The following is a 55,419-nucleotide window of genomic DNA, read 5'->3' as shown; positions in this document are numbered from 1 at the left end:
GATGGCCCGCGTCGCCCGGTCCGGAAGCGGCGGGCCGGTCAGCGGGGTGCTGGGGATCGTCGGTCATGGTGTCTGTCTCCTCACGCTTGCTGACCAGCTTCCTGACGGCTACTGAGAGGCGCCTGAGATCGGACTATCAGTTCGCCGTGACTGACGGCGATCACCCGGCGTCGGACTCGTCGAGAACGGTCGGCGCCTCCCCCGGCAACACGATGCGCACCAGCGCGCCGCCCCGATCGGAGGTGTCCACCGCGATGGTGCCGCCGTGTTTGGTCACCACCTGCTTGACGATGGCCAGCCCGAGTCCGGAACCGGGCATCGAGCGCGAGGCGGTCGTGCGGTAGAAGCGTTCGAAGACCAGTTCGCGTTCGCCGGTGGGAATGCCGGGGCCCGCGTCGCCGACGGCCAGTTCGAGCAGTCCGGGACCGGCCGGGCGCATGGTGATCCGCACGACCGCGTCGGGCGGACTCCACTTGGCCGCGTTGTCGAGGACGTTGAGGACGGCCCTTTCCAGCCCCGCCTCGTGCCCGTAGACGAACCAGGGGGCCAGATCGGCCACGAAGGTGATGCCCACCCGTCGGCGGCGCGCACGCTCGAGCGCACGCTCGGCCACCTCACCGAGATCCACCCGCTCGTACACGGTCTCGGGGGCATCCTCACGGGCCAGGTCGACCAGGTCGCCGACCAGGGTCGACAGCTCACCGATCTGCGCGACCACATCGGCGCGCAATTCGGCCATGTCCTCGTCGGGCAGCCGGGGCGCGCCCGGCCTGCCCGAGGCGATGAGCAGCTCCATGTTGGTGCGCAGCGAGGTGAGCGGCGTGCGCAGTTCGTGGCCCGCGTCGGCGACGAGCCGGCGCTGACGATCGCGTGATTCGGTCAGCGCCCGCAACATCGTGTTGAAACTCTCGGTGAGTCTGGCCAATTCGTCGTCACCGGTCACCGGGATCGGCGTCAGGTCGTCGGTGCGGGCGACGCGCTCGGTGGCCGCGGTGAGCCGGGCGATCGGGCGCAGACCGGTACGGCCCACCGCGGTTCCGGCCGCGGCGGCGAGCACGACACCGCACGCGCCGACCACGAACAGCAGCCATGCCAGCTGATCGAGTACCTCGCGGGTTCGGTAGAGCTTCTGCGAGATGATCAGCGTCGCGCCGCTGTGCGTACGCGCGGCGAGTACCCGCTGGTCACCGACGGTGCGCAGGGAGGAATTGATCTTGCCGTCGGCCACCGCGAGCTCCTGGGCACCGACCGGTGGAATCGTCTGCTGGGGTGGCATATAAGGCTTGTGACCGGCATAGATCAGCGCGACGCCGACATCGTTGGAGAACAGCCCGGCCAGCACGATCGACTGGAAACCGGCGGTCTCGAAATTGTTGTTGATCATCGTCGCCGCGCGGGCCTCGAGCTGGGCGTCGACGTCGGCGTAGAGCGCGCGCGCCACCATCGCGTAGGCGGCGATCGAGGTGACCGCGACCGCGATCAGCACCACCGACGCGGCCAGCAGCGTCACCCGCCAGCGCAGGGACACCGAGCGCGTGAGCGGGGTCGGCGGACGCATCTCGCTCGCGTCCAGCGGCCTGCCGAGAACGGCGACCGCGGGTTCCTTGTGTGCCATCTCGCCCGCCTACGGAGGGGTCTCGCGCAGCACGTAGCCGACGCCACGCACGGTGTGGATCAGTCGTTCCTCGCCGTCGGCCTCGGTCTTGCGGCGCAAATAGCCGATATAGACCTCCAGCGCGTTGCCGGAGGTCGGAAAGTCGTAACCCCAGACCTCTTCGAGGATTCGTCCGCGAGTGAGCACCCGGCGCGGATTGGCCATCAACATCTCGAGCAACGAGAACTCGGTCCGCGTCAGGCTGATCGCGCGTTCGCCGCGCGAAACCTCGCGCGTGACCGGATCCAGCGACAAGTCAGCGAACACCATCGCCTCCGACGCTTCACCGGGATCGGGCGTTCGACGACGCAGCAACGCCCGTAAACGCGCCAGCAATTCCTCCAACGCGAAAGGTTTCGGCAAATAATCGTCGGCGCCCGCGTCGAGCCCGGCCACGCGTTCGGACACCGAATCGCGCGCGGTCAAAACGAGAATCGGCAGATCGTCGCCCGTACTGCGCAGCCTTCGGCACACTTCGAGGCCGTCCAGGCGCGGCATCATGACGTCGAGAACCAGCGCATCGGGCCTGGCCGCGGTCACTTTCTCGAGTGCGTCCAGACCGTCGACAGCCAGGTCGACGGTGTAGCCGTTGAAGCTCAGTGACCGGCGCAGTGATTCCCGCACCGCGCGATCGTCGTCGACTACCAGAATGCGCATGTGCTGTAGTTTGCCGTGAACGACTGAGAACGTACTGAGAGGCCTCGGCGCGCCGAACGTCGTGTTCTCACCGGACGTGTGTTGTAGGTCTTGACAAACCTCAACGAATCGTCGTTGTGTCAGCGCATATTCGGCGAATTACAGACCGTGTGGCCCGGATTGCCGATGCCCACTCGGCACGGTATCTTTCCTGCGGTAAAAGAAGACCTCCAGTTGGTTCTGCGCTCGCATCGCTCCGCGACCTCCCCGCGCGGGCCGGGGTCACACGTGGAAGCAGAGGCAACGCACGCGGATGGAACCTGCATCGCGCTCCTGGCAATTCAGCCTGTCCAACTGGTCGGTTACGCGCAAGGTCGGTGTGGTGCTGGTGCTGCCGGTGATGCTCGCGACCACCTTCGCCGTGCTGCGGATCAACAACGAACTGCAGACGATGACGCAGCTGGGTGCGGCCACCGAACAGGCCACCGTCATCCGTCCCGTCGTCAAATTCGCCACCGCCACCGAACAACTCGCCGTCGCCGCGACGGCAAACTGGGGTGCGATCGCCGACCCCCAGACCGACGCCGCGCTCACCACCTACGACCAGGCGCTCGCCGAGGTGCAGAGCGCGCTGCGCTCGGCCCGCATCGATCCCGGCGTCGCCAGTGAACTCACCGCGGCCACCACCACCGGCGCCACCCTGCGCAACACCGTGCGCGGCGGCTCCCCGGCGATGGTCGGCGAGCAGACCGACGAGATCGGCGAACGGATCGGCAACGCGCTGTCCAAGACCCCACAGGTCGAGGACTTCGTCGTGCAGCGCTACTTCCTGCAGCTGACCGCGCTGCACCAGGCCCGCCGGGTACTCACCCGTGAGCGCACCCTGGTCGTCTCGCCCGAGTCGGGTCGCAGTCAGAGCGCGCGGTCGAAGATGCTCGTCGAGCTCGGCTCCGAAGCGAACATGATCAAGACCTACGGGATGATCCTGCCCGAGCGCGCGGGCAGCCAGGCCGCGCTGCTCGACGCGGTGCAGACCCGGATCAGCGTGTTCAGCCAGAACAACGGTGATCCGACCACCAACGCGGCGGTGCTCAACACCCTCCAGGTGAGCGCCGACACCTACGCCTCCACGATCTCCGCGCTGCTCGACAACATCGACCACACCCTCGACAGCAACACCGCGACGGCACAGACCGGCGCCCTGCGTGAGACCACCCTGGTGCTCGGCATGCTGCTGGCGGGCCTGGCGCTCGCGCTGGCCGTGGCCCGCACCCTCGTGGTGCCGGTGCGCAGGCTGCGCCGCGACGCGCTCGAGGTCGCGCACGTGAAGCTGCCCGACGAGCTGGCCGTGGTCCGCAGCGGCGGCGCGACGCCGGAGATCATGCCGGTGGGTGTGCACTCCACCGACGAGATCGGCCAGCTGGCCCGTGCCGTCGACGAGATCCACGAGCAGGCGCTGAATCTGGCGGGCGATCAGGCCCGCCTGCGCCTGCAGATCGGCAACATGTTCGAGACGCTGTCGCGGCGCAGCCAGTCGCTGGTGGAGCAGCAGCTCGCGCTCATCGAGGAACTCGAGCACGACGAGGACAACCCCTCGCGCCTGCAGACGCTGTTCCGCCTCGACCACCTCGCCACCCGCATGCGCCGCAACGGCGACAACCTGCTGGTGCTCGCGGGCACCGTGCTGCGCCGCGGTCATCTGCCACCGGTGCCGCTGTCGGACATGCTGTGGAGCGCGGTCTCGCAGGTGGAGGACTACCAGCGGGTCGAGATCGGCAACGTGCCCGACGGCGTCGTGGCCGGTGAGTCCGCGGTCGATATCGAGCACCTGCTCGCCGAGCTCATCGACAACGCCCTGCGCTACTCCCCGCCGAGTACGTCGGTAGCGGTCATCGTCGGCCGGGCGGTCGACAGCGGCTACCTGATCGAGATCACCGACCGCGGCCTCGGCATGTCGGCCGAGGACCTGCAGACGACCAACGACCGGCTCGCCTCCGGTGGTGAGGTCACCATCGAAACCGCCCGTCGCATGGGTCTTTTCGTGGTCGGCAGGCTCGCCAAGCGGCACACCATCACCGTCAGCCTGCGCCGTACCAGCGGTGCGGCCCCGCAGCCCGGCATCACGGCCAGCGTGCATCTGCCCAGTGCGCTCGTCGCACCGTCGCCGCCCATGTCGTCGGGTCCGTCCACCGGGCCGAATCCGATCGTGCCCGCCGGCATCGGCCCGTACGCGCTGACTCCGGCCGACATCACCGGCCCGAATCCGATCATGCCGACCGGACCGCGCCCCTTGGTTTCGCTCGACACCGTGACCGGTCTCGACCTCCCCGCCTCACCGCTTCCCGCGCTGCCGATGTTCGCGGATCCGAATCCGCTCGTCCCGACCAACGGTGCGAGCACACCCAAGAACCCACTCACCAGTGTCGGTCTCCCGCAGCGTGTTCCGGCCGCGGTACCGCCGCCCCCGCCCGAACCGGCCGTCGTCGAACCCGACGAGGACGCGGCACCGGCGGGCATGTGGGCCGAGCACGATCACGACACCGACGATCTCCCGGTGACGACCGATCCGGCGGCACCCGCTCCCGACTCGTCGCCCTTCGGCTTGCCGCAGCGCATCCCCGCGAACGCGCTGGCCGAGCTCGCCGCGTCGTCCGCACCGGCCGCGCCCCAGGAGCCGGAACCCGTGCCGCGTCCCATCGACGTCGACCCGATGCCGACGACGAGCACCCGTTTACAGCCGGTCTCCGGCCCGGCGCCGACCCCGATCTACCAGCGGATGGTCTCGGAGTGGCTCGTCGAACCCGCCTCCGCCCCCACCGAATCCGGTAACGGCAACGGCGCGTCGTGGAGCGCTCCCGGCGACGCGGGCTGGTCGGCCGCCGCCGAGGCGGACCACCCACCCACGTCCTCGCGAACGAGCGGCGGGCTGCCGATCCGCAAGCCGGGCGCTCAGCTCGTGCCCGGTGGGCTCACCCCCGCGGAGGAAGCGGGCGCTCGCGACCCCGAGGAGATCCGCAACAACCTGACCAGACATCTCAGCGGCGTCCGCAGCGGCCGTGCCGAGATCCAGTACAACGACGGAGGCCTCGAATGAGCAACGCGCACCCCACAGACGAGAATCTGAACTGGTTGGTCGCCCGCTTCACCCGCGACGTACCCGGCGTCTCGCACGCGGTGCTCGTCTCGGCCGACGGACTGCTCCAGGCGACCAGTCCGCATCTACCCGCGGACCGCGCCGAGCAATTGGCCGCGGTCACCGCCGGTCTGGCCAGCCTGTCGATGGGTGCCGCGCACCTGTTCGACGGCGGCAAGGTGATGCAGTCGATCGTGGAGATGCAGCGGGGCTATCTGCTGGTGATGAGCGTCGGAAACGGTTCGCACCTGGCGGTTCTGGCCAACAAGAGCCACGACATCGGCCGCATCGGCTACGAGATGGCGTTGCTCGTCGACCGGGTGGGCTCGGCGGTTACCGCCACCGCCCGCTCCGCCGGCTGAGGTGAGATGTCGAGCCCTTACGGATCCGATCACCGGCCGACTACCCGGGTCAGGCCCTATGCGCTGACCTCCGGCCGCACCGAGCCCGCGATCGCGCTGCCCTTGGAGGCGGTCGTCGAGACGGTATCTTATACAGCGCACAACGACTGGTCCGCAGGCGATTTGCGGATCGAAATCGTGCGTCTTGCCACACATCGGCTTTCTGTCGTCGAGATTGCCGCATACCTTGGTCGCCCACTGGGTATGGTCCGGGTGATGATCGGTGATCTCGTAGTGGGCGGGATTCTTCGAGTGCATTCGACGCTGACCGAACAGGCGAGCTACGACGAACGCCGATCACTGATGGAGAGGACTTTGCGTGGACTCCGTGGCCTCTGATGGCATGCGCCCGCCGGCACAAGAACAACGGGTCGCGTCGACCAAGATCGTCGTAGCGGGCGGATTCGGCGCCGGTAAAACGACTTTCGTCGGTGCGGTGTCGGAGATCGTGCCGCTGCGCACCGAGGCGATGGTGACCCATTTCTCCGACGGCATCGACGATCTCGCCGAGACGCCGGAAAAAGAAACCACCACCGTGGCCATGGACTTCGGGCGCATCGTGCTGCCCGGCAACCTGGTGCTCTACCTGTTCGGCACCCCTGGCCAGAAGCGATTCTGGTTCATGTGGGACGACCTGATCCGGGGCGCCATCGGCGCGGTGGTGCTGATCGACACCCGCAGGCTGGAAGACAGTTTCGCCGCCGTCGACTTCTTCGAGGCGCGTGGACTGCCGTTCCTGATCGCGGTGAACCGCTTCCCCAACGCTCCCCGCTTCCCCATCGCCGAACTGCGCGAAGCGCTCTCGGTGCGCGAGGGCATCCCGATCGTCGACATCGACGCGCGCAATGCCGTCGAGGTCCGTCAGGCACTGGCGGCGGTGACCGAATACGCCATCGCCCAGCTCGAGCCGCAGCAGTTCGAAGGAGCGGGCAGGCGTGCCTGATCTGCTCGCCGCGACCGGTGCCGAGACATTCGCGCACGGCACCGGGATCGCGTGGCTCGCGTTGGACCTGTCGGCGCTCGGCGCGCTGGTGGCGTTCGCCTGTATCCGGCATGCGAAGTACTCGATCCGGTTCCGGCTGATCTGGCTGACGATGGCCGCGGTCTCACTCGGCGGGGTCGGGCTGTGGCTGGCGAATTCCGTCGCGCTGCTCGCGATGCGGGTGAACAACAGCACGATGCGCTACAACGTCGCGCTCGGTGCGGCGGCCCTGGCCATCGCGGTGGTCGGCGTCCTGGCCGGATTGCTGATCAGTGGCCGGACCCCCCAGGTGCCGCGGCTGATCATCGGTGGGCTGACGATGGGGTTGAGTGTCGGACTGTCGACCTATCTGACCCTCGACGCGCTCGCCGTGCAAGGCACCGTCGACGAATCGCTCGGCCTCATCGGGGTGTCGGTACTGGTGTCGATGGCGCTGTGCACCGCGACCCTGTGGGTATCGCAGGTGGTCCGGCGGGTGCCGATGCGGGTGCTGGTGTCGGTGCTGTTCGCGCTCGGCGTCGCGGCGGTGTACTACACGGCCATCGCCGCGCTGAGCTTCTCGATCGATCCGGGTATCCGGACACCGGCCGGGATGCCACTGTTCGACCTGGTGTTCCCGATGTTCGTGATCGGTGCGCTCGGCCTGACCGTGCCGATCACCGCGGTGCTGGTGGCGCCGGATCGACGGGATGTCGCGGTCCCGGCGCGTCAGCCCGTTCCGGCCCGTTGAGCGCAACCAGCTAACGTCCGGTTTGTCGGAATCTTTCCGGTCTTCCGCCCCGCTGATCCGAACTCACACAACCTGCGGCGAACTGCCGCGAAAACCGCCCCTGAAGTGGCGATGAGCGGGTTCCCCATACTCGGGGAACCCGCCCTCCCGCACGAGAGTACATACCTGTGAGGGACTCCGCATCAGTGGTTCGGGAATTTTCTTGTGGCGAAAAACAAACCGAGAGTTGGTAATTCGACCGTCAGCAAATGTTCCGCAAGCCCTTGCGCGCGTCCGTGCCAAGTGGTGTGCATCACACGGGTAACGGGGCGGTTGCCCCACACCCGCCGCAGGGCCCTGAACAGGCACAACAGCACCGCAGTAAGTCCCCTGGACAGATGGCAGGGCAGAACGAACCGCCGAGCCCTCGGAAGCCCACCACGTGGTGCGCCAACCGAGTTATGGTCGCTGAAGGGCGCATTCGTCTCGCCCGGCACATCCAAGGTTCGTTCGAAGGAGTTCGCATGGCCGTCAACGTGGTGCTCGACAAAGTCCTCGACAAGGAATTCGAGAACAAGACGCTCGCCGAAATTCTCGCCGCGCCCCCGTCGGCGCTGGCCGGTCTCACCGAGGCGCACGACAAGCAGCTGCTCGAGGCGCTGAAGATCAAGACCATCGCCGACCTGGGCAACAACAAGTTCTTCCAGCTCGCCGCGACCCTGGTAGCGCTGGCCGAGCGCGAAGGATGACGCGGGCCGCACACCCAGTGCGGTAGAGACAGGCAACGGCCTGCCGGGCGGTTCCGGCAGGCCGTTGTTGTCGGCGTCAGAGCCGGGCAGGGTCGATCATGCCCTTGCGGACGGCGTTGACGATGCGGCGTGGTACTCGGTACTCGACACCGCCCACTGTCACCGGGACCAGCTGCGGGACTTCCGCTTTCCACTGTGCGCGTCTGCTTCGGGTGTTCGAGCGCGACATTCTGCGCTTGGGGACCGCCATGATTCAGCCTTCCTTGCCCGCGCGCGAGCGCTTTCCGTACTTGCGCTCGAACTTCTCGACCCGGCCCTGGGTGTCGAGGTTGCGGGCGGTGCCCGTCCAGAACGGGTGCGAATCCGAGGTCACGTCGACCAGCATGAGCGGGTAGGTGTTCCCGTCGGCCCATTCGATCGTGCGGTCGCTGTTCGCGGTCGACCTGGTCAGGAACTGCTTTCCGGTGCTCGCGTCCTCGAACACGACGGGGTGGTAGTCGGGGTGGATGCCCGCTTTCATGCCGTTTCTCCTCTCGGGTTTGTGCGCTCGCTCGCCGAGGCCGTTGCCTCGGTGGGATCGGCGCAGGGATCTTGATGCCAGTCGCCGAAGGGGTCCTCCCACAACGCGACTCGTTCCGGCGCCCGGTCGACGAGCAGCAGTTCGTCGTCCTCGACCAGCGCCCAGTGCAGGGCGTGCCGGATCTCGGCGGGGTCCGCGTCGTGGGCCAGGATCACCAGCGACACATCGCGATCGCCGAACCGCTCGTCCCAGCCCAGCGCGCCCATCGCCCGCCGATCCGGGTCGGCGCCGGCCTGTTCCTCGGCGTTCATCGCGGCCAGCCAGCGACCGGCGCCGCCGACCCGCAGCCCGCCGCCGGCCGACTCGAGCCAGACCACGTGGTCGGGCTGGGTCGCCAGCCAGATCCGGCCGCGGGCGGTGACCACGCCGTCGAGGAGTACGTCGAGGGCCTCGTGCAGCCGCTCGGGATGGAACGGCCTGCGCGCGGCGAATTCGACGATCGAGACGCCGTAGTCGGTGCTCAGCGGCGGCTGCCCGCGCAGCAGCGGTGCGTGCGCGTCGAAGATCCGGCCCCGGCGTGAGTCCGCGGGCACACGGGTCAGCAGCGCACCGATCTCGATGGCGTCGAAGCCGGACAGCTCGGGCAGCCAGGCGACCGGCGCGGCGGGTGCGAGGCGGGCGAGCACGGCGGCCAGCCGCTCGTGATCGAGCGCGTCGGCGCCCGCGGTGAGTACCACCAGCGCGTCGGCGAAGTCGACCTGGCCGACGGCCACCTGCGCGACCGTGCGCTCGTCGTCAGCGGAGGCGAGCCCGCGATCGGCCAGCACCTCGTCACCGGTGGCATCGGCGAGCCACTGCTGCCCGTCCAGGCAGGTCAGCACGGCTTCGATCCGCACAGTGCGGCCCGCGGGCCCGTCGACGCGATCGGCCACCCCGCTGACCTCGACATGCTCGATCGCGTGGCACAGCGCCTCCGCCTCGATGCCGGGATCCAGCGCGAGCACGATCCGCTCGATGTGATCGCGGGTGGCGAGCGTGCACAGCATCGGCAGCAGATCGGCGCGCAGCGTGCACGACACGCACCCGTGCGCCAGTTCGAGCACCGTGGTGCTCACGTTGCCCGCGGTCCGCACTGTGCGCCGCACCACGCCCTCACGTAGCTCGGCGAGGTCGTGATGCACCACCACGGTGCCCGCCTCCTCGCTCAGCGTCGCCGCGATGTGCTCGACGCCGCCCATGGCGGGTCCGGAGAAGCCGGCCAGCAGCACCACGGGCGTTCTCCGGTCTGACTGGTCCAGCACCCGATACCCCTTTCGACAATGATTTTCATTTACCTCACGGCGACTGTACAGTGCGGAATAATCGTTGTCGAAAATGGTTGTCATAACCATGGAAGGAGGTCGCATGTCGGCCCACTGCCAGGTCACCGGTCGCAAACCCGGCTTCGGAAAAGCCGTCTCCCACTCGCACCGGCGCACCAACCGACGCTGGAACCCCAACATCCAGCACAAGACCTACTACCTGCCCAGCGAGGGCCGCCGCATCACGCTGACGGTCTCCACCAAGGGCATCAAGACCATCGACCGCGACGGGATCGAGGCTGTGGTGGCCCGCATCCGCGCTCGTGGGGACAAGATCTAGGAGCTGAACATGGCCTCGAAAGCGACCGATATCCGGCCGATCGTCAAGCTGAAGTCCACCGCGGACACCGGCTTCACCTACGTCACCCGCAAGAACCGCCGCAACGACCCCGACCGGCTGGTCCTGCGCAAGTACGACCCCGTCGTGCGCCGCCACGTCGACTTCCGCGAGGAGCGCTGATGGCGAAGAAATCCAAGATCGCCCGCAACGAGCAGCGGCGCGAGATCGTCGAACGGTTCGCGACCCGGCGCGCCGAGCTCAAGGAGATCATCCGCAAGCCGAGCACCGGCGAGGCCGAACGCTCGGCCGCCCAGGCCGAACTGCGCAACCAGCCACGCAACGCCAGTCCGGTACGATTGCGCAATCGGGACGCTGCCGACGGCCGCCCACGCGGCTACCTCCGCAAGTTCGGCCTCTCCCGTGTTCGTGTGCGCGAGATGGCCCATCGGGGTGAGCTTCCCGGGGTCCACAAATCGAGCTGGTAGAGACTCCCCAAACTGATTCGTGAGAAGGAATATCCCATGGCAGTGAAGCGAGCACCGTCCAAGAAGGCACGCGCCGACCAGGGGCGTAAGCCGAAGAAGAATCCGCTGATCGCCGCGGGCATCGAGTACGTCGACTACAAAGACGTCAACCTGCTGCGGACCTTCATCTCCGACCGCGGCAAGATCCGCAGCCGCCGCGTCACCGGCCTGACCCCGCAGCAGCAGCGTCAGGTCGCCGTCGCGGTGAAGAACGCGCGCGAGATGGCGTTGCTGCCGTTCACCACCACCAAGTAGCGCCGTGAACGCGAGAATGGCCCCGAAGCTGTTGCCTCGGGGCCACTTTCGTCTGCGCCTTACGGGATGGTCAGTACCTGACCGGCGTTGATCAGATCCGGGTTATCGATACCGGAGGCCGCGGCGATCTCCTGGTAGCGGTTGCCGTCACCGTAGAAGCGCTCCGAGATCGCCCACAGCGTGTCGCCCGACTCGACCGTGTAGGTCTGCGCGGCCGGGGGCGGCGGGACCTCCTCGGCGATCGGGGCGGCCGCGACCGGCTCCGGGGCGGGCAGCGGGTTGTCGGTATTGGTGGCGGTGGCCCACGCGACCGAGCCGTCGGTGCCGTAGAGCACCACGTTGCGGTCGGGCTGCACAACCAGCTTCTCGACGTTCTTGCCGCTGGTGTCGGTCGCCCAGATACGCGCGCCGCCACCGCTGTAGACGACGAAGTCGCCGTCGTGCTGCAGGGCCGCGCGCTGCGCGTCCTGCCCGTGCGTCATGGCGGCCCAGACGACGTTGCCGTCGGGCTCGGTCAGCACCAGGTTGCCATCCGGCTGCAGAGCCAGGGTGTAGGCACCGCCGGTCAGGGACTGCCCCAGTCCCAGTTCTTCGCCTACGCGCAGCGTGTCGGCCACGTTGTTCCTTTCGAAGATCGCCAATTGCTTCAGCCCAACAGAAGATGCCGGCCGATTGCCGCAGAGCCGCATCGAAGCCGAATGTAGTCGCCGCGGCACGGAAATGGAGGGGTTATGCGCAGGGTTCGCGGAAAGTTCACGGTCGGGCCGTGCCGTCTAGGGTTGACACCATGAGAACGATGTCGCGCTACACCGCCGCCGCGGCAGCCGTGGCCGTGCTGATCGCACCCCTCACCGCCTGCGGATCCTCGGATGACCCTGCGCCCCAACCGAATACGTCGACAACGAACGCCCGCCCCGAAGACCCGAACCCCGGCATCGGGCGGCCCTTCACCGCGGATCCGACCCTGGTGAACCCGCACCCGATCCCGTTCACGTCCTGGAACCGGCTGAGCGAGAACAGGATCAGCGTCAACTTCCAGACCGGCAACCCCGAGTGCTACGCCGTGGACGCCTCCGTCACCGAAACCGCCGAGGCGGTCACCGTGTCCCTGCGTTCCGGGACCCGAGCGGACTCCGCGAACAAGATGTGCACCATGAACGCCGTCTTCGGCACGCTGGAGATCCCCTTGGGTTCCCCGCTGGGCAGCCGCGAGGTACTCGACGCCGGATAGCCGAAAACGGGTGCCGCACCGAGGATTCGGTGCGGCACCCGTTTCGGGTTCGGACTCAGTGAGCGAAGTGGCGTGCGCCTGTCAGGTACAGGGTGACGCCGGCTTCCTTGCAGAGTTCGATGGTGTCCTTGTCGCGGATCGAACCGCCGGGCTGCACGATCGCGCGAACACCCGCGGCCACCAGGATCTCCGGCCCGTCCGAGAACGGGAAGAAGGCATCGGAGGCGGCGACGGAGCCCTTCGCACGCTCACCCGCGCGCTCGACGGCGAGCTTGCAGGAATCGACACGGTTGACCTGACCCATGCCGACGCCGACAGCGGCGCCGTCCTCGGCGAGCAGGATCGCGTTCGACTTCACCGAACGGCATGCGCGCCAGGCGAATTCGAGGTCGGCCAGGGTGGTGACGTCGGCCGGGTCGCCCGCGGCGAGCGTCCAGTTGACCGGATCGTCGCCCTCGGCGTCGAGAACGTCGCGGTCCTGCAGCAGCGCACCGCCGCTGATCGGGCGCAGCTCCACGCCCTTGCGCTGCGGCGCGTCGGCCACCAGCACGCGCACGTTCTTCTTGCGCTGCAACACTTCCACGGCACCGGGCGCGTACCCGGGGGCGATGATCACCTCGGTGAAGATCTCGGCGACCTGCTCGGCCATCTCGACGCTCACCTCACGGTTGGCCGCGATCACGCCACCGTAGGCGCTCACCGGGTCGGTGGCGTGCGCCTTGCGGTGCGCCTCGGCGATATCGCCTGCCACGGCGATGCCACACGGGTTGGCGTGCTTGATCACCGCGACCGCGGGCTCGTCGAAGTCGAACGCGGCCCGCCAGGCGGCGTCACCGTCGGTGTAGTTGTTGTACGACATCTCCTTGCCGTACAACTGCTTCGCCTGCGCGATCCCGACCGTGCCGTCGTTGCTGGTGTACAGCGCGGCGGCCTGGTGCGGGTTCTCGCCGTAGCGCAGCACCGCGGCGCGCTCCCACGAACCGGCGACCCAGCCGGGGAACTGCTCGGTCTCCTCGGCGACGGCGGGCACGGCGACCGAGCCCATCCAGCTCGCGACGGCCACGTCGTAGCTCGCGGTGTGCTGGAAGGCCTTGGCGGCCAGCGCGGTCCGCTCGGCGAGGGTGAACCCGCCGGACTTCACCGCGGCGAGCACGTCGTCGTAGTCGGTGACGTCGACGACCACACCCACCGACGGGTGGTTCTTCGCTGCGGCACGCACCATCGACGGCCCGCCGATGTCGATCTGCTCCACACACTCGTCGACGCTCGCGCCGCTGGCCACGGTCTGGGTGAACGGGTACAGGTTCACCACCACCAGCTGGAACGCCTCGACGCCCAGCTCCACGAGCTGGTCGACGTGCTCGGCGCGGCGGGTGTCGGCCAGGATGCCCGCGTGCACGCGCGGATGCAGCGTCTTGACCCGGCCGTCGAGGGTCTCCGGGAACCCGGTCAGGTCCTCGACCTTGGTGACCGGAATCCCGGCCTCGGCGATCTTGCCCGCCGTCGACCCCGTCGACACCAGTTCCACACCGGCCGCGTGCAGCCCGGTGGCGAGCTCGACGAGCCCGGTCTTGTCGTAGACGCTCACCAGCGCCCTCTGGATCGCCTTACGTTCACTCACCGGCGTGCTCGCTCACTGGTATTTCTGCCTTTCGTCCGTCGGAGACAATGCCTCGCGTCGCGACGGCGGCGATGACCTCCGCCAGTAACCGTCGCTCGACAACCTTGATGCGCTCCTGCAGCGTGTCCTCGTCGTCGCCGGGCATCACGGCGACCGCTTCCTGCGCGAGGACCGGGCCGGTGTCCACGCCCGCGTCGACCAGGTGCACGGTGCAGCCGGTGACCTTGACGCCGTAGGCGAGGGCGTCACGCACCCCGTGCGCGCCCGGGAACGACGGCAGCAGCGCGGGATGGGTGTTGATGAGACGACCACCGAAACGTTCCATGAACGCGGGGCCGAGGATTTTCATGAAGCCCGCCAGGACCACCAGATCGGGCTTGTGCGCGTCGACGGCCTCGGTGAGGGCGACGTTCCAGGCGTCCCGGTCGGAATAGTCTTTGAGCCCCACCTTGAAGTGCGGCACACCGGCGGCCTCGGCGTGCGCGGTGGCCGGGCAGTCCCGGTCGACCCCGACTGCCACGATCTGCGCCGGGTAGCCGGGCTCGCGTGCGGCGGCCAGCAGTGCGTTGAGCAGCGAGCCGGTGCCCGAGGCCAGAACGACGACGGTGGCCGGTGTTCTGGCGGGCTTCCACGGGGCAAACGAGGACGTCAGCGCTCTACTCCTGCGTGTGATCGGGCGGCGGCGATGGCGATAGGCGCCGGGTCGAGCTTAGCGACCGGGGGTCTTGTCCTCGTCCGGCAGGTCCGACTCGACCACTTCGACGTCGACGATGTCGTCGGCGGGCTCGTCGGTCGAGCCGGGTGCGGCGATGCTCACTTCGAGGTCGTCGTCGAAGTCCTCGACCAGTTCGCCGTCGACTTCTACTGCGGGATCGTCGTATTCGACAGCGTCGGCGTACTCGTCGGGATCGTCGTCGTCCTCGTCGTCGTACTCGTCGTCGTCGTAGTAGTCGTCGTCCTCGTAGTCGTCGGCGTCGTCGTAGTCGTCGTACACCTCGGCAGGCGCGGTCGGTGCCAGGAAGCGGCGGGCGAACACCATGCCGACGAAGCCGCCGAAACCGAACCAGGTGACCATCAGCACGACCAGCATCAGCAGATCGACGCCCACCCACCCGACGGCACCGAGCTGACCACTGCCGAGGATCGCGAGCATCAGGAACGTCAGCGTGGACAGCGCGGCGCAGGTGAGCGTGGCCCACGGCGCGCCGGGCCGGTCATCGCTGGTGCGGCCGAGTTCGATCCCGCCGAGCACGCCGACGGCGAGCGGGACCAGCAGCAGCGCCGCCCACCACGGGGACGCGGGCCCTTCCGGCACGGGGATCAGCGCGGGCAGCACCGGCATGTGCCCGCCGGTCACGCCGAACAGCCCGACCGAGCCCGCTCCGAACAGCACCGCGGCACCGCTGAGGATCCCCGCCGCGCCGATCACCACATTCGGCAGATAGAGCAGGGAAAGCAAGGTCATACCCAGCACGTCGGTGACGTTGTGGGCCTGCTGGAAGGCACCGTCGAGCCGGGACAGATGCACGGAGAAGGAGATCACGGTGGCCAGCACGGCGCAGCCGAGCATGCGCAACACGGTGCGCCGCGCCGCGCGGGCGCCGAGGACCGCCCATTCCGGGATCTCGATCGGCACCAGCGCGCACAGCGAACTCCACGCCCGGCCGGCGATCCCGGCGGCGGCCGCGAACAGATACAGCACGAACACCCAGCCGAACGCCGCGATCGGACCCGACGATTCGAGCGGGGTGACGCCCGCGGCATCGCCGGTGACGGCGAGGCAGACGGCCGTCATCAGCAGCGGTCCGGCCAGCACGGCACCGGTCAACCAGCCCAGTTCGACGGGAGTCGGGCGGTTCGGGACAGCCCGCGCGCATTCGCGGGCGGCCAGCCAGATCAGCACGGCCGTCGGCGCCAGCGGCAGCAGGCCGAGTGTCGTCCTGCCGACCGTGAGCGGAACCTGGTGGGCGGCAAGCCACGTCGCGGCGACCGCGGCGGGCGCACTGGTGAGATCGGTGCCGGTGGTGAGCATGACCACGAGGACGAGCAACACCGTCGCCGCCAAGGCGGTGATCGTCGGCCTCGCCGCGACCAGCAGCAGGGTGCGCGCTCGCTCGGGCGAGAGCGACCACCAGCCGGGCTCCTGCCCGGGCGGTGATGCGGCGACTGTCTCCCCGGTGCCGCGTGACCCGGAGGTCCGGCGCACAAGGGCGTTACGGGAGCTCATGACAATTCAGCGTGGCAGCTTCCCCGGCGGCCGGGGGTCAGGCGCGCCGCGAGCCCACAGGCGTACCTGTGGGCTCGCGATCGAACCTGAACCACCGTGCGGCAGCCGTCGGTTTTACTTGTTGTCGTCGTTCGGACGGAACGCGGTGGTCGCATCGGCCGCCGGGTCGGCGGTCTGCTCGCCACCGAAGGGCTGCGGCTGACCGGGCGACGACGGCTGCGCGCCACCGTAGGTCGGCGCACCGAACGGCTGGCCCTGCTGCTGCCCACCGAACGTCTGCGTCGCGCTCTCGTCGGGACGCGGCTGTGCCTGCGGCGCCGCACCATACGGCGAGGGCTGCTGCGCCTGCGGGGCACCGTACTGCTGGCCGTACGGCGACTGCTGTGCCGGCTGACCGTAGGACTGCTGGCCCGGCTGGCCGTAGGACGGCTGCTGCGCCTGCGGCACCGACGGCTGACTCTGCTGGCCGTACGGCGACGGCGACTGCGTCGGGTACTGCCCACCGGTCTGGGCCTGGCCGTAACCGGTCTGCCCGTAGGGCTGCTGGCCGGTGCTCTGGCCGTAGGCCTGCTGGCCGTAGCCCTGCTGCGCGTACTGGCCGTACTGGTTCTGCTGCTGTTGTGGCTGGGCCGGTTTCGGCGCGGGCACCTTGATGATGCCGAGCCCGAACAGCAAGGCCAGCACCATCAGCACAGCGACGATGAACGAGAACGCGGCCACCGCGAACGCGCCCCACTGCAGTTCCATGCCCTCGCCCACGCTGATCAGCGAGACCACGACACCGACGAACGAGGCCACGGCCAGTGCCGCGGCGACGCCGAGAACGTTCTGCTTGGGCAGCAACGACAGCCCGGCGAGCAGGGCGGCGGCCAGGATCAGTGTCGCGAGGGCGCCGCTGCTCGACTCGAACATGCTGCCGGTGGTGGTCTCACGCAGCGCGGTGAAGCCGACGTACGGCGCGAAGCCGAGAAGGAAGGTGACGACGCCGAGTCCGGCGGCGGCCGCGGTCAGGATGAACGGCAGTCCTTTGCCATCCGAACCGGTCGCGGTCGATGGCGAAGCCGCGGCGGCTCCGGTACTCGGGCCCTGAGGCGCGGCGGGTGTCGCGGGTGTGTTGTACCCGGAGCCCCCGGTCGGGTATGACATGTCTCGTCGTCTCCTTGTCGAGTCGTGCGCATCGGTCGCGTCGAACTGACTGGTGCCTGATCCGATACCTGACGCTACTGCACGCCACGGCCCCGGTCATCACCTACCGATGCAGGCTGTGGATAAACCACCGCCTGTGGATGAATCGACGAAGGCCGCCCAGGTTAAACCTGAAGGCGGCCTTCGACAGTGTGAGATTTCAGATCACGCAGAAGCGATGGACGCCTTCTCCAGGATCTCGCGAGCGAGCGCGGCGGTGGCGGACGGCGTCTTACCGACCTTCACGCCTGCGGCCTCGAGCGCTTCCTGCTTGGCCTGCGCGGTGCCGCCACCACTGGAGACGATGGCGCCGGCGTGGCCCATGGTCTTGCCCTCGGGCGCGGTGAAACCGGCGACGTAGCCGACGACCGGCTTGGTCACGTTGGCCTTGATGTAGGCGGCCGCACGTTCCTCGGCGTCGCCACCGATCTCGCCGATCATGACGATGATCTTGGTCTCGGGGTCCTTCTCGAACGCCTCGATGGCGTCGATGTGGGTGGTGCCGATGACCGGGTCGCCGCCGATGCCGATCGCGGTCGAGAAACCGAAATCGCGCAGCTCGTACATCATCTGGTAGGTCAGGGTGCCCGACTTCGACACCAGGCCGATCGGGCCCTTGCCGGTGATGTTGTTCGGGGTGATGCCGACCAGCGCCTCGCCGGGGGTGATGATGCCGGGGCAGTTCGGGCCGATGATGCGGGTCTTCTCGCCCTTTTCGACGTTGTAGGCCCACGCGAAGGCGGAGTCCTGCACCGGGATGCCCTCGGTGATGACCACGAGCAGCGGGATCTCCGCGTCGATGGCCTCGATGATGGCGTCCTTGGAGAAGGCGGGCGGCACGAACGCGATGGAGGTGTCGGCGCCGGTCTTCTCGATCGCCTCGGCGACGGAGGCGAACACGGGCAGCTCGATCTCGTTGCCGTCTTTGTCGGTGTGCTTGACCGTGGTGCCGGCCTTGCGCGCGTTCACGCCGCCGACGACGTTGGTGCCCGCCTTCAGCATCAGCGCGGTGTGCTTTGTGCCCTCGCCGCCGGTGATGCCCTGGACGATGACCTTGTTGTCCTTGTTCAGGAAGATGGACATGTTCGCTGTTCCTTACTTGGCGCTGAAGGCGAGTTCGGCGGCCTTGTCGGCGCCCTCGTCCATGGTCTGGGCCAGCGTCACCAGCGGGTGGTTGGCCTCGGCGAGGATGCGGCGACCCTCTACGACGTTGTTGCCGTCCAGACGAACGACCAGCGGCTTGGTGGCCGCGTCACCGAGCACCTCGAGGGCGCCCACGATGCCGTTGGCGACCGCGTCGCAGGCGGTGATGCCACCGAAGACGTTGACGAACACGCTCTTGACCTGCGCGTCGCCCAGGATGACGTCCAGGCCCGCGGCCATCACGGAAGCCGAAGCGCCGCCGCCGATGTCGAGGAAGTTGGCCGGCTTCACGCCGCCGTGGTTCTCACCGGCGTACGCGACGACGTCCAGGGTCGACATGACCAGACCGGCGCCGTTGCCGATGATGCCGACCTCACCGTCGAGCTTGACGTAGTTGAGGTCGTTTTCCTTGGCCTTGAGCTCGAGCGGGTCGGTCGCGTCGACGTCGGCGAACTCGAGGTGGTCGGGATGCCGGTACTCGGCGTTCTCGTCCAGGGTGACCTTGCCGTCGAGGGCGAGGATCTCGTCGTTGGGGGTGCGCACCAGCGGGTTGACCTCGACCAGGGTGGTGTCCTCGTTGACGAAGACCTCCCACAGCTTCTGGATGGTCACGGCCGCGGCGTCGAGCACGTCGGCGGGCAGGTGGCCCTTCTCCGCGATCTCACGGGCGAAGGCCAGGTCGACACCCTTGACGGCGTCGACGGCGATCTTGGCGAGGCGCTCGGGAGTCTTCTCCGCGACCTCTTCGATCTCCATGCCGCCCTCGACCGAACACATGGCCAGGTAGGTGCGGTTGGAGCGGTCGAGCAGGAAGGAGATGTAGTACTCCTCCGCGATGTCCTTGGCCTCGGCGACCAGGAGCTTCTTGACGATGTGGCCCTTGATGTCGAGGCCGAGGATGTTCTGCGCGTGCGTGAACGCGTCTTCCGGGGTGGCCGCGTATTTGACGCCGCCAGCCTTGCCGCGGCCGCCCACCTTGACCTGCGCCTTGACCATCACGGGCTTGCCGATTTCCTCGGCAATGGCGCGTGCTTCTTCGGCCGTGTCGCAAACACGACCCTCGGACGAAGGCACTCCGTGCTTAACGAAGAGCTCCTTCGCCTGATATTCGAAGAGATCCATGTACTCACCGTCTCGTCTGCGTTGCTATGACAACGTCTTTGTTGGCGGCCCGACGTCGGTAGCGGGTCGGATCGGACTGTAGCTAGTCACGGGGAGGGGTAAACGACCACGTTCATAGTAAGTGGCGCAGGTCACGACCCATAACGGGAGCCCCGGAAAACCGCTGGCCAAGGCTACTGGCGAGTAGTTTTTGGACGTTTCACAACGCCTTGGCAGGTCGGGCCGCCTAAAACCGGAACCCCCCGGCATCTACTACGTTATGTCGTCGACAGACCTCACCCGGGATGCCGGAAAACGGTGAGATATTCCCTTGCGTTACGGTGACGAATGTCACACACGCGTGTAGGTTTTCGACCAGCGCTTGCCACTCTGCAATCGCTTCGTTACCGTCAATGCGGTCGAAGTCACAACCAGGTCACGACAACCAGGTCACGACTGGCAAGTCAGGACTGAGGAGGACGACAAGCTTGAGGTACTTCAGTACTCGCTTGGAACAGCTGGCGAATCGGCACGGCCGATGAACCACCGCTCCACCCTTCCAGTCGAAAATCGCACCAACTCCGGCCACCGTTACCGGTACGCCGACGAATACACGTCGCATCCGCAGGCCCGCCGGGCCCCCGCCGCCGCATGGCCGCAGACCGACGACGCGTGGCGCGACCAGAACTCGTGGTCCGAAGACGCGGCGTGGACGCCCGCCGAGGACGAATGGACCGCCGACGAGTCCTATGACACCGGCACCTACGGCGCCGACTGGGCGCCCGCGGCCGAAGAGACCACCGCGGAAGAATCCCCCGCGCCGCGCCGCGCCGAACGGCGTGGTGGCGCACACCGCGTCCCCGCACCGCCCGCCGCGCTGAAGGGCCGCGCCGCGGTCATCGCCGTCGCCGCCGGTGCGGTTGTCGCCGCGGGTCAGGCGGCCATGGCCGATCCGGGCCAGCCCGCGCACGGCATCGATTACGAGGCAGCGGGTCAGGTCCACGAGATCGCCGCCCAGTCGATGAGCACGGCCGATATCGGCGACCCCGGCACCGGCGCGGCTCCCCAGGTACTCGACGCCACCGCCATCGCCGACAAGAACCACTTCGACGACATCCTCGCCAAGGGCGCCAAGTTCGCCGAAGACCTCGCCGCCCAGGAATCCGCCAAGCTGCGGCCCCTGTTCGCCAAGTTCACCTCGGGCAACTACACCTCCGGGTTCGGTGCTCGCTGGGGCGTCCAGCACCTCGGAATCGACGTCGCAGGCCCGATCGGCACCCCGATCTACGCGGTCGCCGACGGCACCATCATCGAAGCGGGCCCGGCGTCCGGTTTCGGCATGTGGGTCCGTGTCCTGCACGACGACGGCACCGTCACCATCTACGGCCACATCGACACCGCCACGGTCTCGCAGGGCGAGCGCGTGATGGCGGGCGACCAGATCGCCACGATGGGCAACCGCGGCTTCTCCACCGGCCCGCACTGCCACTTCGAGGTCTGGCTCAACGGCACCGACAAGATCGATCCGGTCCCGTGGCTGGCCACGCGCGGCATCAGCCTCGGCGCCCAGCGCGATTAGTAATCACCGCCTCGTGGATTCAGGCCAGATCTGAGCACTGGTCAGCTTGCTTCGGCTGCCGTCGAGATGGTGACGCGGGCGTTCGCTGCGTCGATGAGTGACCGACGATCGATTGTTTGCCCGGCTGTTGCGTAATCGAGGCAGCTTGTGGTCGGTCTTGTTGCGTGACCAGCGGCACGCTTCCCCTGAGCAGGTGGCGGGGTTAGCGTTTCGGCTATGGCTGGTACGACGAAGTACACGCAGTTCATCGGGCTCGCACCGGAATTGGTGTGGGGAGTGCTCGGGGATCTCGAGCAGTGGCCGGAGTGGAACCCCGGGGTACGGTCGGTGCGGATGCACGGACCGGTTGCCGTCGGCGCCACCGGCGACTACCTCCCCGACGGCAAGGTCTCCGCGCGAATCCACGGGCGGTTCGCGGAACCGTTCACTGTCACCGTGTTCGAGCCGAATCGTGAGCTCGGCATCGAGCAGCCCGAACCCGCGGGCACCATGCACCTCACCTGGCGGTTGACTCCGCGCGACGGCGGCACCGAGATCACCCAGGAACTGCGGTTCACCGGTCCTTCCGCCGCCGCGGCGCGCACCGTCGTCCGTCCGTTCATCGAAACCGATGCGCGCGTGAACTTCTCGCGGCTGGCCCGGCTGGCCGGACTGGCTCCCGTCGACGACGCGCTGAATGTCGTCATCGCCGGTGGCACCGGCGCGCTCGGTCTCCAGATCGCCGCCGATCTGACCTGCCGCGGACAACGTGTCACCCTGCTGACCCGCCGCCGCAACCCGGATCTGCCGTTCCGCCAGACCGAATGGGACGGCCGCTCAGTCGGCTCCTGGTCCGCCGAATTGCGCGAACCCGGTCGGCTCGCGGTGATCAACCTCGCCGGGAAACTGGTCGACTGCAGGCCGACCGAACGCAATGTCGCCGAACTGCGCTCCAGCCGAGTCGATTCCACCACCGCTCTCGTCGCCGCGGCCCGCCTGCGCGACACCCCCGTCGACTACTGGGTCCAGGCCAGTACCACGGCCATCTGGTCGGACGCGGGCGAAACCCGGTGCACCGAAACAACTCCCCTGCCTGTCGGCCTCCCGCAGATGACCGGCGTCGCCCAGCCATGGGAGGAGGCGTTCGACCCTGCCCGCGCCGACCACTGGACGATCCTGCGCACCTCCATCGTCCTCGACCCCGACGCCCCCGCCCTCAAACGCCTGGGCCAGCTCACCAAGGCAGGTCTCGGCGGCCGCGTAGGCCCCGGCGATCAGTGGTTCAGCTGGATCCACATCGAGGACTGGCTGGGCATCGTCCGCGCTTCCCTCGGCCTCGACCCCACCGTCACGCTCCCCGACGGCGTCCTCGTAGCCGCGACCGAATTCCCGGTCCGCAACACCGAACTCATGGCCACCCTCCGCCGAATCCTGCACCGCCCCCCATCACCCCCGACGCCGTCGGCGATCCTGAAAATTGGCGCGGTAGCCCTTCGCACCGACCCCGCCCTAGGCCTCACCGGCCGCCACGCCACCTCCGAAGTCCTCCACAAGGTCGGCTTCGACTTCCGCTACCCCACCCTCGACGAGGCCCTGACAGACCTGTTGCCCCACTGACCCGGCCCCCGCCCACGCTCCGTATGCCGGGAGCCTGGGCGGGGGTCCACCATCACAACTTCACAATCGTCCGGCTGAACTGCGGAATCAGCCGGATCTTCCCCGCGGACCCGAAGTCGATGGTCACCGTGGCCAACGGCCCCACCCCATCGGCGGCCACGACCCGCCCCAGCCCGTACTTGTCATCGGTAACCCGGTCCCCCACGGCAAGAACGAGTTCGGTGTTGTTCCGCTTCACCGCCCCGCCGGGCGCAGGCCGGCGCTCGCCGGATCCGCCACGCACGCCGGGCCGCTGATCCCACCCACTCCCGCTGGTCCAATCCCGATCGAAGCCACTGTCCTCACCCCGGCGCCGCCCGCGCTGCACCGGCGAGATGACCGGCTCCAATCTGCGCCAATCCAGCAGATGCTGCGGAATCTCCTGTAGGAAACGGGATTCCGGGTTCGACACCGGCTGCCCCCAGCCGGACCGCACCACGGCGCGCGAGAGATAGAGCCGCTGGCGAGCCCGCGTGATCCCCACGTAGGCCAGACGACGTTCCTCGGCCAGCTCGTTCGGATCCCCCAGCGCCCGCATGTGCGGGAATTGCCCGTCCTCCCAGCCGGTCACGAAGACCACCGGGAATTCCAGGCCCTTGGCCGTGTGCAGCGTCATCATGGTGACCACGCCGGTGCCCTCATCGGGGATCTGATCCGTATCGGCGACCAGTGACACCCGCTCGAGGAACGCGGCCAGCGACCCCGGCTCGGGTTCGCCGTCGCCCGCCTCCGGCACCAGCCCTTCCTCACGGGCGGCCTCGGCGTTGTTGAAGGCCTCGGAACTGAATTCGCGTGCGACGCTGACCAATTCGTTGAGGTTGTCGAGCCGCGCACCGTCCTGCGGATCGTCGGAAGCTTCCAATTCACCGCGATATCCGGTGCGGTCGAGCACCGCCTCGACGACATTGCCCACATCGGGATAGTCGCTGTCGGCCCGCTTTCCGGCCACCCGGATCTCGTCGAGCAGATCGAGGAATCCCGCGATGGCTCGCTGCGCGCGGGTGTTCAGCAAGGCGACTCTGCCCTCGGCGGCATCGCGCAGCGCCGCGGCGAAACCGATACCGCGCTGTTCGGCGTGCACTGCCACGCACGCCTCCGCACGATCGCCGATCCCGCGACGTGGAGTGTTGAGAATGCGGCGCACGCTCACCGCGTCCTCGGGATTCTCCAGCACGCGCAGGTAGGCGACCACGTCACGCACTTCTTTGCGCTCGTAGAACCGCACACCACCGACGACCTTGTACGGCAGGCCCATGCGGATGAAGATCTCTTCCAGCGCACGCGAATTGTTGTTGGTGCGATAGAACACCGCCACGTCGCCGTAGTTGGCCTCGCCCGTGTCGACGAGCCGATCGATCTCCTTGGCGACGAAGGACGCTTCGTCGTGCTCGTTGTCGGCGACGTAGCCGGTGATCAGTTCACCTTCGCCGGAATCGGTCCACAGCTTCTTCTCGCGCCTGCCCTCGTTGCGCGCGATCACCGCGTTGGCGGCGGACAGAATGTGCTGGGTGGAGCGGTAGTTCTGTTCCAGCAGAATGGTTTCCGCGTCCGGGAAGTCGCGTTCGAATTCCTCGATGTTGCGGATGGTGGCGCCACGGAAGGCGTAGATGGACTGATCGGCGTCGCCGACCACGCACAGCTCGCTCGGCTCGACCGCCTGCTCGTCGGCCGCACTGTGGTGCCCGACCAGCTCACGCACCAGCACGTACTGGGCGTGGTTGGTGTCCTGGTACTCGTCGACCAGCACGTGCCGGAACCGGCGCCGGTAGTACTCGGCGACCTGGGGATGGTTCTGCAGCAGGGCCACCGTCTCGCCGATCAGATCGTCGAAGTCCATCGCGTTGGCCGTGCGCAATCGCCGTTGGTACTCGGCGTAGACCCGGGCGACCAGCGCGGGCAGTTCGGTGTCGTCGGCTTCGGCGTCGGCGGCGGCCTTTTCCGGACCGATCAGTTCGTTCTTCAGATTCGAAATTGCGGTCGCCAGCAAACGCGCCGAATACTTCTTCGTATCGATCTCGAAATCGCGACTGATCATCGTGAGCAACCGACGAGAATCGTCGGCGTCGTAGATCGAGAAATTCGAATTCAGGCCGGGCAGCAGGGCCGCCTGCATCCGCAGAATGCGCACGCAGCTGGAATGGAAGGTCGACACCCACATGTTGGCCGCCCGCGGACCGACCAGCCCGGCGACCCGTTCCCGCATCTCGGCGGCAGCCTTGTTGGTGAAGGTGATGGCCAGGATCTCCCCAGTGCGTACGCCGCGCGCCGCGAGCAGATAGGCGATCCGGCGGGTGAGCACGGCGGTCTTGCCCGAGCCCGCGCCCGCCACGATCAGCAGGGGGGAACCCGCGTGCATCACCGCGGCACGCTGGGGCGGGTTGAGCCCGTCGAGGAGACGCTCGATCTCCTCGACGCGCTGTTGTTCACGCTCCTGACGACGCTGTGACTGGTCGGCGCTGTTTCTGGCCGCCGCCTGAGCCAGCGCGGACGCGCCGGTGCCACCCCCGTCCCGAGGCGCCGGCACGGCACCCTCCGGCGCGGGCGCGGGTTCGCTGGGATCGGTGGCTGAGGCGTGGGGAGCGACCGTGATATCCATCGTGTGTCCACGCTACCGGCGGGCACCGACAAGCCGCGAACCGCCGCTGCCGCGATGACCGGGCGGCGACAGCTGGGCAAACTTCCGGTGAACCCGGCCAGGTCGACGCGGGCGACTCTTGGTGAACGTTCTCAGCGAATTCACAAACAGAACTGTTTTGCCTACCTAGCGCCCCGTGGCAGACTGAGCCACATGGTCAGCGCTTCTCCGCATGTCCGGGTCGGCAGCCGATCCGATATCGTGGCGGGGAGTACTGATCGCGCACTCCCGGGGGGATCCAGTACTGCCCATCGGGAAAAGTTTCAGGGTGACGGAACAGATCGGGTAACAGGCCGTTCGGTTTGACCGATCCAAGTTCTGACACGAGGAGATGAATGATGAGCACCCCTGCTACGACCACCGGCTCCGATTCGGCCTTGCCGCAGTCCGAAGCTGAGATCGACAAGCTCCGCCTCGAGATCGATCAGCTCGATGCCACGATCCTCGCCGCGATCAAACGCCGCAGCGAGATCTCCCGGATCATCGGCCGCACCCGGATGGCTTCCGGTGGTACGCGCCTGGTCCACAGCCGTGAGATGAAAGTCCTCGAGCGCTTCAGTGAGCTGGGCCAGGAGGGACACACCCTCGCCATGCTCCTGCTCCGCCTCGGCCGCGGCCGCCTCGGGCGCTAGCCCCCAGACCACAAACCACGCGGCGGACCAGCCAGTTCGCCGCTTCCGAAAAGCCGCCCCGGGTGCGACACCATCCCCGGGGCGGTTATTTTTCTGTCCGGCTCAGGTCAGGGCGATGTACTTGGTGTTCAGGTATTCCTCGATGCCCTCGGTGCCGCCCTCGCGACCGAAGCCCGATTCCTTGACGCCGCCGAACGGGGCGGCGGGGTCGGAGATGACGCCGCGGTTCACGCCGACCATGCCGCTCTCCATCGCCTCCGAGATGCGCAGCGCACGGTCGAGATCTCGGGTGAACACGTAGCTGACCAGCCCGTATTCGGTGTCGTTCGCGGCGGCGACGCCCTCCTCGTCGGTGTCGAACGCGACGATCGGGGCGACCGGACCGAACACTTCCTCGCGCAGGATGCGGGCGGACGGCGGGACATCGCCCAGGATCGTGGCGGGGTAGTACCACCCCGGCCCGCCAGGAACCTTGCCGCCGATCAACGCTCGCGCGCCCACGGCGACGGCATCGTCGACCAGGTCGCTCACGATCTCGCGCTGGTCCTCGCTCACCAGGGGGCCGAGGGTGGTCGCGGCGTCGGTGCCGGGGCCCATCACGACGGTGTCGGCCATCGCGGCGACGAACTTCTCGGTGAACTCGGCGACCACGCCGCGCTGGACGTAGAACCGGTTGGCGGCGGTGCAGGCTTCGCCGCCGTTGCGCAGCTTCGCCTGCATCGCACCGGCCACGGCGGCGTCGACATCGGCATCGTCGAACACGACGAACGGCGCGTTGCCGCCCAACTCCATGGACGTGCGCAGCAGCCGGTTCGCGGACGCCGCAACGAGCTTCTTACCGACTTCGGTGGAGCCGGTGAAGGTGAGCTTGCGCAGCCGCGGATCGTCGATCAGCGGACCCGTGACGGCCCCGGAACGCTGGGTGGTGATCACCGACAGCACCCCGTCGGGCAGGCCAGCCTCGCTACAGAGCTTGGCCAGCGCCAGCATGGTCAGCGGCGTCGCCGAGGCGGGCTTGACGATCATCGTGCAGCCCGCCGCCAGCGCGGGCCCGATCTTGCGGGTGCCCATGGCCAGCGGGAAATTCCACGGTGTGATCGCCAGGCACGGACCCACCGGCTGCTTGGCGACCATGATCCGCCCGGTTCCCGACGGCGCGTTCAGATACCGCCCGTGGATCCGCACGGCCTCCTCGCTGTTCCAGCGGAAGAACTCGGCGCCGTAGCGCACCTCGTTGCGGCTCTCGGACAGTGCCTTGCCCATCTCGAGCGTCATCAGCAGCGCGAATTCCTCCGCTCGCGCGGTGAGCTGCTCGAACACCGTCCGCAGGATCTCGCCCCGCTCCCGCGACGGCGTCGCCGCCCACGCCTGCCCCGCCGCGACGGCCGCGTCCAGCGCCCGCATCGCGTCCTCGGGAGTCGCGTCGGCCACCTGCGCGATCACCGTCCCATCGGCCGGATTGCGCACGTCGAAAGTGCCACCCCCGGTGGCCTCGACGGGTCCGGAGCCGATCCACAAACCCTTGGGTACGAATTCGAGTACATCGCGTTCAGACACCATGCCGCCAGCCTAAGCCCGGTGCCGCGGCCACCACCCTGAACCCGTCGACACACAGCGCCGCTCGATGGCCAACGCGGTACCCTCGGCTCGTGAGCAGCGACATCACCGAGTCTTCGGCCTGGCAGGCACTGCACAGCAATCACCGCACCGTTGCGCCGATGCACCTGAGGCAGCTGTTCGCCGATGACCCGGCACGTGGTCGCGAGCTGACGATGCAGGTGGCGGACCTGCACATCGATTACAGCAAACATCGCGTGACCCGCGAAACCCTGCGCCTGCTCGTCGATCTCGCGCGCACGGCGGGTGTGCCGCAACGCCGCGACGCGATGTACGCGGGCCAGCACATCAACACCTCCGAGGATCGCGCGGTCGGCCATATCGCCCTGCGCCTACCGGTCGGCGACCAGCTCTGCATCGACGGCACCGACGCCGACGCCGAGGTGCACGACGTCCTGCGCCGGATGGGCGAATTCGCTGATTCCGTGCGCTCGGGCGCGTGGCGCGGCGCGACCGGCGAACGCATCGAGACCATCGTCAATATCGGCATCGGTGGCTCGGATCTGGGCCCCGACATGGTGTATCGCGCATTGCGCCACTATGTCGACGCGGGTATCGGTGCTCGTTTCGTCTCGAATGTCGACCCCGCCGACCTGGTCGCCAAGCTCACCGGCCTCGACCCGGCCACCACCTTGTTCATCGTCGCGTCCAAGACGTTCTCGACGCTGGAAACCCTCACCAACGCCACCGCCGCGCGCCGCTGGCTGGTCGACGCGCTGGGCGAGGAAGCGGTCGCCAAGCATTTCGTCGCGGTGTCGACCAACGCCGAACGCGTGGCTGCCTTCGGCATCGACACCGCGCATATGTTCGGCTTCTGGGATTGGGTCGGCGGCCGCTACTCGGTGGATTCGGCGATCGGCCTTTCGGTGATGGTGACCATCGGCAAGGAGCAGTTCGCGGAATTCCTCAGCGGAATGCACGCCATAGACAAGCATTTCGCCACCGCGCCGCTGGAGGAGAACGCGCCGGTATTGCTGGCGATGCTCGGTGTCTGGTACTCGAATTTCTTCGGCGCGGAATCCCGTGTGGTCCTGCCCTATTCGAATGATATGGCCCGATTCCCCGCCTATCTCCAGCAATTGACGATGGAGTCCAACGGCAAGTCGGTACGCGCCGACGGCACCCCGGTCACGTCGTCGACCGGCGAGATCTTCTGGGGCGAGCCGGGTACCAACGGTCAGCACGCCTTCTACCAGCTCCTCCACCAGGGCACCCGCCTGATCCCCGCCGATTTCCTCGGCTTCGCCAGATCCACCGACGACCTGCCGACCCGCGACGGCACCGGCAGCATGCAGGACATCCTGATCAGCAACCTGTTCGCGCAGTCGAAGGTGCTGGCGTTCGGCAAGACCGCCGAGGAGATCCGCGCCGAGGGCACCGACCCGGAACTGGTGCCGCACAAGGTGATGCCGGGCAATCGGCCCAGCACCACGATCCTGGCGGCGGAGCTCACGCCGTCGGCGCTGGGTCAGCTGATCGCGCTCTACGAGCACCAGGTGTTCGTCGAGGGCATCATCTGGGGTGTCGACAGTTTCGACCAGTGGGGTGTCGAGCTGGGCAAGCAGCAGGCCCTCGCGCTGATGCCGCTGCTGAGCGGATCGGAAAAGCCGGTGTCGGTGGGTGATTCCTCAACCGACGAACTCATCGAGTGGTATCGGGCGCATCGCCGCTGACCTTGTGCGCGGCACGGGTCGCGGCCTGAACCCGGCCGGTCACGCTCGTGGTGATGATGGTGAGCAGCGTGCCGAACACCACCAGATCGAAAATGATCTGCACCATTGTCGCGATGCGCGCCCCCTGTCCGACAGCGTGGACATCGCCGTAACCGATGGTGCCGAGGGTGACCAGCGTGTAGTACAGCGCGTCGGTGCGGGTTTCGAGCCCGACGAATTGATCCGGACGTAGCTGCTGCAAGCGGTAATAGAACAGCGCGAACACCACGCCGACGATGCACACGAGGAGCAGGAGCCCGTCCACCCGCCCGCCCGCGGCGGTCGGCGCCTGCAGGTAGGTCTCGATCCGCCGCCAAACCAACCAGCCGAGTCCGGCAACGCCGGCGAAGAAGCCGATCACGCCCACTATCCGCCCCGGCCACGCGTCGAGCTCGAACATCCACCCCACCGGCACGCTGTAGTAGAACAGCACCGCGCACAACGCCGCCGCACCGTTGCGCATCGCATGCCCGGGGAATCGCCGACCTCGCGTCATCCCTCCATGATTGCCCCGGCGCTGTCGATTTCCGGGCCACACGCGCCGGGCGGCCGCGCCGAAAGTCGCGCATCCCCTGGGTTCAGCTCACGCGATAGCCACGGTCCGACGCGGTCAGCACCTGGTCGGCGCGATCTCTGCTCGCGGCGACGAGGTCGGCGTTGCGCAAGTCGCTACCCATCACCTTGTCGCTCGCCTGCTCCGGTGTCCGGCCTCCCGCGGTGTGCCGGTCGAGCAATCGTTCGGTGAGCACCGGTCGTGGCGCGTCCAGGTACCAGCATTCGTCGAGCAGTCCGCGGACCCCGGCCCAACCGGGCGCCTCGGCAGCGGTCAACAGCAGGTAGTTGCCCTCGACGATCACAATGCGCTCGTCGCGCACGACCACGCCAGCGTCGGTGGGTTCATCGATCGCCCGGTCGAACAGCGGCCACGGCACCGGGTCACCGATCGGTGTGTCGCGCAGCAACCGCAGATCGGCGACGAACCCCGGCGCATCGAAGGTATCCGGCTCGCCCTTGCGCCCCCACGCGTTCCGGGCCCGCAACACCTCGTTGCGCAGGTGATAGCCGTCCATCGGGGCCACCACCGCGGGCCGTCCCGACCCGCTCAGCTCGACGCTGAGGCGATGCGCCAGTGTCGATTTCCCGGCTCCCGGCGGCCCGGCGATCCCCAGCAGAAAGCGCTCCTGGCGCACCGGGACCCGTTGCGCCAGTTCGCCCACCGACAGCACCTCGTTCGCCCAGGTCACGGGCCCACCCTACGCACCGGGTGTGAGCGGGCGAGGACAAGGCGCACTCAGCGCACGTCGACGAAACCTCGCTCGATGATCGCGCCGGTGTCGACGCCGACGGGCAGGGTGCCGAAGGCGATGCCCCAGTCGGCGCCGAGGCGGGTCGCGCAGAAGGCGTCCGCGACGGCGGGATGTCCGTGCCGCACCAGCTGTGCGCCCTGGAGGACGAGTGCCATCAGTTCCACGACGCGGCGGGCGCGGTATTCGATATCGGACAGGTCGGTGAGTTCCTTGCCCACCCGGTCGATCGCGTCGTCGAGGCGCGCATCGGCGCCGCGGGCGAGCCCGACCTCGGCGAAGTAGGCCTCGACCGTCTCGGGCTGACGTCCCATGGCACGCAACGCGTCCAGCGCCGCCACATTGCCCGACCCTTCCCAGATCGACATGAGCGGCGCCTCGCGATACAGCCGCGGCATCCCCGATTCCTCGGCATAGCCGTTGCCGCCCAGGCATTCCAGCGCTTCGGCGGCGTGCGCGGGAGCACGCTTGCAGACCCAGTACTTGGTGATGGCGAGCGCGATCCGGCGCAGCGCGGCCTCGGCCGGATCGCTGCCCGCGCGGTCGGTGGCCCCCGCCAGCCGCATCATCACCGTGGTCGCGGCATCCGATTCGATGACGAGATCGGCCAGCACATTGCGCATGGCGGGCTGGTCGATCAGCTCGGCGCCGAAGGCCTTTCGGTGGCGGGCGTGGTGGATCGCGGTGACCGCACCGAGCCGCATGCCGGTGGCCGAGCCGATCACGCAGTCGAGGCGGGTCATGTTGACCATCTCGATGATCGTCTTCACCCCTGCCCCCTCGGCGCCGACGAGCCAGCCGGTGGCGTTCTCGTATTCGATCTCCGAGGACGCGTTGGACTTGTTGCCCAGCTTGTCCTTCAGCCGCTGGATGCGGATGGGGTTGCGGGTGCCGTCGGGCAGTACCCGGGGCAGCAGGAAACACGACAGGCCGCCCGGGGCCTGCGCGAGCGTGAGGAACATGTCCGACATGGGCGCCGAGGTGAACCACTTGTGCCCGACGATGCGGTACGAGCCGTCGGGTTGTGGTGTGGCGGTGGTGGTGTTGGCCCGGACGTCGGAGCCGCCCTGCTTCTCCGTCATCGACATGCCCGCGATGAGACCTGCCTTGGCCGATGGTTCGCGCAAGCCGAAATCGTAGGTGCGCGAGCCGAGCAGCGGCTCGAAGCGGGCCGCCAGTTCGGGGTTGTGGCGCAGCGCGGGCACCACCGCGTAGGTCATCGAGATCGGGCACATGTGTCCGGCGTCGGCGGCGCCCCAGGTGTAGAACTTGGCGGCGCGCGCGGTGTGCGCGCCGGGCCGCTCGTCCAGCCACGGCGAACCGTGCAGCCCATGTGTGACCGCGACATTCATCAGGTCGTGCCAGTGCGGGTGGAATTCCACCTCGTCGACACGATTGCCCCACCGGTCGTGGGTGTGCAGCACCGGCGGGTACTCGTTGGCGAGCCTGCCCCACTCCTGCGCCTCGAAACCGCCTGCCAGCGCGCCGAGTTCGCGCACTTCGGCTTCGGCCCAGCCCGCGCCTTCGCGGTGCAGGCCTTCCAGCAGCGCGGGGTTGCGCGCGGCATCGAAGGGGATCAGTGGTGGCGCCTGGTTGAACACTTCGTGGGTCGGCATGTCCGGTAACTCCTTCGACTACGACGTTTCCGTGCGCGCACCGAGTGCGCGCACGGCGAAAGCGACCAATTCGGGGATGACGGTCTCGGCGTGCGGCGCGGCGGCCAGCGGACCGACCAGCACCTCACCGATCGCGCCGACGAGGGCGGCGGCGGTGAGGCTCGAGTCCTGGGCAGGCAAGCGGCCTTCGGCGACGCCGTGTGCGATCGCGGTCTCGAACGACGCGGCGAACGCCCGGCGGAATTCCAGCCGCTGCGCGTCGACGGCGGCGTCGACGGGCTCGGCCAGCAGCACGTAGGCCAGTTTCGGATTCTTCATCGCGCGCCCGGCGAAGGTCTCCACCGCGGCAGTGACCCGCCCCACCACGTCACCTTCGGCCACGGCGGCGCGCACCGCGTCGACCTCGCGGGCGACGACCGTCTCGAAGACCGCCGCGACCAGTTCGGCCTTGTTCTCGAACTGCTTGTACACGGTGCCGGTCGCGATACCGGCCTCCGCCGCGACCGCTGCCATCGACAGCCCGGCGAACCCGTCACGCGAGAGCACGCGGGTGGCGCCGTGCACGATCAGCGCCCGTTGCGCGTCGAGCCGGGCCTGTACGGCCGGGGTCCTGCGGTACACCATGTGAAGAAGTGAACCATTGATTCACCTCTTCACACAAGGGGTGCCGTGGCCGTATGGTCGAGGAATGGAAACAGGTTCACCCGCCGAAACCAGCGCGCCCGGTCCGGCGAATTCGGTGCGCGTCGAACACGCGGGCCCGGTCACGACGGTGATCCTGGATCGCCCACACGCCCGCAACGCGGTGGACGGCCCGACCGCTCACGCGCTGGTGAAGGCGTTCCGCGCGTTCGACGCCGACCCCACCTCCTCGGTCGCCGTGCTGTGGGGCGAACACGGCACCTTCTGCTCCGGCGCCGACCTCAAAGCTCTCGGCACCGAGAACAGCAACCAGGCCACCGAGGACGGTGACGGCCCGATGGGCCCGACCCGGCTGCGGCTGTCCAAGCCGGTGATCGCGGCGGTGTCCGGGTACGCCGTGGCGGGCGGTCTCGAGCTGGCCCTGTGGTGTGATCTGCGAATCGCCGAGCAGGACTCCACCTTCGGCGTCTTCTGCCGCCGCTGGGGCGTCCCGCTGATCGACGGCGGCACCGTGCGCCTGCCGCGCATCGTCGGTGAAGGCCGCGCACTCGACATGATCCTCACCGGCCGCCCGGTGAGCGCGCCCGAGGCGCTACAGATGGGCCTGGTCACCCGTGTCGTGCCCACCGGCGAGGCCCGCCGCGTGGCCGAGGAGCTGGCCGCCCAGCTCGCCGCGCTCCCCCAGACCTGTCTGCGCACCGACCGCGCCGCCCTGTACGACCAGTACGGACACACCGAGGAGGAGGCGCTGCGCGTCGAATTCCGGCACGGCATGACCGCCCTGACCGGCGGCGCACTCGACGGCGCCGCCCGCTTCGCCGCGGGTGAGGGCAGGCACGGTAGCGCCGACCACCGCTGATGGACCGCCTCACGGTCGTCGACGAGATCTTCCTGCGGACCCACCGCGGGATGGGCACCCCCATCGCACTACAGGGTCTGTGGCGTACTCCCGATGCGATGGAACCCGCGCTGTTGCAATCGATTCACGATCGCTTGCGTGTAGGCAGGCTCGGCCGCAGGGTGGTCGACTCCCGGGTTCCCGGCGCCCGCAGAGGCTGGCAGCCCAACACCAGCGCCCACCCCCTCGACCTCCTGCCGAACCGGACCGCGATCGCCGAGACCGACTGGCCGGCAATGCCGATCGCCCACCGCGATTCCGGTCGCGGTGCCGGCCCACTCCCCGCCCACGCGGTCCTGCCATGGGCCGACAGCCTCGGCACCGATCTGGACCCGGAGTTCGCGCCCGGCTGGCGTCTGTCCGCCGCCCGCCTCGACGACGGCGGAACCGTTGTCGCCCTGACCTGTTCGCATGTCCTGGCCGACGCCCGTGGCCTGATCCACGCCGTCACCGCCGCCCTGCGCTCGCTCGATCCGGCGCACGCCTCGATCGGCCTACTGCCCGCCGGTGAAACGCAGTACCGAACAACGTCTTCGGAGTGGACGGATGCGGTCTCCCAGTGGGTCACCATCTTCGGCGGCACGACCCGTGCGCTGTTACGCAGGTTCCCCCGGCGGTCGGCACGACCGGCCACGGACCACGTTCCGCGCGAGCCCGCGTCCAGCGGCACTCCGCCGGCGAATCCAGGTTCCCCCAGCGACCGGCACCTGCGCCCCCTCCTGCTGACCTTCGATGCCGCCCACTGGGACACCACCGCGAACACCCTCGGCGGGACCCCGAACAGCCTGTTCATCCACTTGATCGCGAATATCCTGTGGCAGAACGGCTTCCCGAACCCGATCATCACCGCGAGCCTGCCCGTCGACACGCGCGACGAACCCCGAGTCGACAACGATCTCGCGGTGACCGAGATCGCCATCCACCGCCTCGACACTCCCGCGACCATTCGCGACAAGGCCAGGTCCGCCTATCAGCACCGAATGTCGAGCCCCGCGGGCCTGCCCGAGGAGATCCTCCAGGTGATCCCCGACCGCTGGGCCTACACCCTCAGCAAGGGCGCGGGCGAGCGAGACATCCTGTGCTCCAACATCGGCACCCTCCCCGACGCGGTGCGAAGAGTCGGCCCACACGACTGCACCCGGGTGGCCGCCCGCGCGATCCACCCCGGCATCACCACCTTCCCCCGCACCCAGCTCGCGGGCTACCTCTCCCACCTCGGCGATACCTACACACTCGCCCTGGTCAGCCTCGCCGCCGACAACGATTCCCTGTCCGACGCCGTCGACAAGACCTGTGCGGCAACGGGATTACATCCCGCGCCCTGGTAGTCAGCCGGCGGCTATCCCCGTGAGCAAGGCACGCAGCCCCCACACGAACTGATCCTCGGAGTTCCACGCCGCCATCGCGTCGACCTGCGCGGCCGAGCGTGGCCAGCGATCGCCGTCGAGCAGGGCCAGCCCCTCGCGACGTTGCGCGACCCGCTCGGATTCCGGGGTGAGCGGCGGCTTTCCGTCGGTTTCGGCCACCGTGAGCGCTATGCCGCCCAGCACCTGCACGATCACCGCGTACACGCCGTTCGCCTGCCTCGCCTCCGACAAACCGCCCCGAGCCAGGCACCCGAACATCGCCTCGCCGACATCGCTCGCCGACGGCCCGTCCATCGGCCCCGACATCATCAACAGCGCGACCGCCGGATGCGCGAGCAGTTCCGCGCGCAGGCCGAGCGCGAACCGGATCACCGCGTCGGCCCACTCCACGCGGGGGTCGCGCAGGGGTTCGAGGGCAACCGCCGAGAGCACGCGTTCGATCACGGCACGCTCCAGATCGGCCCGGCTCGCCACGTAGGTGTACACCGCGTTGGGGTTCACCCCGAGCTTGCCCGCCACCGCCCGGATCGACAGCGCCCCGGTCCCGCCCCCATCGAGAAGCTGTAGCGCGATGTCCACCACCTGCTCTTCGGTGAACGAGCGCCGCGCCGGCCGCGCCGCGCCGCCACCTGTTGACTTCGCCTTCGACATGCGGTGAACTGTACCCCGTACAGCTACCTGTACTCCGTACAGCCAGAATGGATTCTCATGCGAACCAAGCCATGGACCGCCATCACGCTGCTGATCAGCGCCCCGATTCTGATGAACCTCGCCTTCGTCGGCCTCGGGATGACGTTCGACTACCCCGACGTCCTGCAATTGCCCGCCACCGAGGTCCTCGCCCGATTCCGGGCCGAGCAGACCACGATCGTCACGCTGTTCGCCCTCCTCGCAGCCGCGGCGTGCGCTTTCGTCCCGCTGTCCGTCCTGATCGGGCGCCTGGACGACTCCCCCACGATGCGCTGGGCGGTGCGAGCCGGCGTCGCCGCCGCCCTCGTGCAAACGATCGGCCTGCTGCGCTGGCCGCTACTGGTCCCCACCCTGACCGACGCGGACACCTTCGAACGACAGCACACCCTGCTGGGCACCCTCCTGGGCGAAACCGCCGGGTACACCCTCACCGCGATCTGGACCGCGCTGGTCATCGCGGCCCTGCGCACCCCGCGGTGGTTCGCCGCCCTCGGTTACACCAGCGCCGCCGCCATCGCGACCGGCGTCGTCATCCCGCTCGGCATCGAGCCCGCCGCCGTCGTCAACTTCCTCGGCTACGTGTTGTGGAGCGGGTGGCTGCTGAGCTTCGCGGCCCTGCTGGGCCGCGGCGCGTTCGCGCGTCAGGTCGCCGTCATCCCGACGAGCAGCACGCGAAGCCCCCAGACGAACTGATCAACGGAGGTCCAGGCGGCGATCTCCTCCCGGTGCGCCGCGGTACGCGGCCACCGGGTCGGATCCAGGTCGCGCAGAGCCGCGCGGCGGGCCGCGATCCGCTCGGATTCCCCTGGCAGCGGTGGCTTTCCGTCGGTTTCGGCCACGTCGAGGGCGATCGAACCGAGGACGTACACGAACACCGCGTAGACCCCGTGCGCGCGGATGGGCGCCTGGAGGCCACCGCGTGCGAGGCAGACGAACAGCGCCTCGGTCATATCGCGCGCCACCGGCCCGTCGGCCGACGGACTGTCCATCGGCCCCGACATGATCAACTCCGCCACCGCGGGGTGGTCGAAGAGCCGACCGCGCATGCTCAGCGCGAACTGGATCACCGCCGCGGTCCACTCCACACCGTCGTCGGTGAGCGGCCCGAGCGACACCGACGACAGCACGTTTTCGATCACCGCGCGTTCGAGGCCGTCCAACCCACCGACGCGGGCGTGCACCACGTCCGCGTCGACCCCGAGCCGTCGCGCCACCGCCCCGACGGACAGGGCCACCGCGCCGTCCTCGTCGACGATGCCGAGCGCGGCGGCGGCGATCTGTTGCTCGGCGGGCGGGCCACCGACGTCCGTACCTGGGGTTTTCACCTCGGACATGCGTCGAACTGTACTCCGCGAACCCCCGCGGAATCCGGCACCGATCAGGGTGTCAGGCCGAGCCGGGTGGCCAGCCACGGCAGCTGATCACGCAGCCCGAACTCCCACAGCGCGAAGTTGTGGCCACCGGGGAGAATCCGCAGCCGCACATCCATCCCCGCCTCCTCGGCCGCCTGATACATCCGCTCCACCTGCGGCCGGTACATCTCGTCGTCGGCGCCGACGACGAACGCACCGGCGGAATCCGGATACGCCCGCGTCCGCAGCAGGTCGAGCGGGTTGACCCGTAACAGCGCCTCGGTATCCCCGCCGAACGCGGCGTCCACCGTGCGCCGGCGGTCGCCCAGGGTCGGTTCGTCCTGACCGGACATATCGAGGAAGGTGGGATAGACCGCCGGATAATTGGTGGCCAGTTGCAGCGCGCAGGTGCCGCCGTAGGAGAGTCCGCCGATCGCCCAGGAACGCGGATCCGGGTCGATCTGCAGATTCGCCCGCGTCCAGTTCGGCACATCGACGGCCAGGTAGGTGGCGACATTGCCGAGCTTCGAGTCCAGACACAGCGGGTTCGCCAGCTGGGAGCCGGTCCCGTCGGCCACCACGACGACCGGCGCGAGCCCGTTGTGCGCGCGGGCGAACGAATCCATGGTCTCGGCCAGCTGCCCACCGACGAACCAGTCCTGCGGCGCGCCCGGCTCACCGGCGAGCAACACCAGCACCGGCAGCAGCGGACGCGGATCCGCGAAATAGGCGGGCGGCAGATAGATCTGGGCATCACGCGCGGCGAATCCGGACGCCGTCGGCGGCACCGTCGCGGTCAGTACTCGCCCGCCGTCGGGCAATCCGCCCGGCGCGTGCCAGGCCGGCTCGAGCGGACGCGCGCTGATCACCTGCTCGCGCCGCGTCAGCTCACGGGCGTCGATCCGGTCGACCTGTTCCACCCCGAACGCCGCGCCCACCGTCGGATACGACGCGTACTCCCGGTTGATCCCGACTCCCACCGCCACGAGCACCGCCGCGGCCGCGAGCACGGTCACCACACCGGTCCACACGGTCCGGCGCACCAGAATTCGCGGGACCACCAGCAGCACCGCGGCGACCGCGATCCCGATCAGCACGTACACCGACACGGCGATCGGATCGGGAAACGGCCGCCACACCTCCTCCACGAACAGGTACAGCGCCACGGTGAACACCACCGCGGCCAGCACCACGATCGGCATGATCGTCGTGACATATCGTCGTACGCGAGGTAACAGCAACCAGACCGCACCCAGGGCGCCCAAGATCGTCAACGCCACCGGCAGCCATCCGGTGAGCAACGACAGATCGGTGATTCGCGTCATCCCTGACCTCCGCAGATGCCACCTCGACCGCCCTAGCGCACGCATCGCGGTCGTGGTGCGGCCGCGATGACATACGGTACACAGACGACCTCACCGCGCCGGTGCGGCGCACTCGCAGCAAAGGGTGGTTCTATGAACGACAACGCGGCTGCCCCCGAATCGGCGCCCTCGCGCGGCGTCGCCTTGGCGCACACCGTGATCCGCCGGATGCCGTTCACCCTCGGCTTCCTCCTCGTGGTCGCGATCCTCGGCGTCGCCAGCGGTGGCTTGTGGCGCAGGCTCGACGAACGTTCCTGGTATCCCGATATCGCCTACGGCTGGCCCCCGCTTACCGAGGGCAAGTGGTGGACGCCGCTGTCCGGCTGGTTCTTCGGACTCACCCCCTTCCAATACTTCTGTATGGCAGTTATTTTCGCGGCGGCGGTCGGCTGGACGGAGTGGCGGCTCGGCACCGTGCGCACCGCACTGGTCTGTCTGTCGGGCCAGCTGATCGGCATTCTCGGCGCGTCGGTGACGGTCGGGCTGCTGGCCCACACCCATCTCGATTGGGCCGACCGGCTTTCCGAGGTCCGCGATGTCGGATTCACCACGGCCGCGTTCGCGGCGCTGGCCGCGGTCTCGGCGACGCTGCGGTCGCCGTGGCGCCTGCGGGTGCGCGCCGTGCTGATGGCGCACGTGGCGCTCACGTTCCTGTTCGAGTCGACCTTCGCCGATCTCATGCACCTCATCGCGATCGCCGTCTGGCTGCCCGCGGGCGAAAAGCTGTTCAGCCGCACCGAACACGGCTTCTGGCCACGTACCCGACGTGAGGTCCGCATGCTGGCCTTCATCGGACTGCTGGTGATCGCGACAGCCTCGGTGGCGGTGTACTTCTTCCCCGGCAACAGCCTGCTCGGTCCCACCGAGAACGAACGCGGCTCGCTGTGGAGCACGATCCTGACCGTGGTGGTGATCACGGTGGTGGCCGAGCAACTGCGGAAAGGCAGGCACTGGGCGTGGTGGGGCACTCTCGCCTACGGCCTGCTGCACGTGGTGTTCACGCTGGTGCTGCTCGGCGTGGCCATCGGCACCGACTTCGAGACCGAAGGCGCGGTGACCTTCGGAACAGGTCTGCTGTGGGCGGTCGAGGTGGCGCTGCTCTACAGCGGCCGCGGCGCGTTCCGGGTGCCAGTGCGGCGCAAGATCACCGACGGCGCGCTCACCGGCACCGATCCCGGACAAGCGGTGCGTGCCCTGCTCGCCCGCTACGGCGGCAGCACCATGTCGTGGATGGCGACCTGGCCGGAGAACAAATACTGGTTCGCCGCCGACGGTGAACGCTGCGTCGCCTATCAGCGTCACGCGGGCACCGTCATCGTGCTCACCGATCCGATCGGCCCCACCGATCTGCTCCCCGCCACCATCGCCGGATTCACCGATCGCTGCGAAGCCGACGGACTCGTCCCGTGCCTGTTCTCCACCACCGAGGCGGTCGCCGAGATCGCGGGCGAACTCGGGTGGCGCAGTGTGCAGATCGCCGAGGACACCATCGTCGATCTGCCGCAGCTCGAGTTCAAGGGCAAGGCGTGGCAGGACATCCGTTCCGCGATCAACAAGGCGAACAAGGAGGGCATCGAGTTCCGGCTCGTCGAGCTGGCCGACGAACCGTTCGTGGTGATCGCCCAGGTGCGCGCCATCTCCGAGGAGTGGGTGGGCGAGAAGGGGCTGCCCGAAATGGGATTCACCCTCGGCGGCGTGGAGGAGGCACTCGACCCGGCCGTACGGGTGGGGCTGGCCGTCGATGCCAAGGGCGGCGTACACGGTGTCACCTCGTGGTTGCCCGTCTACGGCCCCGGCGACGAGATCCGTGGCTGGACTCTCGACGTGATGCGCAGGCGCCCCGACGGGTTCCGGCCGGTGGTGGAATTCCTCATCGCCTCGTCCTGCCAGGCGTTCAAAGAGGAAGGTGCCGAGATCGTTTCGCTGTCGGGCGCACCGCTGGCACGCAGTGCGGGTACCGACGGCGCCGAGCCCATCGATCGTCTGCTCGAGGGGCTCGGCGCCGCGATGGAGCCGTATTACGGCTTCCGGTCACTGCATTCGTTCAAGGCCAAGTTCCAGCCCCGCCACGAGCCGGTGTACCTGTGCTACCGCGACGAGGCCGACCTGCCCCGTATCGGCATCGCCCTGACGAAGGCATACCTACCGGAGGTCTCCGCCAAGGATCTGATGACACTCGGGGCGTCCGGCAAATAGACGCCGACGCGCGGATCTCAACGCACGGGCACCGCGACCGGCGTGACCCGCGCACTGACGTCAGCGGGCACGTCGATGCCGGGTTCGAGGTTGCCGGCCGGGATCGGCTCGCCCCACACCTGTCGCAGCGGCAATACCCCCGCCCACACACCGCCGGTCGCGATGTCGCCCTCGTCGTCGTTCGGCCCGCCCGAACGCACCTTCACCGAGGCCTCGGTGAGGTCGAGCGCGAGCACCATCGTCGCCGCCATCTCCTTGCGGTTGGGCGGGCGTACCCGATCCCAGGCTCCGGGCGCGGAGTGCTCGACGATCGCCCGCAGCGCGCTGTCGCGCTCGGCCTCGTCGGTGACCAGCACCGCCCTGCCCCGGATCACCGCGGAGCGGTAGTTCATCGAGAAGTGCATGGCCGAGCGCGCGTACACCAGCCCGTCGACGTGGGTCACCGTCAGGGAGATATCGGTGTCGATCGCGGCGCGCATATTGCCCGCGCCGGTGGATCCGTGCAGGTAGAGGGTGTCGCCGACGCGTCCGTAGATGGTGGGCAGCGCCACCGGCGATCCACCGAGCAGCACGCCGAGGTGGCACACCAGGCCCGCGTCGAGCACCGCGTCCAGTGCCGCGCGGTCGGTGACGCCGCGTTCCTTGGAGCGCGTCAGCGTGGTGCGCGGGGTCGGTGACAGGGGGTTGCGGTTGACGTCGTGCGTGCTCATAAGATGAGCTTCGCCGAAGAAGTGGACTACGCGTAGATCCAATTCAACAGAATTTCAACAGGCCAATTCGAGGTGGGCGATGCTCGACGACCTTCCGATCCCGCTCGACCGCACCGCCCCCGAACCGCTGTCGGTGCAGGTGGCCGATGCCCTGCGCGCCGCGGCGACCGATCGGGTGCTGCGCATCGGCGACCGGCTACCGTCCTCGCGCGCCCTGGCACAGCGACTCGGGGTGAGCCGGGCGGTGGTGGCCGTCGCCTACGACCAATTGCACGCGGAAGGCTGGCTCACCGGCAAACACGGCTCCGGCACCTACCTCAGCACCGCCCCCGCCACCGCGCCACCGTCCACCGGCGCCGGCGACGGTGCCGATCCCGACGCGGGCCTGCTCGATCTGGGTCCGGGTGCACCGTGCGCCGAAGCCGTCGACTCCGCCGCTTGGCGCCGCGCGTGGCGGGCGGCCGGCGACCAAGCTCCCGAGGCCCGCAAGAACCGTGCGGGCGAACCGGACTTCCTGGCGGCGGTCGCCGACCACCTCCTGCGCCATCGGGGCCTGGCGGCCGGCGCCGGATCGGTGGTGCTGGCCACCGCCGGTACCAGCGCGGCGGTGGGTGAGCTCGCCACCGCGCTGCTCCGTCCGGGCGACACCGTCGCCATCGAGGATCCCGGCTACCTCCGCGCCGTCGGCGCCCTCCGAGCCGTCGGCATCGAGGTGCTGCCGGTGCCCGTCGACGCCGGGGGTTTGTGTGTGGATCGGATTCCGCCCGGCGTTCGCGCGGTGTATTGCACACCGGCACACCAGTTCCCGATGGGTGCGATGATGCCCGCGGCGCGCCGGGTCGAGCTCATCGAATTCGCCAGAAGAACCGGCGCTTTCATCATCGAAGACGACTACGACGGCGAATTGCGTTACGACACAGCGCCGTTACCACTGCTCGCGGCGATGGCACCTGATGTCGTCGTCCATCTCGGCACCACCAGCAAGATCATTGCCACCACCCTCGGCGTGGGCTGGCTCGTCGCCCGCCCCGACATCACCGACGCGGTGCTCACCCACCGCGCGGAGATCGGCAGTTACCCGAGCCCCGCCGGGCAGCGGATCCTCAGCGAATTCGCCCGCCACGGCGACCTGTCCCGGCACCTGCGCCGGCTCCGCAGAGTGGTCCCGCCACGACGCGCCCTGGTCGTCGACGCGCTCACCCGCCGCGGGCTCCCCGTCATCGGCGACGACGCGGGCTCGCACGTCGTCGTCGAACTCCCCGGCCCCGCCGCCGAGCGCCACGCCGTCGACGCCGCCCGCGCCCGCGGCGTCCTGCTCGACGGTCTGGCCCGCCACCACCTCGGCGAACCACACCACTTCGGCGTCGCCATCGGCTATACCGCGCTGAACAGCACCGACCTCGCCCGCGCCATGCCCGTCGCGGCCGACTGCCTCGCCGAAGCAGCACGCTCCGCCGGACCCGCGCGGTCGTAGCATGGACCAGGAACCGGCACGACCCCTCCGACTATCGAAGTGGTGAGAGCATGACTGATCAGGACATTCTGGCGCGGATCAAACAGCTGGTCGACGACGAGCACTCGCTGCGAGCCAAGGCCACCGCGGGCGAGATCGACCCGGTAGCCGAACGCAAGCAGCTGGCCGAACTGGAAGTGATGCTCGATCAGGCCTGGGATCTGTTGCGGCAGCGACGCGCCCGCAGCGGCTCCGGCGAATCTCCCGAGGACACCGGGCTGCGTTCCCCCCGTGAGGTCGAGGGCTATCTGCAGTGACCGAGCTCGAGTACGACGTCATCGTCATCGGTGCCGGCCCGGCGGGTGAGAACGCCGCCGCCTACGCCATCGCGGGCAGCGACCGCACCGCCGCCCTGGTCGAGCGGGAACTGTTCGGCGGCGAATGCAGCTACTGGGCGTGCATTCCCAGCAAGGCACTGCTGCGCCCCGGCGCCGTACTCGACCTCGGCGAGGCGATGCCGGGGGTGAGCGCGAGTGGCCCGCAGGTGGCCGACATCCTCGCCCGCCGCGACGCCTTCGTGCACGACCACGACGACAGTTCCCAGGTCGAGTGGGCGAAATCGACCGGCATCGACACCGTCCGTGGGGCCGGCCGTCTGGTCGGCGAACGACTCGTCGAGGTAAGCACCGACGACGGCGTGAAGCGCTTGCGCGCCCGGCACGCCGTCGTCCTGGCGACCGGCACCACCGCCACCATCCCGGACATTCAGGGCGTGCGCGAGGCGCTGCCGTGGACCTCCCGCGACGCCACCAACCTGACCGTCGTCCCGCGCCGGGTCGCCATCATCGGCGGCGGTGTCGTCGCCTGCGAAACGGCGACCTGGCTGGCCGAACTCGGCGCCGAGGAGGTGACCCTGCTGGTCCGGGGTGACCGCCTGCTGCCGCGCAGCGAGTCGTTCGCGTCGGAGCTGGTGCTGCGGGGCTTGCGTGACACCGGAAACGTCGAGGTGCGGTTCCACACCGAACCGTTACTGGTCTCGCGCCGCGATCCCGAGGACACCGGCGTCGGCCGCCTCCACGGCGGTCCGGTCACCCTGGTGCTCGGCGACGGCGAACTCGAGGTCGACGAACTCGTCGTCGCCACCGGCCGTGGCCCCGCCACCGCGGATCTCGGTCTCGACGCGGTGGGGCTGCCCGCCGGCTATGTCGAAGTCGACGACCAGCTGACCGCGCGTGCAGTGTCCGGCGACTGGCTCTACGCCGTCGGCGATGTGAATCATCGTGTGGCGCTGACACATATGGGCAAATACCAGGCGAGGGTGTGCGGTGACGTGATCGCCGCCCGCGCGGAGGGCAGGCCACTCGACGGCTCGCGGTTCACCGCGAGCGCCGACCATCAGCAGGTTCCCCAGGTCGTCTACACCGCACCGGAACTCGCCTCCGTCGGCCTCACCGAACACGAGGCGCGCACCGCCGGACACGCGGTGGACACCGTCGAGCTCGACATCGCCGTCGCGGGGTCCGCGCTCTCGCGTGACGACTTCCACGGCCGCGCGAAACTCGTGATAGATACCGCCGCCGACCGTATTCTCGGCGCCACCTTCGTCGGTCCCGATATGGGTGAGCAGTTGCACGCGGCCACCATCGCGGTGGTGGGACGGGTGCCCATGGAGGCTCTGTGGAACGCGGTGCCCGCCTTCCCCACCGTCAGCGAATTCTGGCTCCGGCTGCTGGAAGCCTGGCGCGAGAAGACTATTTGAGCAGCCGCGACATCCGCCGGTCGGCGAGCACCTTGCCGCCGGTCTGGCAGGTGGCGCAGTACTGGAAGGACCGCTCCGCGTAGGACACCTCACGCACGGTGTCACCACAGACCGGGCACGCCTGCCCGGTTCTGGCGTGTACCCGCATGCCCGAACGCTTTTCGCCCTTCAATCGGGCCGCGTCCTGTCCCACCGAACGATCGACCGCGTCGAGCAGCACCGTGCGCATCGCGATGTACAACTGCGAAACCTTTTCCGCGGACATCGTTCTGGTGTTCGCGAACGGGGAGATCTTCGCGGTGTGCAGGATCTCGTCGGAATAGGCATTGCCGATTCCGGCGATCAGAGTCTGATCCACGATCGCGGTCTTGATTCGCTGCGATGTGCTTTTCAGCAGCGCGGCGAATTCGTCCTCGGTCAGTCCGAGCGCGTCGGGTCCGAGCCGTGCGATCCCCGGCACCGCCATCGGATCCTCGACGACATACACCGCCAGCCGCTTCTTCGTCCCCGCCTCGGTCAGGTCGATCGCGGGCGTGGCGCCCTCGGGCGTGAAGAAATGCACGCGCAGCGCCAGCGGGCTCTTACCGCCCGGCTTGGGCGGCAACGGATTCGGCTCATCGACCCAGCGCAACCATCCGCCGCGCGACAAATGGGTGATCAACCACAGTCCGCCACAATCCATTCCGAGGAATTTCCCCCACCGCCCCGCACCGGTGACATCGCGGCCGGACAACGCGGTGACCGGCGGATCGAATGTCTTCACCGCACTCAGGGCCGCCACATCCACACGGCCGACCACAGCGCCGACGGCATGATCCCGAAGGAACTGCGCCAACGCCTCTATTTCCGGCAGTTCGGGCACGGTTGCCAGTTTAGCTATTCATCGTGCGTCGGCGTGGGATCCGTCGCGGAGCAGATAGACATCCATGATCCAGCCTTTTTCCGCGCGCAGTTCCGCGCGGCGGGCCACGATGCGGCTTTCGACTTCGCGCAGATCGCCTTCGATCAGGATTTCGTCGGGCATGCCGAGGTAGGCGCCCCACCAGATATGGATGTCGTCGCCACGGACCTCGGTGAACGAGCATTCGCCGTCCAGCATCACCACGGTCGACCCGGGTCCGAGCCCTTCTTCGCGCAGTCTGCGCCCTGTCGTGACGTGGACGGGCTCACCGATCCGGTGCAGCACCATGCGGTGGCGGGCGGCGAGCGCGGCGATGCTGGTGACGCCGGGGATCACCTCGTAGTCGAAGTCGGCGCGCCCGCGCGCCAGCACGTGCTCGACCATGCGCAGGGTGCTGTCGTAGAGCGCCGGATCTCCCCACACGAGGATCGCGCCGACGCCGTCCACCTGGTCGAACGCGGCTTCGAGGAGTTCGGAACGCCGTTCGTGCCAATCGACGACGACACCGGCGTAGTCGGCGGGAGTGCGCTCACGCGGCGGATCGGTGATCTCGATGATCCGATGCGGCGTGTCCACGTGTTCGGCCAGGATCGTGGTACGCACGTCGACCAGTTCCTGTTTCTCGGCGCCCTTGCCGATCACGAAGAAGGCCTCGGCCTTTCGCATGGCCTTGATCGCCTGCATCGTCACCTGGTCGGGGTCGCCGGCGCCGATGCCGATCACGTAGAGCTTGCGCATAGCCGAAGAGCTTGCCAGGTGCCGATCCGCAGAGCCGACCCCCGTAGAATCGCAAGACGTGGCCACCCCTGATACGCAGTACGAGGATCTGCTCCGGCACGTTCTGGAGCGAGGCACGCCCAAGGCCGATCGCACCGGCACCGGAACCCGCAGCATCTTCGGTCACCAGCTGCGCTACGACCTGGCTGAATCCTTCCCGCTGATCACCACCAAGCGGGTCCACATGAAGTCCATCGCCTACGAACTGCTGTGGTTCCTGCGCGGCGACTCCAATGTCGCCTGGCTGCGCGAGCACGGCGTGACCATCTGGGACGAATGGGCCGACGCCAAGGGTGAGCTCGGCCCCGTCTACGGCGTGCAGTGGCGCTCGTGGCCCACCCCCGACGGCACCCACATCGACCAGATCGCCCAGGTGCTGCACACCCTGCGCACCGACCCCGACTCGCGCCGGATGATCGTCTCGGCCTGGAACGTGGCCGACCTGGACAAGATGGCGCTGGCCCCCTGCCACGCCTTCTTCCAGTTCTATGTCGCCGACGGCAAACTGTCCTGCCAGCTGTACCAGCGCAGCGCCGACCTGTTCCTCGGTGTGCCGTTCAATATCGCCAGCTACGCCCTGCTCACCCTGATGGTCGCCCAGCAGACCGAGCTCGAGCCGGGCGAGTTCATCTGGACCGGCGGCGACGTGCACATCTACGACAACCACGTCGACCAGGTCCGCGAGCAGCTCAGCCGCGAGCCCTACCCGTTCCCGACGCTGCACCTGCGCCCGGCGACGAGCCTGTTCGACTACGCCTACGAGGACATCGAGCTGTCCGATTACAAACATCACCCCGGCATCAAGGCGCCGGTGGCGGTGTGAAGCAGATCGGCCTGATCTGGGCGCAGGCGAACGACCGGGTGATCGGTGTCGACAACACCATTCCGTGGCGGGTGCCCGAGGATATGGCGAATTTCCGCGACACCACCATGGGGCACCCGGTGATCATGGGCAGACGGACGTGGGATTCGCTGCCCGCGAGCTTTCGTCCGCTGTCCGGCCGGCGCAACATCGTGGTCACCCGCCAGTCCGAGTGGGCGGCCGACGGCGCCGAACGCGCCGCCTCCGTGCCCGACGCGCTGACGATGACCGGCGAGTCCGACACCTGGGTGGCGGGCGGCGGCGAGATCTACCGCGCCGCGCTGCCCTCGGCGACGACGCTGCTGGTCACCGAGGTCGACACCACCGTGGCAGGTGATGCCTTCGCCCCGGTCATCGGCCCGGAATGGCATGCGGACGACGCCCCGTGGCTGACCTCGAAAACCGGTCTGCGCTACCGCATTCGCCACTACACCCGCGGCTGACAACACACAGCTAACGGTCGCGGCAAAACGCCCGAACGCGTGGGCGCCGTCGGGCATACTCCTGGCAAGACCTGCCCGCGAGATGCCTGCGAAAGGCCCGATCCATGGACAAGAAATCGCTGACCGCGGTGGCCCGTCAACAGCTCAAGCTGGCGGCCACCTCGACGAGCGGCCGGAGTTCGCAAACCCTCATCGGTGGCCATACCCATGCGCTGCGCCAGACGGTCGTCGCACTCGCCGAGGGACAGAGCCTGGCCGAACACGACAATGCGGGTGATGCCACCATCCAGGTGCTCTCCGGCACGCTGGTGCTGATCGCGGGCACCGACGAGTGGAAGGGTTCGGCAGGCGATCTCATCGTGGTGCCGCGCGCCCGCCACAGTGTCAAAGCTGTGGACGACGTCACATTTTTGCTGACCGTCGCGAAATAGCAGGTCGATCGCCCGAAAACATCTGACACCTCGAGGCGTTGATCGGACCTGTCGGTGCGGAGCCGTACTGTGGACGCCATGGGTGAGCCACAGCCGATCCTCGATCCACTCACGCCGTCCGCGATCTTCCTTGTCGCCACCATCGATTCCGGTGGCGAATCCGCGGTCCGCGACCTCTTGGCAGACATCTCCGGATTGCGCCGTTCGATCGGTTTCCGGGTGCCCGGTGAAGGATTGACCTGCGTCACCTCGATCGGCTCGGCGGCCTGGGACCGGCTCTTCGTCGGCCCGAAACCCGCTGAGCTGCACGAGTTCCCGGGTTACAACGGCCCGATCCACAGCGCCCCGGCCACCCCTGGCGACCTGTTCTTCCACATCAGGGGCGAGACCCAGGGCCCGTGCTTCGAACTCGCCATGGTGATCGGCGCCCGCCTCAAAGGCGCGGCGACCATCGTCGACGAGACGGTCGGGTTCCGCTATTTCGAGCAGCGCGACCTGCTCGGCTTCGTCGACGGCACCGAGAACCCCGAAGGCCCGGGCGCGGCCTCGGCGGCGCTGATCGGCGACGAGGATCCCGAGTTCACCGGCGGTAGCTATGTCGTCGTGCAGAAGTACACCCACCCGCTCGACCAGTGGAACGCGCTGTCGATCGAGGAACAGGAGCGGGTGATCGGGCGGACCAAGCTCGCCGACTACGAACTGCCCGACGACGTGAAACCCGCCGACTCGCACGTCGCGGTGAACACGATCACCGACCCCGACGGCACCGAGCGCCAGATCGTGCGCGCCAACATGCCGTTCGGCACCATCGGCGCCGGCGAGTTCGGCACCTACTACGTGGCCTATGCCGCCACCCCGAGCGTCACCGAACGCATGCTCGAACGGATGTTCCTCGGTACCAGCGAGGCGGCTTACGACCGCATCCTCGACTTCTCCTTCGCTGTTACCGGCACGCTCTTCTTCACTCCCACCGTGGATTTCCTCGATGACCTGCCCGACGCACCCGACACGGCAGCCACCGAGGTCGAGCCGGCGACACTGTCCGAAATCGTCCCCGTCGAACGCGCGAACGCGGCGGCAGCCGCTCGCTCGGACGGCTCCCTCGCAATCGGCACGATGAAAAGGAGTAATTGAATGAACAACCTGCATCGCGAACTCGCGCCGATCACCGGCGAAGCCTGGTCGCAGATCGAGGAGGAGGCAACCCGCACGTTCAAGCGCAATATCGCGGGTCGCCGGGTGGTCGACGTGTCGGGACCGCACGGCTTCGACTTCTCGGCCCGCAACCTCGGCCGGGTCACCTCGATCGCCTCGCCCGACGACGGCGTGCAGGCTCATCAGCGCGTGATCCAACCGGTCATCGAGCTGCGGGTGCCGTTCACCCTGCAACGCTCCGAGCTCGACGACATCGAGCGCGGAGCGGGCGACGCCGACCTCGACAACCTCAAGGACGCCGCGCAGAAGATCGCCTTCGCCGAAGACCGTGCGATCTTCGAGAGCTACGCCGCCGCGGGCATCACCGGGATCCGCGAGGCCGCCTCGAACTCCCCCGTCGCCCTTCCGGGCAATGTCGTCGACATTCCCGATGCCATCTCGCACGCCCTCACCGGCCTGCGCCTGGCCGGCGTGCAGGGCCCGTATTCGGTGGTGCTCAGCGCCGAGCTGTACACCCAGGTCAGCGAGACCTCCGATCACGGTCACCCGATCCGGACCCACATCGAGCGGCTGATCGACGGCGAGATCATCTGGGCGCCGGCGATCTCCGGCGGTTTCGCGCTCACCACCCGCGGCGGCGACTTCGAGCTCGCGCTCGGCCAGGACCTGTCGATCGGCTACCTCAGCCACGACGCCGAGACGGTGCAGCTGTACTTCCAGGAGACCTTCACCTTCCTCGTCGAGACCTCCGAGGCAGCGGTGTCGCTCGGCTCGTGAGCCCACGGCGGTGCGCACCGCTAGGGTGAGCCACGAATCGTGATTCGCCGATCGGCGCGAGCATCGGGCCCGGCGAGCTGGAGAGGGAGGTCCGCATGTCGGTCGTGCGTGCCGGTGTGGTGTCCACCAGGCGGAGTCTGTTCTATTGCTTGATCGCGGTCCTGGTCACCACGGGCGTCGTCGGGTTGTTCCTGGCGATGTTCGGGGTGAACCGGGTGATCACCGGGCTGCTGGTCGGGGCGGTCGGCGGCTTCGCGGTGGGTGTCGCGCTGTTCGTCCGTGACGTCATCGAGTTGCACGAGCACGCGATCTACGCGCGGACCCCGTTCCGCTCGTCGACCGTGCCGTGGGACCGCGTCGTCGCGGGCCGCTTCACCCTCGACGAGCACGCCCGCTGGGCACTGGCACTCGACCTGAACGGCGAGTCGGCCGACGAACTGGTGCTGCTGTCCATCCCACCGGTGATCCGCCCCGTCACGGGCGCCTACGACATGCGCAAGCGCGAACAGGTGAGCGAGATCCGGGAAATGCTGCGCGCCAAGCGAATCCCGATCACCGTGCTGCCCGAGATCGCGGGCGCACTCAACCAGCACTGGCAGATCGCCCCGCCGACCGCCCGCTGAGACCGCTACGCACTCGCCTCGGATTCGAACCTGCGCCGGTAGTCCGAGGGCGACACCCCGAGCCGCGTGACAAAGGCCCGGCGTAGTGCCTCGGCGCTGGCGAAACCCGCGCCGGAGGCGGCCCGGCTCACCGAACTGCCGGCTTCGAGCTCGGCCCGGGCGAGATCGAACCGCACATTCGCCGCGTACTCGGCCGGGCTGAGCCCGGTCTCCTCGGTGAACAGGCGGGTGAGGTGACGGACGCTCACATTGACGTATCGCGCGAGGTCGCCCACGCTGTGCCGCGCGGCGGGGTCCCTGGCGATCAGGTCGGTGACCACGCGCACCGGACCGGGCGGCAGGGCGACGGCGCGCATGGGCGTCGAGAACTGGGTCTGCCCGCCGGAACGCTGCAGATAGACCAGAAGCCCCTGAGCGACCTGGCGAGCGATGTCGGTGCCCAGATCGTCCGCCACCAACGCGAGCGCGAGGTCGATGCCCGCCGCGACGCCCGCCGAGGTCGCGATGTCGTTGTCCCGCACGAAGATCCGGTCCGCCTGCACGTCGATCCGGGGATACCGGCGGGCGAGCTCGGCGGCGAATTTCCAGTGTGTGGTCGCGCTTCGGCCGTCCAGCATCCCGAGTTCGGCCAGCACGAAGGCGCCACTGCAGATGGACACGACCCGACGGCTGCGCGCCGCGAGAACGCGGGCGGCCTCGACCAGATCGGGACGCACGAACTCGGCGGGGCGCACTTCGCTGCCGGGCACCACGAGCGTGTCGAGCAGGGGCGCATCCGCCACGGAAGTCGTCACAGCAACTCCCTGGCCCACCGAGCTGTGCACCGGTGCGCCAGTGGGCGAGATCAGCACGATCTCGTAGGCATCGGCGAACTGATTCGCCTCGACGAATACCTCTGCGGGACCGACGTAGTCGAGTGCCTTCACCCCGTCGAACAGGAGAAACCCGATACGCCGTGTACCACTGGAAGTAGTGTGATGTAGGCGATTCCAGGGTGTAGACATGCCGATAAATCTACTGTTTGGCCGGAATGGCGGGATCTTCGGCCGTTCCGGTGGGCGACAGCGCACCGGCGCTCGACAACTATGGGCAACCTACTCGTCCGCATCTCCGACAGGAGCACAGCACAATGCCCTACTTCACCACCACCGACGGCACCGAGATCTATTTCTCCGATTGGGGCACCGGACAACCTGTCGTCTTCAGCCACGGCTGGCCGCTGAGCTCCGACGCGTGGGCACTGGAGCGCAAGACCTTCGCCGACGCGGGCTACCGCGTCATCGCACACGACCGCCGCGGTCACGGCCGGTCCTCGCAGCCGTGGCAGGGCAACGACATGGACACCTACGCGCGCGATCTCGCCGAGCTGATCGAGTCACTCGACCTGCGCGATGTCATCGTGGTCGGGCACTCGACCGGAGGCGGCGAAGTCGTGCGTTACGCCGCCCAGCACGGTGTGGACCGGGTCGCCAAGGTCGTCACCATCGGCGCGGTACCGCCGATCATGGTCGCCACCGAGGCCTATCCCGACGGCTTGCCGATGGAGGTGTTCGACAATATCCGCGCCGGGGTGCTCAGCGACCGCTCCAGCTTCTATCAGGAGCTCGCCCCCTCGTTCTTCGGCTTCAACCGCGAGGGTGCCGTCGTCTCGAAGGGCGCGCAGGACGACTTCTGGCGCCAGGGCATGCTCGCGGGGATCCAGGCCGCCTACGAGTGTGTCGCCGCGTTCTCCGCGACCGACTTCACTGAGGATCTGAAGGCGCTGCGGGTGCCGGTCTTCATCGCACACGGCGACGACGACCAGATCGTGCCGATCGCGAATGCCGCGCTGAAGTCGATCGAGCTCGTCGAGAAGGGAACGCTGAAGGTGTACGCGGGCGCACCGCACGGCGTCTTCGGCGCCTATCAGCAGGAGCTCATCCAGGACATCCTGGCGTTCATCCGAAGTTGAGGTATCGCGGCGCTCCTCGCCCACCGGGTACCGCGCCGGCCTCTCAGGCGGGAGCGATCTCGCCCAGCCGTGCGAGGAGCGCCGCGGCCGATGCCCGCACCGCACCCGTGTCGCCCGGGTAGCCGACGATGCGCAGAACGGCGTCCGGGATGACGCGCTCGGTGTCCACGCCCGCCGCCCCCTCGTCGTACCTGATCGCGATCACCGTCTCCACCAGACGGAACGGCAGGATCCGCGCGTCGCCGGATTCCCCCGCTGCCGTCGATGCCGCGGCGGCCAGACGCTCGTAGTGTCCGCGCAGTTCGTCACGTCGTCGCCGGAACGCGACGAAGCGTTCCGTGCGCAACTCCGGCAGCAGATACAGCGCGCCCAGATTCCACCGCGCCGTCCGCAATTGGCGCACGTCGAACAGGGCAAGAGCGTAGAGCTGGGTCGCCGCGCCGTCCGGTTCGGTCATCATCCGCTGCGCCAGTTCGACCGGTCCCGCCACAGTTTCGGCCAGTAGCGCGTCGAGGATGTCGTCCTTGGCGGCGAAGTGGTGATACAGCGATGCCTGCCGGATGCCGACCGCGTCGGCGACTGCCCGCGTCGAGGTGTTGGCGTACCCCTTGGTGGTGAAGAGCTCCGCCGCCGCGTCGAGGATCTCCGCGCGCGGCGTAGTTCCCTGCCTGCGCCGCTGTTCCAGCCGGGGACGCCCGGGACCGAGATTCGCCACACCGAAGATTCTGTCATCGGGCCACGACCTGCACCGCAGCGGGCAGCTCACCAGCGAGAATGCCCGGCCGTCGAATTTCTGTCATTTGACAGAAACTCACGCAACGCAGAAGTTACCGCGGGGCGTCCAGTCGATACACGCACGACACCGTTCGAGCGATCGCGCGCGCAAAACTATCGACTGATAGATATTGGCCGAACCGCTGAAGGACACCGACATGGCCACGACATTCGAATCCCCCGCCGCCCCACCCGAACTCGGCCGCGACAGCGCCGATCTGGCAGCCTTCGGCTACACGCCGGTCCTGCACCGCAAACTGGGGCGTTACGCGTCCTTCGCGGCAGGTTTCTCGTTCGTCTCCATCCTCACCACGATCTTCCAGTTCTTCGGCTTCGGCTATTCGTTCGGCGGCGCCGCCTTCTTCTGGACGTGGCCGCTGGTGTTCGCGGGCCAGTTCCTGGTCGCGCTGAACTTCGCCGAGCTCGCCGCCCGCTACCCGATCTCCGGCTGTATCTATCAGTGGTCACGTCGGCTGGCCGGCGGGCTGATCGGCTGGTTCGCCGGCTGGATGATGGTGATCGCGCAGGTCGTGACCGCCGCCGCGGCCGCCATCGCACTCCAGGTGGTGCTGCCCTCGATCTGGAGCGGATTCCAGCTCATCGGCACCGACACCGCGCTGACCTCCCGCGACGGCGCGATGAACGCGGTGCTGCTCGGCAGCGTGTTGCTCGTCGTCACCACCACCATCAACGTGATCGGCATCGACCTGATGTCGAAGATCAATTCGGTCGGTGTCACCGTCGAGATCGTCGGCGTGCTGGCGATCATCGCGCTGTTCTTCGCCAACACCGAGCGCGGCCCCGATGTGGTGTTCCAGACCGACCAGGCCTCCCCCGGCCCGTACTGGGCGGCGTTCCTGGTCTCGGGCCTGATGGCCGCGTACGTGATGGTCGGATTCGATTCCGCCGGTGAGCTTTCCGAGGAGACCAAGAACCCGCGCAAGGTCGCTCCCCGCACCATCCTGCTCGCGCTGGCGGTCTCGGCACTGGGCGGTGGCCTCATGCTGCTCGGCGCGCTGATGGCGGCTCCGAGCCTGTCCGACGGCGAATTGTCCACCGGTGGACTGGCTTACGTCATCACCTCGAAGCTGAACAGCCCCGCCGGTTCGGTGCTGCTCGGCTGTGTCGCGGTCGCCGTGATCGTGTGCACCCTCGCCATCCAGACCGCGGGCTCGCGCCTGATGTTCTCGATGGCCCGCGACGGCAAACTGCCCTTCGCGAAGGCCCTGTCCACCGTGCACCCCCGCTTCGGCACCCCCGTGTGGCCCGCCGTCGCGATCGGCGCCCTCGGCATCGGCCTGCTGGTCCTGAACCTCGGCAACCCCGCCATCTTCGCCACCCTCGCCAGCGTCTGCATCGTCAGCCTGTACCTGGCCTACCTCCTGGTCACCGTGCCACTGCTGCTGCGCCGCATCCAGGGCCTGCCCGCCCCCGACGACAAGACCCTGTTCCACCTGGGCCGCCTTGGCATCCCCATCAACGCCCTCGCCGTCGTCTGGGGCATCGCCATGGTCATCAACCTGGCCTGGCCCCGCCCCGAGGTCTACACCCCCGCCGGCGGCAGCTGGTGGCAACTCTGGGCAGGCCCCCTGTCGGTAGCCGTAATCCTCACCACCGGCGCCATCGTCTACCGCTCGGTAGTAGCAGCCAAAACCCCCACTCCCCGCATCGAAACCGCCCCTGCCACAACCTGATCCGCCACACCCGGCCCGTCCCCGTCTTCAACAACCCACCCAACCCAGCCACCGCACTCCCGACCCCTAGGGAGGGACGGCCACGAAGTGGCCGGTCCGCGGCCGGGCCGCCGGTCAGGCGCCGGGGCGTAGGCGACGAAGGAGCAAGCCCCGGTGCC

At 68.3% G+C, this 55,419-nt stretch carries 57 protein-coding genes (1 of these 57 only partly in view); 30 read left to right on the top strand and 27 right to left on the bottom strand.

Going from position 1 to position 55,419, the window contains the following annotated elements:
- From ACFTS5_RS26450 to ACFTS5_RS26440, 3 genes are all read right to left on the bottom strand, one after another.
- On the bottom strand, nt 1–67 hold the 5' end (the start) of the coding sequence (locus ACFTS5_RS26450; protein ID WP_378635935.1) for a trypsin-like peptidase domain-containing protein. The gene continues 1,358 nt to the left of window position 1, outside the view; the window shows 67 of its 1,425 coding nt (coding positions 1–67); it begins with the start codon at nt 65–67; its stop codon lies beyond the left edge, outside the window.
- A 93-nt stretch (nt 68–160) separates the two neighbouring features.
- Complete coding sequence (locus tag ACFTS5_RS26445) at nt 161–1,615, bottom strand: ATP-binding protein (RefSeq protein ID WP_378635934.1); 1,455 nt, start codon at nt 1,613–1,615, stop codon at nt 161–163.
- A 9-nt stretch (nt 1,616–1,624) separates the two neighbouring features.
- The gene (locus ACFTS5_RS26440; RefSeq protein WP_358071318.1) at nt 1,625–2,311 is read right to left on the bottom strand and encodes a response regulator transcription factor; all 687 of its coding nucleotides are present in this window, start codon (nt 2,309–2,311) and stop codon (nt 1,625–1,627) included.
- Nucleotides 2,312–2,603: 292 nt separating this feature from the next.
- Here ACFTS5_RS26440 and ACFTS5_RS26435 point away from each other — a divergent pair, with 292 nt between their 5' ends.
- The 6 genes from ACFTS5_RS26435 to ACFTS5_RS26410 all read left to right on the top strand — a co-directional run bounded on the left by ACFTS5_RS26435 (nt 2,604) and on the right by ACFTS5_RS26410 (nt 8,264).
- Entirely contained in the window at nt 2,604–5,384 is a 2,781-nt protein-coding gene (locus tag ACFTS5_RS26435; protein ID WP_378635932.1) for an ATP-binding protein, read from the top strand.
- The gene (locus ACFTS5_RS26430; RefSeq protein ID WP_056813970.1) at nt 5,381–5,785 is read left to right on the top strand and encodes a roadblock/LC7 domain-containing protein; all 405 of its coding nucleotides are present in this window, start codon (nt 5,381–5,383) and stop codon (nt 5,783–5,785) included. Before ACFTS5_RS26435 ends, ACFTS5_RS26430 begins: the two co-directional genes overlap by 4 nt.
- Before the next feature lie 6 nt (nt 5,786–5,791).
- Nucleotides 5,792–6,163, top strand: a complete 372-nt coding sequence (locus ACFTS5_RS26425) for a DUF742 domain-containing protein (RefSeq protein ID WP_056813973.1) — start codon at nt 5,792–5,794, stop codon at nt 6,161–6,163.
- Between the two features lie 4 nt (nt 6,164–6,167).
- Entirely contained in the window at nt 6,168–6,767 is a 600-nt protein-coding gene (locus tag ACFTS5_RS26420) for an ATP/GTP-binding protein (protein WP_266295760.1), read from the top strand.
- Entirely contained in the window at nt 6,760–7,536 is a 777-nt protein-coding gene (locus ACFTS5_RS26415) for an MHYT domain-containing protein (RefSeq protein ID WP_378635929.1), read from the top strand. Before ACFTS5_RS26420 ends, ACFTS5_RS26415 begins: the two co-directional genes overlap by 8 nt.
- A gap of 503 nt (nt 7,537–8,039) precedes the next feature.
- On the top strand, nt 8,040–8,264 hold the full coding sequence (locus ACFTS5_RS26410; RefSeq protein ID WP_336084385.1) for a hypothetical protein: 225 nt from the start codon (nt 8,040–8,042) through the stop codon (nt 8,262–8,264).
- A 76-nt stretch (nt 8,265–8,340) separates the two neighbouring features.
- Here the strand turns inward: ACFTS5_RS26410 and rpmF are convergent, their stop codons facing one another.
- Genes rpmF through mrf form a run of 3 tightly spaced genes read right to left on the bottom strand, consistent with a single transcriptional unit; the run spans nt 8,341 to nt 10,085 of the window.
- Complete coding sequence (gene rpmF / locus ACFTS5_RS26405; RefSeq protein WP_378635926.1) at nt 8,341–8,514, bottom strand: 50S ribosomal protein L32; 174 nt, start codon at nt 8,512–8,514, stop codon at nt 8,341–8,343.
- A gap of 3 nt (nt 8,515–8,517) precedes the next feature.
- The gene (locus ACFTS5_RS26400; protein WP_378635925.1) at nt 8,518–8,784 is read right to left on the bottom strand and encodes a type B 50S ribosomal protein L31; all 267 of its coding nucleotides are present in this window, start codon (nt 8,782–8,784) and stop codon (nt 8,518–8,520) included.
- Nucleotides 8,781–10,085, bottom strand: coding sequence for a ribosome hibernation factor-recruiting GTPase MRF (mrf, locus tag ACFTS5_RS26395; protein ID WP_378635923.1), 1,305 nt, complete (start codon nt 10,083–10,085; stop codon nt 8,781–8,783). Before mrf ends, ACFTS5_RS26400 begins: the two co-directional genes overlap by 4 nt.
- 103 nt (nt 10,086–10,188) lie before the next feature.
- Between mrf and rpmB the strand changes: the two genes are divergently transcribed.
- From rpmB to rpsR, 4 genes are read left to right on the top strand one after another with little or no spacing between them, the layout of a single operon-like run.
- Nucleotides 10,189–10,425 (top strand): 50S ribosomal protein L28, encoded by a 237-nt coding sequence (gene rpmB / locus ACFTS5_RS26390; protein WP_194826729.1) that lies wholly within the window; start codon nt 10,189–10,191, stop codon nt 10,423–10,425.
- A 9-nt stretch (nt 10,426–10,434) separates the two neighbouring features.
- Nucleotides 10,435–10,605: a 50S ribosomal protein L33 gene (gene rpmG, locus ACFTS5_RS26385; protein WP_378635921.1), complete on the top strand. Its 171-nt coding sequence runs from the start codon at nt 10,435–10,437 to the stop codon at nt 10,603–10,605.
- Entirely contained in the window at nt 10,605–10,910 is a 306-nt protein-coding gene (gene rpsN, locus ACFTS5_RS26380; RefSeq protein WP_378635918.1) for a 30S ribosomal protein S14, read from the top strand. The genes rpmG and rpsN overlap by 1 nt, the downstream gene beginning before the upstream one ends.
- Nucleotides 10,911–10,946: 36 nt before the next feature.
- Nucleotides 10,947–11,204, top strand: a complete 258-nt coding sequence (gene rpsR / locus ACFTS5_RS26375) for a 30S ribosomal protein S18 (RefSeq protein ID WP_067449582.1) — start codon at nt 10,947–10,949, stop codon at nt 11,202–11,204.
- 59 nt (nt 11,205–11,263) lie between these two features.
- On the opposite strand, the gene ACFTS5_RS26370 is transcribed toward rpsR, so the two are convergent.
- Nucleotides 11,264–11,821 carry a LysM peptidoglycan-binding domain-containing protein gene (locus tag ACFTS5_RS26370; RefSeq protein ID WP_378635915.1) on the bottom strand — a complete coding sequence of 186 codons (558 nt, stop codon included), beginning with the start codon at nt 11,819–11,821 and terminating at the stop codon, nt 11,264–11,266.
- A 170-nt stretch (nt 11,822–11,991) separates the two neighbouring features.
- On the opposite strand from ACFTS5_RS26370, the gene ACFTS5_RS26365 reads away from it, so the two are divergent.
- Entirely contained in the window at nt 11,992–12,435 is a 444-nt protein-coding gene (locus tag ACFTS5_RS26365) for a hypothetical protein (protein WP_378635913.1), read from the top strand.
- A gap of 55 nt (nt 12,436–12,490) precedes the next feature.
- Here the strand turns inward: ACFTS5_RS26365 and purH are convergent, their stop codons facing one another.
- The 6 genes from purH to sucC all read right to left on the bottom strand — a co-directional run bounded on the left by purH (nt 12,491) and on the right by sucC (nt 19,733).
- Nucleotides 12,491–14,056, bottom strand: coding sequence for a bifunctional phosphoribosylaminoimidazolecarboxamide formyltransferase/IMP cyclohydrolase (gene purH / locus ACFTS5_RS26360; protein ID WP_378635910.1), 1,566 nt, complete (start codon nt 14,054–14,056; stop codon nt 12,491–12,493).
- A complete protein-coding gene (gene purN, locus ACFTS5_RS26355) occupies nt 14,049–14,729 on the bottom strand; it encodes a phosphoribosylglycinamide formyltransferase (RefSeq protein WP_378636340.1) in 681 nt (226 codons plus the stop codon). The genes purH and purN overlap by 8 nt, the downstream gene beginning before the upstream one ends.
- Nucleotides 14,730–14,765: 36 nt before the next feature.
- Nucleotides 14,766–16,283 (bottom strand): DUF6350 family protein, encoded by a 1,518-nt coding sequence (locus ACFTS5_RS26350; protein ID WP_378635908.1) that lies wholly within the window; start codon nt 16,281–16,283, stop codon nt 14,766–14,768.
- A 114-nt stretch (nt 16,284–16,397) separates the two neighbouring features.
- Nucleotides 16,398–17,429 (bottom strand): DUF5336 domain-containing protein, encoded by a 1,032-nt coding sequence (locus tag ACFTS5_RS26345; RefSeq protein WP_378635906.1) that lies wholly within the window; start codon nt 17,427–17,429, stop codon nt 16,398–16,400.
- A gap of 204 nt (nt 17,430–17,633) precedes the next feature.
- Entirely contained in the window at nt 17,634–18,551 is a 918-nt protein-coding gene (gene sucD, locus ACFTS5_RS26340) for a succinate--CoA ligase subunit alpha (RefSeq protein ID WP_378635903.1), read from the bottom strand.
- 12 nt (nt 18,552–18,563) lie between these two features.
- Nucleotides 18,564–19,733 (bottom strand): ADP-forming succinate--CoA ligase subunit beta, encoded by a 1,170-nt coding sequence (gene sucC, locus ACFTS5_RS26335; protein WP_358109230.1) that lies wholly within the window; start codon nt 19,731–19,733, stop codon nt 18,564–18,566.
- Between the two features lie 517 nt (nt 19,734–20,250).
- Between sucC and ACFTS5_RS26330 the strand changes: the two genes are divergently transcribed.
- Both ACFTS5_RS26330 and ACFTS5_RS26325 read left to right on the top strand, forming a co-directional pair.
- Complete coding sequence (locus ACFTS5_RS26330; protein WP_378635899.1) at nt 20,251–21,291, top strand: M23 family metallopeptidase; 1,041 nt, start codon at nt 20,251–20,253, stop codon at nt 21,289–21,291.
- A gap of 216 nt (nt 21,292–21,507) precedes the next feature.
- The gene (locus tag ACFTS5_RS26325; protein ID WP_378635896.1) at nt 21,508–22,887 is read left to right on the top strand and encodes a DUF1731 domain-containing protein; all 1,380 of its coding nucleotides are present in this window, start codon (nt 21,508–21,510) and stop codon (nt 22,885–22,887) included.
- Between the two features lie 52 nt (nt 22,888–22,939).
- Here ACFTS5_RS26325 and ACFTS5_RS26320 read toward each other — a convergent pair whose 3' ends face one another.
- Nucleotides 22,940–25,522: a UvrD-helicase domain-containing protein gene (locus ACFTS5_RS26320; RefSeq protein ID WP_378635894.1), complete on the bottom strand. Its 2,583-nt coding sequence runs from the start codon at nt 25,520–25,522 to the stop codon at nt 22,940–22,942.
- A gap of 377 nt (nt 25,523–25,899) precedes the next feature.
- Here ACFTS5_RS26320 and ACFTS5_RS26315 point away from each other — a divergent pair, with 377 nt between their 5' ends.
- The gene (locus tag ACFTS5_RS26315; protein ID WP_056816138.1) at nt 25,900–26,193 is read left to right on the top strand and encodes a chorismate mutase; all 294 of its coding nucleotides are present in this window, start codon (nt 25,900–25,902) and stop codon (nt 26,191–26,193) included.
- A 102-nt stretch (nt 26,194–26,295) separates the two neighbouring features.
- Here ACFTS5_RS26315 and ACFTS5_RS26310 read toward each other — a convergent pair whose 3' ends face one another.
- On the bottom strand, nt 26,296–27,753 hold the full coding sequence (locus ACFTS5_RS26310) for an NAD-dependent succinate-semialdehyde dehydrogenase (protein WP_378635891.1): 1,458 nt from the start codon (nt 27,751–27,753) through the stop codon (nt 26,296–26,298).
- 89 nt (nt 27,754–27,842) lie between these two features.
- Here ACFTS5_RS26310 and pgi point away from each other — a divergent pair, with 89 nt between their 5' ends.
- A complete protein-coding gene (gene pgi, locus ACFTS5_RS26305; protein ID WP_378635889.1) occupies nt 27,843–29,483 on the top strand; it encodes a glucose-6-phosphate isomerase in 1,641 nt (546 codons plus the stop codon).
- Here pgi and ACFTS5_RS26300 read toward each other — a convergent pair.
- From ACFTS5_RS26300 to ACFTS5_RS26285, 4 genes are all read right to left on the bottom strand, one after another.
- On the bottom strand, nt 29,452–30,018 hold the full coding sequence (locus ACFTS5_RS26300; protein ID WP_378635886.1) for a potassium channel family protein: 567 nt from the start codon (nt 30,016–30,018) through the stop codon (nt 29,452–29,454). The genes pgi and ACFTS5_RS26300 overlap by 32 nt on opposite strands.
- An 82-nt stretch (nt 30,019–30,100) precedes the next feature.
- A complete protein-coding gene (locus ACFTS5_RS26295) occupies nt 30,101–30,766 on the bottom strand; it encodes a nucleoside triphosphate hydrolase (RefSeq protein WP_378635884.1) in 666 nt (221 codons plus the stop codon).
- A gap of 47 nt (nt 30,767–30,813) precedes the next feature.
- Nucleotides 30,814–32,442, bottom strand: a complete 1,629-nt coding sequence (locus tag ACFTS5_RS26290; RefSeq protein WP_378635881.1) for an acyl-CoA dehydrogenase family protein — start codon at nt 32,440–32,442, stop codon at nt 30,814–30,816.
- 18 nt (nt 32,443–32,460) lie between these two features.
- Complete coding sequence (locus ACFTS5_RS26285; protein ID WP_378635879.1) at nt 32,461–33,066, bottom strand: TetR/AcrR family transcriptional regulator; 606 nt, start codon at nt 33,064–33,066, stop codon at nt 32,461–32,463.
- 64 nt (nt 33,067–33,130) lie between these two features.
- On the opposite strand from ACFTS5_RS26285, the gene ACFTS5_RS26280 reads away from it, so the two are divergent.
- Nucleotides 33,131–33,943 (top strand): crotonase/enoyl-CoA hydratase family protein, encoded by an 813-nt coding sequence (locus tag ACFTS5_RS26280; protein ID WP_378635876.1) that lies wholly within the window; start codon nt 33,131–33,133, stop codon nt 33,941–33,943.
- Nucleotides 33,943–35,310: a hypothetical protein gene (locus tag ACFTS5_RS26275; RefSeq protein WP_378635874.1), complete on the top strand. Its 1,368-nt coding sequence runs from the start codon at nt 33,943–33,945 to the stop codon at nt 35,308–35,310. The genes ACFTS5_RS26280 and ACFTS5_RS26275 overlap by 1 nt, the downstream gene beginning before the upstream one ends.
- Here ACFTS5_RS26275 and ACFTS5_RS26270 read toward each other — a convergent pair whose 3' ends face one another.
- On the bottom strand, nt 35,311–36,000 hold the full coding sequence (locus ACFTS5_RS26270; protein WP_378635871.1) for a TetR/AcrR family transcriptional regulator: 690 nt from the start codon (nt 35,998–36,000) through the stop codon (nt 35,311–35,313).
- A gap of 57 nt (nt 36,001–36,057) precedes the next feature.
- Here ACFTS5_RS26270 and ACFTS5_RS26265 point away from each other — a divergent pair, with 57 nt between their 5' ends.
- Nucleotides 36,058–36,732, top strand: a complete 675-nt coding sequence (locus ACFTS5_RS26265) for a DUF4386 family protein (protein ID WP_378635869.1) — start codon at nt 36,058–36,060, stop codon at nt 36,730–36,732.
- Here ACFTS5_RS26265 and ACFTS5_RS26260 read toward each other — a convergent pair.
- Nucleotides 36,681–37,373 carry a TetR/AcrR family transcriptional regulator gene (locus tag ACFTS5_RS26260; RefSeq protein WP_378635867.1) on the bottom strand — a complete coding sequence of 231 codons (693 nt, stop codon included), beginning with the start codon at nt 37,371–37,373 and terminating at the stop codon, nt 36,681–36,683. The genes ACFTS5_RS26265 and ACFTS5_RS26260 overlap by 52 nt on opposite strands.
- 44 nt (nt 37,374–37,417) lie before the next feature.
- Nucleotides 37,418–38,716, bottom strand: a complete 1,299-nt coding sequence (locus tag ACFTS5_RS26255; RefSeq protein WP_378635864.1) for an alpha/beta hydrolase-fold protein — start codon at nt 38,714–38,716, stop codon at nt 37,418–37,420.
- A gap of 132 nt (nt 38,717–38,848) precedes the next feature.
- On the opposite strand from ACFTS5_RS26255, the gene ACFTS5_RS26250 reads away from it, so the two are divergent.
- Complete coding sequence (locus ACFTS5_RS26250) at nt 38,849–40,951, top strand: bifunctional lysylphosphatidylglycerol flippase/synthetase MprF (RefSeq protein ID WP_378635862.1); 2,103 nt, start codon at nt 38,849–38,851, stop codon at nt 40,949–40,951.
- A gap of 17 nt (nt 40,952–40,968) precedes the next feature.
- Here ACFTS5_RS26250 and ACFTS5_RS26245 read toward each other — a convergent pair whose 3' ends face one another.
- On the bottom strand, nt 40,969–41,661 hold the full coding sequence (locus ACFTS5_RS26245) for a pyridoxamine 5'-phosphate oxidase family protein (RefSeq protein WP_378635859.1): 693 nt from the start codon (nt 41,659–41,661) through the stop codon (nt 40,969–40,971).
- A 79-nt stretch (nt 41,662–41,740) separates the two neighbouring features.
- Between ACFTS5_RS26245 and ACFTS5_RS26240 the strand changes: the two genes are divergently transcribed.
- The 3 genes from ACFTS5_RS26240 to ACFTS5_RS26230 are packed head-to-tail and all read left to right on the top strand — an operon-like array spanning nt 41,741 to nt 44,873.
- Nucleotides 41,741–43,135 carry a PLP-dependent aminotransferase family protein gene (locus ACFTS5_RS26240; RefSeq protein WP_378635857.1) on the top strand — a complete coding sequence of 465 codons (1,395 nt, stop codon included), beginning with the start codon at nt 41,741–41,743 and terminating at the stop codon, nt 43,133–43,135.
- 50 nt (nt 43,136–43,185) lie between these two features.
- Nucleotides 43,186–43,431, top strand: coding sequence for a DUF2630 family protein (locus tag ACFTS5_RS26235; RefSeq protein ID WP_101465668.1), 246 nt, complete (start codon nt 43,186–43,188; stop codon nt 43,429–43,431).
- The gene (locus ACFTS5_RS26230; RefSeq protein WP_378635854.1) at nt 43,428–44,873 is read left to right on the top strand and encodes a dihydrolipoyl dehydrogenase family protein; all 1,446 of its coding nucleotides are present in this window, start codon (nt 43,428–43,430) and stop codon (nt 44,871–44,873) included. Before ACFTS5_RS26235 ends, ACFTS5_RS26230 begins: the two co-directional genes overlap by 4 nt.
- Here ACFTS5_RS26230 and ACFTS5_RS26225 read toward each other — a convergent pair.
- Together ACFTS5_RS26225 and cobF are read right to left on the bottom strand one after the other, a co-directional pair.
- Entirely contained in the window at nt 44,866–45,735 is an 870-nt protein-coding gene (locus tag ACFTS5_RS26225; RefSeq protein ID WP_378635851.1) for an Fpg/Nei family DNA glycosylase, read from the bottom strand. The two genes, ACFTS5_RS26230 and ACFTS5_RS26225, sit on opposite strands and share 8 nt — an antisense overlap.
- A gap of 18 nt (nt 45,736–45,753) precedes the next feature.
- Entirely contained in the window at nt 45,754–46,512 is a 759-nt protein-coding gene (gene cobF, locus ACFTS5_RS26220; protein ID WP_378635849.1) for a precorrin-6A synthase (deacetylating), read from the bottom strand.
- 58 nt (nt 46,513–46,570) lie between these two features.
- Between cobF and ACFTS5_RS26215 the strand changes: the two genes are divergently transcribed.
- The 6 genes from ACFTS5_RS26215 (at nt 46,571) to ACFTS5_RS26190 (ending at nt 50,842) form a co-directional block, all read left to right on the top strand.
- Nucleotides 46,571–47,374 (top strand): thymidylate synthase, encoded by an 804-nt coding sequence (locus ACFTS5_RS26215; RefSeq protein WP_378635846.1) that lies wholly within the window; start codon nt 46,571–46,573, stop codon nt 47,372–47,374.
- The gene (locus ACFTS5_RS26210) at nt 47,371–47,856 is read left to right on the top strand and encodes a dihydrofolate reductase (RefSeq protein WP_378635844.1); all 486 of its coding nucleotides are present in this window, start codon (nt 47,371–47,373) and stop codon (nt 47,854–47,856) included. Before ACFTS5_RS26215 ends, ACFTS5_RS26210 begins: the two co-directional genes overlap by 4 nt.
- A 104-nt stretch (nt 47,857–47,960) precedes the next feature.
- The gene (locus ACFTS5_RS26205) at nt 47,961–48,287 is read left to right on the top strand and encodes a cupin domain-containing protein (protein WP_101465662.1); all 327 of its coding nucleotides are present in this window, start codon (nt 47,961–47,963) and stop codon (nt 48,285–48,287) included.
- Between the two features lie 78 nt (nt 48,288–48,365).
- Nucleotides 48,366–49,421: a Dyp-type peroxidase gene (locus ACFTS5_RS26200; RefSeq protein WP_378635841.1), complete on the top strand. Its 1,056-nt coding sequence runs from the start codon at nt 48,366–48,368 to the stop codon at nt 49,419–49,421.
- Nucleotides 49,422–50,219, top strand: a complete 798-nt coding sequence (locus tag ACFTS5_RS26195; protein WP_378635838.1) for a family 1 encapsulin nanocompartment shell protein — start codon at nt 49,422–49,424, stop codon at nt 50,217–50,219.
- 95 nt (nt 50,220–50,314) lie between these two features.
- A complete protein-coding gene (locus ACFTS5_RS26190; protein ID WP_101465660.1) occupies nt 50,315–50,842 on the top strand; it encodes a hypothetical protein in 528 nt (175 codons plus the stop codon).
- Nucleotides 50,843–50,847: 5 nt separating this feature from the next.
- On the opposite strand, the gene ACFTS5_RS26185 is transcribed toward ACFTS5_RS26190, so the two are convergent.
- Nucleotides 50,848–51,768, bottom strand: a complete 921-nt coding sequence (locus ACFTS5_RS26185) for a GlxA family transcriptional regulator (RefSeq protein ID WP_378635835.1) — start codon at nt 51,766–51,768, stop codon at nt 50,848–50,850.
- Nucleotides 51,769–51,971: 203 nt separating this feature from the next.
- On the opposite strand from ACFTS5_RS26185, the gene ACFTS5_RS26180 reads away from it, so the two are divergent.
- Complete coding sequence (locus ACFTS5_RS26180; protein WP_378635832.1) at nt 51,972–52,793, top strand: alpha/beta fold hydrolase; 822 nt, start codon at nt 51,972–51,974, stop codon at nt 52,791–52,793.
- 43 nt (nt 52,794–52,836) lie between these two features.
- Here the strand turns inward: ACFTS5_RS26180 and ACFTS5_RS26175 are convergent, their stop codons facing one another.
- A complete protein-coding gene (locus ACFTS5_RS26175; protein ID WP_378635830.1) occupies nt 52,837–53,508 on the bottom strand; it encodes a TetR/AcrR family transcriptional regulator in 672 nt (223 codons plus the stop codon).
- A gap of 217 nt (nt 53,509–53,725) precedes the next feature.
- Here ACFTS5_RS26175 and ACFTS5_RS26170 point away from each other — a divergent pair, with 217 nt between their 5' ends.
- Nucleotides 53,726–55,261: an amino acid permease gene (locus ACFTS5_RS26170; RefSeq protein ID WP_378635827.1), complete on the top strand. Its 1,536-nt coding sequence runs from the start codon at nt 53,726–53,728 to the stop codon at nt 55,259–55,261.
- Nucleotides 55,262–55,419 lie beyond the last annotated feature (158 nt).

The sequence above is a fragment of the Nocardia sp. NPDC056952 genome, assembly GCF_042674185.1.
Taxonomy (GTDB): domain Bacteria; phylum Actinomycetota; class Actinomycetes; order Mycobacteriales; family Mycobacteriaceae; genus Nocardia.
Note: the sequence above shows the minus strand (reverse complement) of the source record. Positions and strands in the feature narration are given on the sequence as shown.

Excerpts from the sequence above, each read along its gene's own strand:
- ACFTS5_RS26445 (WP_378635934.1), bottom strand. The coding sequence starts at position 1,615 with ATGGCACACAAGGAACCCGCGGTCGCCGTTCTCGGCAGGCCGCTGGAC.
- ACFTS5_RS26440 (WP_358071318.1), bottom strand. The coding sequence starts at position 2,311 with ATGCGCATTCTGGTAGTCGACGACGATCGCGCGGTGCGGGAATCACTG.
- ACFTS5_RS26435 (WP_378635932.1), top strand. The coding sequence starts at position 2,604 with ATGGAACCTGCATCGCGCTCCTGGCAATTCAGCCTGTCCAACTGGTCG.
- ACFTS5_RS26430 (WP_056813970.1), top strand. The coding sequence starts at position 5,381 with ATGAGCAACGCGCACCCCACAGACGAGAATCTGAACTGGTTGGTCGCC.
- ACFTS5_RS26425 (WP_056813973.1), top strand. The coding sequence starts at position 5,792 with ATGTCGAGCCCTTACGGATCCGATCACCGGCCGACTACCCGGGTCAGG.
- ACFTS5_RS26420 (WP_266295760.1), top strand. The coding sequence starts at position 6,168 with ATGCGCCCGCCGGCACAAGAACAACGGGTCGCGTCGACCAAGATCGTC.
- ACFTS5_RS26410 (WP_336084385.1), top strand. The coding sequence starts at position 8,040 with ATGGCCGTCAACGTGGTGCTCGACAAAGTCCTCGACAAGGAATTCGAG.
- rpmF (WP_378635926.1), bottom strand. The coding sequence starts at position 8,514 with ATGGCGGTCCCCAAGCGCAGAATGTCGCGCTCGAACACCCGAAGCAGA.
- ACFTS5_RS26400 (WP_378635925.1), bottom strand. The coding sequence starts at position 8,784 with ATGAAAGCGGGCATCCACCCCGACTACCACCCCGTCGTGTTCGAGGAC.
- rpmB (WP_194826729.1), top strand. The coding sequence starts at position 10,189 with ATGTCGGCCCACTGCCAGGTCACCGGTCGCAAACCCGGCTTCGGAAAA.
- rpmG (WP_378635921.1), top strand. The coding sequence starts at position 10,435 with ATGGCCTCGAAAGCGACCGATATCCGGCCGATCGTCAAGCTGAAGTCC.
- rpsN (WP_378635918.1), top strand. The coding sequence starts at position 10,605 with ATGGCGAAGAAATCCAAGATCGCCCGCAACGAGCAGCGGCGCGAGATC.
- rpsR (WP_067449582.1), top strand. The coding sequence starts at position 10,947 with ATGGCAGTGAAGCGAGCACCGTCCAAGAAGGCACGCGCCGACCAGGGG.
- ACFTS5_RS26365 (WP_378635913.1), top strand. The coding sequence starts at position 11,992 with ATGAGAACGATGTCGCGCTACACCGCCGCCGCGGCAGCCGTGGCCGTG.
- ACFTS5_RS26350 (WP_378635908.1), bottom strand. The coding sequence starts at position 16,283 with ATGAGCTCCCGTAACGCCCTTGTGCGCCGGACCTCCGGGTCACGCGGC.
- ACFTS5_RS26345 (WP_378635906.1), bottom strand. The coding sequence starts at position 17,429 with ATGTCATACCCGACCGGGGGCTCCGGGTACAACACACCCGCGACACCC.
- sucD (WP_378635903.1), bottom strand. The coding sequence starts at position 18,551 with ATGTCCATCTTCCTGAACAAGGACAACAAGGTCATCGTCCAGGGCATC.
- sucC (WP_358109230.1), bottom strand. The coding sequence starts at position 19,733 with ATGGATCTCTTCGAATATCAGGCGAAGGAGCTCTTCGTTAAGCACGGA.
- ACFTS5_RS26330 (WP_378635899.1), top strand. The coding sequence starts at position 20,251 with ATGAACCACCGCTCCACCCTTCCAGTCGAAAATCGCACCAACTCCGGC.
- ACFTS5_RS26325 (WP_378635896.1), top strand. The coding sequence starts at position 21,508 with ATGGCTGGTACGACGAAGTACACGCAGTTCATCGGGCTCGCACCGGAA.
- ACFTS5_RS26320 (WP_378635894.1), bottom strand. The coding sequence starts at position 25,522 with ATGGATATCACGGTCGCTCCCCACGCCTCAGCCACCGATCCCAGCGAA.
- ACFTS5_RS26315 (WP_056816138.1), top strand. The coding sequence starts at position 25,900 with ATGAGCACCCCTGCTACGACCACCGGCTCCGATTCGGCCTTGCCGCAG.
- ACFTS5_RS26310 (WP_378635891.1), bottom strand. The coding sequence starts at position 27,753 with ATGGTGTCTGAACGCGATGTACTCGAATTCGTACCCAAGGGTTTGTGG.
- ACFTS5_RS26300 (WP_378635886.1), bottom strand. The coding sequence starts at position 30,018 with ATGACGCGAGGTCGGCGATTCCCCGGGCATGCGATGCGCAACGGTGCG.
- ACFTS5_RS26290 (WP_378635881.1), bottom strand. The coding sequence starts at position 32,442 with ATGCCGACCCACGAAGTGTTCAACCAGGCGCCACCACTGATCCCCTTC.
- ACFTS5_RS26285 (WP_378635879.1), bottom strand. The coding sequence starts at position 33,066 with ATGGTGTACCGCAGGACCCCGGCCGTACAGGCCCGGCTCGACGCGCAA.
- ACFTS5_RS26280 (WP_378635876.1), top strand. The coding sequence starts at position 33,131 with ATGGAAACAGGTTCACCCGCCGAAACCAGCGCGCCCGGTCCGGCGAAT.
- ACFTS5_RS26275 (WP_378635874.1), top strand. The coding sequence starts at position 33,943 with ATGGACCGCCTCACGGTCGTCGACGAGATCTTCCTGCGGACCCACCGC.
- ACFTS5_RS26270 (WP_378635871.1), bottom strand. The coding sequence starts at position 36,000 with ATGTCGAAGGCGAAGTCAACAGGTGGCGGCGCGGCGCGGCCGGCGCGG.
- ACFTS5_RS26265 (WP_378635869.1), top strand. The coding sequence starts at position 36,058 with ATGCGAACCAAGCCATGGACCGCCATCACGCTGCTGATCAGCGCCCCG.
- ACFTS5_RS26260 (WP_378635867.1), bottom strand. The coding sequence starts at position 37,373 with ATGTCCGAGGTGAAAACCCCAGGTACGGACGTCGGTGGCCCGCCCGCC.
- ACFTS5_RS26255 (WP_378635864.1), bottom strand. The coding sequence starts at position 38,716 with ATGACGCGAATCACCGATCTGTCGTTGCTCACCGGATGGCTGCCGGTG.
- ACFTS5_RS26250 (WP_378635862.1), top strand. The coding sequence starts at position 38,849 with ATGAACGACAACGCGGCTGCCCCCGAATCGGCGCCCTCGCGCGGCGTC.
- ACFTS5_RS26245 (WP_378635859.1), bottom strand. The coding sequence starts at position 41,661 with ATGAGCACGCACGACGTCAACCGCAACCCCCTGTCACCGACCCCGCGC.
- ACFTS5_RS26240 (WP_378635857.1), top strand. The coding sequence starts at position 41,741 with ATGCTCGACGACCTTCCGATCCCGCTCGACCGCACCGCCCCCGAACCG.
- ACFTS5_RS26235 (WP_101465668.1), top strand. The coding sequence starts at position 43,186 with ATGACTGATCAGGACATTCTGGCGCGGATCAAACAGCTGGTCGACGAC.
- cobF (WP_378635849.1), bottom strand. The coding sequence starts at position 46,512 with ATGCGCAAGCTCTACGTGATCGGCATCGGCGCCGGCGACCCCGACCAG.
- ACFTS5_RS26205 (WP_101465662.1), top strand. The coding sequence starts at position 47,961 with ATGGACAAGAAATCGCTGACCGCGGTGGCCCGTCAACAGCTCAAGCTG.
- ACFTS5_RS26200 (WP_378635841.1), top strand. The coding sequence starts at position 48,366 with ATGGGTGAGCCACAGCCGATCCTCGATCCACTCACGCCGTCCGCGATC.
- ACFTS5_RS26195 (WP_378635838.1), top strand. The coding sequence starts at position 49,422 with ATGAACAACCTGCATCGCGAACTCGCGCCGATCACCGGCGAAGCCTGG.
- ACFTS5_RS26190 (WP_101465660.1), top strand. The coding sequence starts at position 50,315 with ATGTCGGTCGTGCGTGCCGGTGTGGTGTCCACCAGGCGGAGTCTGTTC.
- ACFTS5_RS26180 (WP_378635832.1), top strand. The coding sequence starts at position 51,972 with ATGCCCTACTTCACCACCACCGACGGCACCGAGATCTATTTCTCCGAT.
- ACFTS5_RS26170 (WP_378635827.1), top strand. The coding sequence starts at position 53,726 with ATGGCCACGACATTCGAATCCCCCGCCGCCCCACCCGAACTCGGCCGC.